Source organism: Corynebacterium sp. ACRPS (assembly GCF_022346005.1).
In the GTDB taxonomy this organism is placed as follows: Bacteria; Actinomycetota; Actinomycetes; order Mycobacteriales; family Mycobacteriaceae; genus Corynebacterium.
Genome location: NZ_JAKRMY010000005.1, coordinates 56,170 through 113,332 on the forward strand (window position 1 = coordinate 56,170; position 57,163 = coordinate 113,332).

Sequence of the window (57,163 nt, forward strand, 5' to 3'; positions counted from 1 at the left end):
GATAGGCAGCCCCATCGGCCGGCGGAATAGCGCGGTCACCGCAAACCAGTCCGCCAGGCCACCGACCATGCCAGCTTCTGCTGCCGCACGCACGTAGCCGACCCACACCGGCGCGCCGCCTTCCGACGCTTGCCACCACGAGCACCCCAAAAAGATCACCGCCGCCAGCAAAAGCAGCGACAGCGCAATTGCCTTCCACCGCCGCAGGTCCGCCCGGCGTGCCTCTTGGTTGCCGGCCTGCGGCACACCGGTGCCTGACGATGCCGGCTCCCTCGCCGTATCGAGCTCTGCGTCCGAGCGGTGCGTCATGTGTTCTCCTTGGGGATTGTGAAGGTGCATTTGAGCTTCGGTCTATAACACTAGTGGCTACTAAACGCATTGGACCGCTGACGTTCCTGGTTAAGCCTATGAACGCCAATGAATCTGAACAGCATACGTCAGCCAAACGAGCAATGAGGAACTCTCCATACGCTGGCCGCTATGTTCGATTCCGGCTAGAACGGCGTGTCGGTTTGGTCCTATAGCCTTAGGATCATGGGCTTTTTAGAAAATCTCTTCAACCGCTACACCCCACGTAATCCGGGCGAACCGGTCTTTGCGGTCATTGATACCGAAACCACCGGCGTTAACAAGCGCTACGACCGTATCATTGAGCTTGCTGCCGTCCGCGCCGACGCACACTTCAATCCCGTCGACACTTGGCACACACTGCTTTCGCCTGACGGTAAGGCCATTAAAAACTCCCATATTCACGGCATTACCAATGACATGGTCGCTTCTGCCCCAACGTTTAGCGATGTGTACGGAGATTTCACCAGCTATATCGACGGTATGCAGCTACTTGCGCACAACGCCCCCTTCGACTCAAAAATGATAATTGCTGAGGTAGACCGCATGACCGGTGCCGAGAATAGCGAAGAGGAGTACTTCCCCTTTATTGACACCATTGACCTTGCCAAGCAAATGCTCGACCATGGCCCCTACAACCTGCCTGCGCTCCTAGACCGCCTAGGCCTAAACAATCCGGACGCGCACGCTGCTGTAGCTGATGCGACCGCCACGGTGAACATGCTCCACGCACTCTTCGGGGTCAAACGCGGCGAAATTGGGCGCAAGATTTTGAGCCAAGGTGAAGCATTCCAAGCCACCAACTCCTGGCACCAAAGCCACGCCATCCCACTGCTTCCCCGCGAAATATAGACAGCCACCATTGCAAATACCGATGTCCCCAATCCGGAGGATCGGTCACATACTAAAGCAGATGGCTACCCCTATGTCTTGCCCTATGACAAGACATATCGAGTGTTCTTAGGACTCGTTTGAGATGAGCTTCTCGTAGTTAGCAAACAGTAGCTCTTGGCGCTGACGCTCCGTAGTGAGCTTGCGAGAAGCACCAAACGCTTTGTCCACTTCTCGGTCAAGACCATCATGAGCCTTTAAAAGCTCTGGTGCCATTGCGAGCGGGTTATAGTGCTCAGCTAGTGAGCGCTCTGGATGAAGCGCGCGAGCGTCGAGAACCTTCTGGCCAGCCTTAATAATTCGTTGCCGTGACTTCTCGTCTATCTCTGGCACAGGGAAAGTATTCCAAGTCAATGTGTTTGCGAACCGAAGGTCAGATTTAAGACGCCCACCAATAGTTCTTTGCCATGCGATAAACATCGATGACGATGCTAGAGAGAATTGCAGCCCGTCAGGGTCATTTGCCCAGAACGCAAGATTCGAAAGTACATACTCAGGACTTAGCCACTGAACGGTGTAGTACTTCCGGGTTTCACTTACAACACTCGGCATAGCTAGGAAATTATCTTTCGGTTCAGGCCCAGGACGGAAGATTGCCGGAGTGTCTTTAAGTTTGTAGGCGTCTCCGGTTTCCCGCTGAGAACTACGCCACTCGTAGGTGGCGGTAACTCGCTGCTGCAAGATGGGGGAATTATTTAGGTCTTTGGGATCCATATCATCGAGCTTGAAGCACCATCGCCTGATACCGCGCAGTAGTTCCTTAGCGCCGCGAAACGGCCTGAGATATTTAGCGGCGTGTGGATCTTGAACAGCTTCTTCATAGTCGTTTAGCTCAACGATGAGATTCCCATTCTCAGCGGGCTTTCGACCACCCTTAACTTCAGAAAGGACAGAACTTAGCCGCTTAGAGCGCTTCACAACTAACACATTTGGGCCGTCGACAAGGTATCCATTAATCCTCTGTCCCACTGACTGCTCAACGGGTTCTCCCTTAATATCTGGGTAATCCCATAAACGTGGCTTAGCTTCACTATCCCGGGTTAAGCCAACAACGACGCAGTGAACAGCGGCCTTTCCGGGTGCTTCAGAGTCCCATTTAAAGGTGCGGTGGGCAAACTTAATTCGCCATCCTTCTTGAAATAAGGGCCCAAACAATGCAGGGACTGGTTGGCCTTGGGTAATCGAGTTGGTGGTCACGTAGGCAAACTCGCCGGGTCGGTCGGCAAGTAGATCTTTTGCCTTTGCATGCCAGCCGGTGACGTAATCCAAATAGCCGTCGTAGTCTTTCCCCCAGACCCGCTTCATATCCGCAGTCTGCTCTGCAGTCTTGGTGTATTGGCCAATAAACGGCGGATTGCCGAAAACATAAGTCTTATTGGCAGCAGATGGAAGTATGTCTTTCCAACCAAGCTGTAAGGCATTACCGTGAATAATGTGGGCAGTAATTTTAATCGGCAAGCGCTCAGGGGGCCTACCGACAGCATTGGCTAATTCTTTATTGGCTTGGTGGTCCACCAGGAACATCGCGGTCTCGGCAATCTTGCTAGGCCACCAGTTCAACTCAAAGCCGTAGAACTGTCCGATGGAAAGCCTCTGCTCCCACTCAATATTCAATGACATTCCGGTTTCGCCGCGACGCTGACGGATTGCGACAATCACGTCCGTTTCAATCCGGCGCAATTCCCGGTATGCCAGCAGGAGGAAGTTGCCAGAGCCGCAGGCTGGGTCACAGAAGATCAGCTCGGAGAGGGAGTCACGGAAGCGCTCCAGCGCAGCCACCGACGTCGATGGAGAAGACACCAGTTTGTCTGCCTCAGCTCGAAGTTCGTCTAGGAAAAGCGGGCCAATCGTCTTCATAATGTTGGCCTTAGACGTGTAGTGCTCGCCGTCGCCGCGGCGAGCTTCCTTCGATTTAACCAACTGGAACAAGGAGCCAAAGACGGAGACGTCAATCGTCGACCAATCAAAGTCACAAGCAGCAAGCAAGGCTTCGCGCATTTGGTAGTCGAAGTACTCCGAGGCCAACGGCTCGGCAAACAAAGCACCATTGACATAAGGGAACTTCGCTAACGTCAACGGCAAACGCTTTGGTCGCTTCTCCGGGGCGGTATTAAGCACGCTAAATAATTCATTAAGCTGTGGGCCAAGTGATTCCGGGGTGGTTTCATTGCGCACAAAGTCCGCAAACAAATGCGGGGTATCCCATAATCCCGAGTCATCACCGAAAAGAAGGAAAAGAATTCGGGTGAGGTAGATAGAAGTGCGCATAACGCGCTCGTCTTCTTCCTCCGGAGTGGTGGGTGCTTCATCGCCTACAGCTTCATCTACCTCGTCGCCGTTCATCGCGCGGAAGAGTTCCACCATCAGGTGAGAAGCTTCTAATGAAGCTTTTTCTTCCTCACGGTAGGCACTAGTTTCATAGTCGGCGAGGAACGCGAGTTGTTCGACGTGCTCGTCAATCTCATCCAATGGGAACGTGATGTCCCAAGCTGCGTTATCGCCTACATAGTCGCGGTTAAGGTGAGTAACCCGCAGGGTCTCGAAGTTGGAGCAGACAACATACGCCGGCAACTGCGAGTTCGGGATGGTACCGCCCAGCAGGTAATCGAGGGCCTGAACGTGGGCGTCGTCGAGCGGTACTCCAAGGGACTTGGCCTCACCAATGACTTTGCCAGGCATGAACATGTCGATCTTTCCAGTACGCCCCGTCGAGGCGCGTTTAGCACTGCGCTGGTACAGGTACAGGTCGCGGGCGTTAACTCCAAAGCAATCGAGAAGGTCGCCCCAGAATTGTTGATCGTGACTCGACTCGGTCGCAGGCCGGTTTTCCGCCCTCCACTGCTCAATGTGGTCAAGCCACCGAAGTTTGAACTCGGTGAGGTTGTGGCGAATAGTAGCTCGATCAAAACAGTCGGAGAGGCCATGACCATTAAGCATATATGCCCGAGCACCCTTCGTTTGGCTATGCGCGCGGTTTAGATTCCTTCGTGGGCCTGTCCCCAGAATGTAGACGCATCGAGAGGTCGGGCACGGGCTTGGCTTCAGCTCTGAGTAATTAGGCCACGCCTCCCCAGAACTGTGTGAGCATAGGGTGACGCTGGGGAGGCATCGACAATTCGCATGCTCCTCCCCTTTTACGTCTCCCTCAGCGTGTTGGGTGAATGCAAGAACAGCTATTTACTGAGACATCCAGCGGGCCCGGCAATTGCCACCTAGAGAAGGCATAAGGTTGCGTCCGCTAGTGTGGTTTATCTGTAACCCGTGGTAAGCCTCGTGCCGGTGCACAAGGCGTTAATTACCCGGAAAAATCAATAACCTCGGCGATTTACTCCTACTTCCGTAGTGCAGGGATCGTTCCGAGGCTTTCAAGATAAAGACTAGCATTTCCATAATGAGAATCCAGGATCGACCATAGAACGAGGCTTGACCCACGCCGGGGATGAGGGCCGATCACCAGTGGGACTGCTTTAAGCAAAATATGTGACGGCCTTGCGCAGGATGTCACATTCTTCGCGCAGTTGTGCTTGTTCTTTTTCTAACTGGCGGATCCGCTCGGAATCATCTACCGGCTGGGCTTTATCCTGCATGGCTTTTATGCGGGCACGTTTACCGGTGCCGTACTTCTTGACCCATGAATGCAGCGACGCACGGTTGATACCGAGCTCTGCTGATGCTGAGTTCAGCGAAAGGCCCTCATTGTTCTCATAGAGGGCCACGGCATCGCGCTTGAACTGTTCGGAGTACCTGGACATGGTGGTAGATTACCAATCTTGCCAACCCGACTGTGCTGGATATCAGGCGTCCAGCACATAGGGGCCAGTTCAACCTCGAGGAGATGCGGGTTGGGCGCTAAGGGGCATCGGCAAGCGCCAGCTCTCCCGTCAAAACAGGAATAGCCCCGCCTCCTGGCATGTTCTCAATGCTATTGGAGGTGGGGCTGGAGGTGCTTAAGAGCGAATACTAGTTAACTCGGCCGGTTTCCTTGCGGTACTGGCGGTAGTAACGGCGTCCATAGTGGATGGTGCCGGCGGCGGCGATGGCCACCACAACCAAGGAAATGACGCCGATGGCGATGGTCAGGCCGTAGTTGCCTTCACCTGCGGTGCCCAGCGGGGTGTCCCACACGCCGAGGCCCCAGATGAGGATGCCGGCTGCCGGCAGGCAAGACAGGATCAAGCCCATGCCGACCCACGTGGAGGTGCGGAGAAGGGAAGAGTGAGGAGCTGCGAAGGATACTGGGTCGTAGCCTTCGATGTAGTTGTCCTGAATCTTGCCGGAGAACTCCGGATACGTTTCGCTCTGGTAGTCAGCAACTACGTGGGTGTTATCGCTCATGGCGGAGTCTTTCTGTCTTTCTCTCGTTCCTAGTATTCCTACGGAATAACTCTAGCTTAGTCGTCCTTGCCACGGAAAGCAGCACGTGCACGTTCGCGGGTAACGGCAGATACTGCGGTCAGTGGGACGCCAGCCGGGCAGACATCGGCACACTCACCGTAGAGGGAGCAGTGGCCGAAGTTGGATTCCAAATCAGCAACCATGTTGCGGGCACGGCTGCCGCGCTCTTCCTTACCCAGCGGCATCATGGACAAGTGAACCAGCTTGGCGCCGGTGAACAGGTGTGCCGCACCGTTCGGGCAGGCAGCAACGCAGGCACCGCAACCAATGCAAGCGGCGTGGTCCAGCGAGTACTCGGCGGTCTCGTGGTTGATGTGCATGGTATCGGCATCCGGTGCGGTGCCGGCATCCATGGATACGTAACCGCCCTGCTCCATCACGTGGTCCAGTGCGGAGCGGTCAACCACCATGTCCTTAATGACGGGGTACGCAGCGGAGCGGAAGGGCTCGAGCTGAATGGTGTCGCCATCGTTGAAGTTGAACAGGCGCTGCTGGCAGGCAGGGGTGTTCTGGCCCGGGCCGTGTGGGCGACCGTTGACGGTCAAACCACAGGTACCGCAGATGCCCTCGCGGCAGTCAGAAGCGAAAGCGAACGGTTCTTCGCCGCGCTCAACATAGCCGTCGTTGACGTGGTCCAATAGCTCCAGAATGGACATCTGCTCGGAGGCATCATCCACCTGGACGGTTTCGAATTTACCTTCCTGGGTGGGTCCGGCTTGACGCCAGATCTCAAGTGTCAATTTCATTACTTGTAGTTCCTTGTCATCAGCGGGATCGAGTCAAAGTACAGGGGTTCTGCGTGGCGGATGAACTCGTTCTTGTTCGCGCCCGGCTCCCAGGCGGAAACGAAGCACCAGTTTTCGTCGTCACGCTCGGCTTCGCCTTCTTCAGAAAGGTGATCTTCGCGGAAGTGAGCGCCGCAAGACTCATCGCGGTCAAGGGCGTCGATGCACATGAGCTCACCCAGGTCCAGGTAATCGGCAACGCGCAGGCCGTATTCCAGGACTTGGTTCATGTCATTCGCCTCACCAGGGATGCGGACGTTCTTCCAGAAGTCATCGCGCAGGGCACGGATCTTCTCGATGGTGTCCTTCAGGTCCTCGACGTTACGGGACACACCGCAGCCGAAGTACAGCAGGTCACCCAGCTGGCGGTGGTAGTGGGACGGACCGTGCGGGTCATCGCCGTGGACCTGCATCAGCTTGTCGATGCGCTCCTGGGACTTCTGCACGGCTTCTTGTGCCTCAGCGGAGTCCTCGGCCAGCTTGTCCTCGTTGAGGTGGTCAGCCAAGTAGTTCGGGATGGTAAACGGCAGGGTGAACCAGCCGTCAACAGAAGCCGAAAGCAGGGAGTTCGCGCCCAGGCGGTTAGCACCGTGGTAGGTCCAAGAGCACTCACCGGCGGCGAAGAGGCCGTCAATAGAGGTCATCTCGTTGAAGTCGGTCCACAGGCCCCCCATGGTGAAGTGGCAGGTAGGAGCGATGCGCATGGGGGTCTCGTACGCGGACTCACCAATGGCCTCTTCATACATCTGAATGAGGTTGGAGTAACGCTCGCGGATCTTATCCTTACCCAAACGTTCGATGGCGTCACGGAAGTCCAGGTAGACCGAGTTCTTCAGCGGTCCAACGCCCAGGCCCTTGTTAATCTGCTGCGAGATTGCACGGGAGGCAACGTCACGGGGAACCAAGTTACCGAAGGCCGGGTAGCGGCGCTCCAAGAAGTAGTCGCGCTCTTCTTCCGGAATGGTGTTCGGGTCGCGGTCGTCGCCCTCTTCCTTGGGCGACCAGATGCGGCCATCGTTACGCAGGGACTCCGACATCAAAATGGTCTTGGACTGCCAGTCAGAGTTGACCGGCAGGCCCGTCGGGTGGAACTGCACGAACGCCGGGGAAGCCAGATAAGCGCCCTTGTCATAAGCGCGCATCATGGCGCTGGCGTTGGAGTTCTTCGCCAGGGTGGACATGTGGTAAACGTTGCCGTAACCACCGGTACCCAGGATGACGGCGTGGCCGGTGAAGGCCTTGAGCTCACCGGTAATCAGGTTGCGGGTGACAATGCCGCCCGCGCGCTTCTTGCCGTTGTCCTCATAGGTGATGATGTCCTGCATATCGTTGTGGGCAAAAAGCTCCACATTGCCCAGGCCGATCTGACGGTACAGTGCAGAGGTCGTGGACAGCTGCAGCTGCTGACCTGTTTGGCCACGGGTGTAGTAGGTACGGGAGACCTGCACACCACCGAAGGAACGGGTGGCCAAGGTGCCGCCGTATTCACGGGCAAACGGGGCGCCGATGGCGTTCATGTGGTCGATAACACGAACGGACTCGTTGGCCAGGCGCCAGCAGTCAGACTCGCGGCAGCGGTAGTCGCCGCCCTTTACGGTGTCCTTGGTGTGGCGGTAAGCGGAGTCATTATCCACCTTCTTGGCACGGGAGGCGTTGACACCACCCTGCGCAGCAATGGAGTGCGCGCGGCGCGGGGAGTCGTGGTAGGTAAAGACCTTAACGCCGTAGCCCAATTCACCAAGGGCTGCCGCAGCAGCGCCCGCGGACAAGCCGGTACCTACGACGAGGACCTCAAACTTGCGGCGGTTCAGTGGGGAGACCAGGTTCATGTGGTCAACGTGGTGAGCCCACATATCCTTCATCGGCACGCCGTGCGGTTCCTGGGATTCCAGGATATTACCAGCGGAGACGCCCTCAACGATGGACTTTGGGTGCGAGAAGTTGGGGTGTTCACGCTTGAGTTCAGTAGTAGTCATGGGTTCCTATCTCCTTTAGCTGACCAAGCCCAGGGCAACGGACAAAGGCATAACGATGTTGCCGATGCATACAACGGCCGGGATGATGTACGCCAAGACCAAGAAGGTCTGACGCCATTTTGCACCGGTGATACCCAGGTCAGATGCGGCAAGGCGGATGCCGTGGGTCAGGTGCAGGAAGAGGCAGCACATTGCCAGCACGTAGAAGATGGTGACCGGCCAACGGCTAAAGGTTTCGATCATATTGGCCTTGACAGAACCTTCAACGAAGGCCTCTGGAGCAACCGGCTGTACGCCCAAGGTGAGGTCCAGCAAGTGGAAGATGATGAAGAGCAGCAGCACTACACCGGTTACCAGCATGGACTTGGTGGCGAAGGAATCCAGGCCACCCATCAGGTTGGTGCGCTTGAACTTGCCGCGGGATGCCTTGGAGCGGGAAGCCAAGGTAAAGGCACCGTAGATGTGGGCCAGAATTGCCACGATCAGCACGATGCGGATGATCCACAGGGCAGAGCCGTGCGGCAGCAGCGGTTCACCCATAGAGCGCAGGAACTCGCCGTACTCATCCAGGGCGGGCTCACCGTTGTGTGCCGGCATGTACAGCTTCAGGTTGCCGGCCATGTGGCCGACCACGAAAAGCGCAAAGAGCAAACCGGTAACGGCCATGATGAGCTTCAGTACCCACGATGGCGTTCCGGGATTCTGACGAATTGGTTCATTAGTGATGTGTCCGTGAGCAATTGCCTCACGGTCCGGATTTCTTAAAGTCATGACACCTCCATAGTCATACTCACCTTAACCGGGCTTAACCGCTGGTTACTAGTTATTTTCGAGCGGTTATTTACTCCCGGTTCGCAAGCATGACTAGGCGGTAAGATCTTTTAGGTAAGGGTATCCTGATAAGAAGAATATGAAAACGCTGTCACCTTGGCTACCTCCATTTACGCAATACAGATGTTTCATATTTATGTACCAAACTGTGAGCTTCACCACTCCGTGTTACGCGAGTGATTAACCCACCCCTTTATGTGTCAAACTTTCGCATGAAACCCCACAAACCCCGTGTCCAGGTAGCGAAGAGTCTTCACAAAATTTTCGCCATAAAGATGCACAGCCGCGCTTTCTACTAGTAATCTTTGGCGCATGAGTAAGACGTATGTGGGCTCTCGCCTTCGCCAGCTTCGCCGTGAACGCGATCTCAGCCAAGCCTCCCTAGCTGGCACCCTCGGCCTTTCCGCCAGTTACGTCAACCAGATTGAACACGACGTCCGTCCGCTCACCGTGCCGGTGCTGCTGCGCATCACCGAGGTCTTTGGCGTCGACGCCACGTTTTTCTCCCGCGATGATGATTCCCGCCTCCTCGCGGAGATTCAGGACGTCATCCAAGACAAAGAGCTGTGCCCCTCCCCCGTGGAGCTCCAGGAGCTATCGGAGCTGGTGTATAACCACCCCACCGTCGCCCGCACGCTTGTCGATGTACACCGCCGCTACCGCAATGTGCGCGATAAGCTGTCGCTGGCTACGGATACGAGGAGGACATCGGAAAGCGCCGCTGCCCTATCCATGCCACACGATGAGGTGCGGGACTTCTTTTATGCCCGGCAGAATTACTTGGACGGGCTGGACCATCACGCAGAGGAGCTTGCCGGTGACCTCGGCGTTTCCGGGTTCGGCATTCGCGATACCGAAAAAGCGCTGGCAAACCGGCTGCGCGAGAAACACGGCGTAGAAATCGAGCTGACGGCGCAGATGGATGGCACGCTGCACCGCTTTGACCGCGAGAGCGGGCAGTTCACGCTCGCCTCGCGCCTGAGCGAGGGCCAACGCGCCTTCCGCATGGCCGCCGAGCTCGGCCTGCTCGAGGCCCAGGACCAGATCTCCGTGCTCGTGGCCGATGAGCCCTTTACCTCTGATTCCTCCCGCAGCTTGGCAAAACGCGGCCTGGCCAGCTACTTCGCCGCCGCCACACTCATGCCCTATACCATGATGCACAGCGAGGCCGAGCGCGCCGGCTACGACGTGGAATACCTATGCCAGGTCTTCGGCGTGGGATACGAGACGGTCGCCTCCCGGCTTTCCACCCTGCAGCGCGATAACCTGCGCGGCATTCCGTTTACCTTCGTGCGCGTGGATCGCGCCGGCAATATGTCCAAGCGGCAATCCGCTACCGGCGTACATTTTTCCAATAACGGCGGCACCTGCCCGCTCTGGAATGTCTACGAGACCTTCACCCGTCCAGGTGTCATCTCGCGCCAGCTCGCGCAAATGCCCGATGGCCGCAACTACCTGTGGATTTCCCGCGCCGTGCAGCACCATCAGGGACGCTACGGCGATACCAATAAGCTCTTCGCCATTGGCTTGGGCTGCGAGGCCCGCCACGCCGATCGCACGGTCTATGCGGAGGGCCTCGACCTCACCAATCTCCACGCCGCCACCCCCATCGGGCCAGGGTGTCGCACCTGCGCCCGGGAAAACTGCTCGCAGCGCGCTTTCCCGCCCATCAACGAGGCAATCAATATCGATATCCACCGCTCGGCGGTCGCGCCTTACTAGCTGGGCTTTATCCGCACACAGCGAAACGGCACCGCGGTCCTCCTTTCTGGAGAACGCTGCGGTGCCGTTATGCGGTATAGGGGGACGCTTGTTTAGAGGTTGATCATGTGGCCGCTGATACCTTCGGCGGCTTCCTTCATGGCCTCAGACAAGGTCGGGTGGGTGTGTACGTTGCGGCCGATTTCCTCAGTGGTCAGGTCGAAACGCTGCGCCAAGGTCAACTCAGGCAAGAGCTCCGAAACATTGGAGCCCACCATGTGTCCGCCGATGAGCTCGCCGAACTCGCCGTCAGCAATAAGCTTCACAAAGCCGGCGGTCTCATTCAGGCCGGCTGCCTTACCGTTTGCGGAGAACGGGAAGGTAGCAACCTTGATGTCCTTATCCGGGAACTTCTCCTTGGCTGCCTCTTCGGTGTAACCGAAGGATGCAACCTGCGGGTTGCAGAAGGTAGCGCGCGGCATGTTGTTGTAGTCACCCAAGAATTGGGTTTCTGCATCAGCAATGGTTTCTGCCGCTACAACGCCCTGCGCCTCTGCCACGTGGGCCAGCTGCAGCTTCGCGGTGACGTCACCGATGGCGTAAATGTGGTCAACGTTGGTGCGCATCCGGTCATCGATGTCGATGGCACCGCGCTCAGTCAGCTCAACGCCGGTGTTCTCAAGGCCAAAGCCCTCAACGCGCGGGGCAAAGCCGATGGAGATCATGGCGCGATCCACGGTCAAGGTGTCCTGCTTGGAGCCATCCTTGGATTCCACCTCAACGGTGACATCGTCGCCGTTGTCCTTTACAGAGGTGGTCTTGTAACCGGTCAGGAGCTTAACGCCGAGCTTCTTGTACTGCTTGGCAATCTCCTTGGATACGTCCTTGTCCTCGTTCGGCAGGACGCGGTCCATAAACTCCACGATGGTAACGTCCACACCGTAGTTGGCCAGCACGTAAGCAAACTCCATGCCGATCGCGCCGGCGCCCACGATGACCATGGACTTCGGTGCTTCCTCGTTCAGGATCTGCTCCTCATAGGAGACGATATTGCCGCCGAGCTCAACGCCAGGCAGGGACTTGACCACGGAGCCGGTGGCGATGATGCAGTCATCAAAGGTAACGGTCTTACCTTCGTCATCGCCCTCAGTAATCTCAATGGTCTTATCGTCCTTGAAGGAACCCAGACCGTTGATCTCGGTGATCTTGTTCTTCTTCATCAAGTAGTGAACGCCCTTGACGATGCCCGAAGAAACCTTGCGGGAGCGCTTGTGGGCTACACCGAAATCAAAGGAAACATCGCCGGAGATGCCAAAAGCCTTCGCCTCGTGGTTGAAGGTGTGGGCAACCTCTGCATTCTTCAGCAGCGACTTGGAGGGAATACAGCCTACGTTGAGGCAGACTCCGCCCCAGTACTGCTTTTCAATAACAGCGACTTTCTTTCCAAGCTGAGCTGCACGGATGGCGGCAACGTAGCCGCCAGGGCCCGCACCGAGTACTACTACGTCATAATGTTCGTTAGTCACGCCCTACAGGATACGTAACTTTGTCCTGAATGTCGCGTAATTGGTCACACTTGGGGGCACCCCACCCCAAGCCGCGGTGAGGATAGGGAAAGGGCCCTGCAAGGGGGCATCGGCAAGCAGCAGATACACCTCCGCAGGGCCCTTAAGCAATCTTGGACTTAAATCACGCCCAAGGATGCTAGCAGCTTGGAATATGCATCCATTGCAGAGTGGATGAATGGCCCAATGAATTCATTGAAGGACACGAGGGCGGAGTCAAAAAGGTTCATTGAAGTTCTTTCTCTTGATGGGGCGCGAGTAGACAATCTCGCTGCTTAGCTTTTCACACTAAAAGCACTAACGCAGCCGTTACTGATGTTATTACAGGTGTGTTATTACAGGTGCCAACCGCGTCACGCCGTGCTTCATTGGGAAATTATGACATAGAAACCTCAGTTGTCCCAGCGTTACTTATTATTGATAGCAGAAAAGGCAATGAAGGTATGCCTACCCCCACTATTCCCCCACATCAGTGAAAGTCTTTACCGCCAGGCGTTTATTGGGCACTATTAATGGTTAGGTCTACATGTAGGAATACTAAATATACTTCCCTCAACATGCCGATTTTTCGCGGCCGAAGTATAGTTATCGAGTCCACTCCCTACAGGAAAGAAGCACCATGAAGCGTCTCAATTCTGTCCTCGCGGCAGCTGCGGTTTGCACGGGCTTGGCTTATGCCCCCGTGGCAGGCGCGGCCGAGCTGACCCCGCAGCAGGTGGCGGGCGATGCCGCACAGTCCACGATTTCCCCGCTGGAGCCTACCCCGGAAATCGAGGGTAAGTCCTGGTACAAGAAGTACAAGGACGATGCGCGCGTTGAAAAGCTCGAGGCAACCTCACCGGCAATGAATGACCGGAAGATTCCGCTAGCCGTCATCCGCGCCAAGAGCGAAAACCGCCCAACCATTTACCTGCTCAATGGCGCAGGCGGGGCAGAACAAGACATGGATTGGCTGAAGCTTTCTGATGCCGTTGATTTCTACCACTCGAAGGACGTCAACGTCGTCGTCCCGCAGGCCGGCGCTTTCTCCTACTACACCGACTGGATCTCTGAGCCGAATTCGGGCTTCCTCAAGGGACCACAAAAGTGGGAGACCTTCTTGACCAAGGAGCTGCCGGGGGCCATCGAGAAGCACATCAATGCCGATAACCACCGCGCCATCGCGGGCATGTCCATGTCCGCCACCTCTTCCTTGCTGCTAGCTCAGCACAACCAGGGCTTCTACGATGCAGTGGGCTCATACGCCGGTTGTGCCGCTACCGCTTACCCGCTGGAGCGCCAGGCCGTAGAGCTGACCGTCAACCGCGGCGGCGGCAGCGTGGACCAGATGTGGGGCCCGTACGGCTCTGAGACCAACCGTTACAACGACGCCATGATGAACGCCGATAAGCTGCACGGTACCGAGCTATACATTTCTTCCGGTTCCGGCCTGGCAAGTGAAGAGGACACTTATAGCTACCTGCGCTCTATGGGTCTGGACCAAGAAGATGCCATCCGTGGGTCTTCTACCCTGCAGGTTGAGGGCGGCGGCATCGAAGCTGGGGTGAACTACTGCACCCACAACTTCAAGGCCAAGCTTGACCAGGCCGGAGTGCCAGCCACCTACAACTTCCGCAATACCGGAACCCACTCGTGGCCGCACTGGAAAGAGGATCTGAAGGATTCTTGGCCAGTATTCGAGCGGGCATTCAATAGCTAAATTTCGGCTGCGCGTGACGGGCGGTAGGATCGCAATATTATGACATTGCTTCCTACCGCCTTTTCGCGTGCGCATACTGATCCCTATACCGGCGTGGACTTCAACCTTGGTTTTGAAATCACCCACTACACGCTGGACTTGAACTACCGCGTGGAGCCTAACCTGCTGCAGGGTGAGGCCATTTTAAGCGTGCGCGCGGTGGAAGAGCTGACCTCCTTAACTTTGGACCTCGGCGGGGCGATGGTGGCCCGGCGCGTGACCGCCAAGCATGCCCCGCGGGTGGCTAAGTTCCGCCAATCTTCCGGGAAGCTGCGTCTGCGTTTTGCGTCCGAGATCTCTGCCGGTACCGAGTTTGAGCTGCACATTCGCTACGGCGGCAGCCCGCGCCCCATCCGCACCACCTGGGGCGAAATTGGGTGGGAGGAAACCGAATCCGGCTCATTGGTGGCCAGCCAGCCCAATGGCGCGCCCAGCTGGTTCCCGTGCGATGACACGCCTTCAGAAAAGGCTCCGTATGACATCATCATCACCGCCGATAGCCCCTTTACCGTCATTTCCAATGGCGAGTTGGTCTCCCGCAAGGCCGGCGGTTCCACCACCCGGTGGCACTACCGCACTCGCCACCCCATGGCCACGTACCTGGCAACGGTGCAGGTAGGAGAGTTTTCTTCTTATTCGCTGGGGCCTGATACCCAGGCGTGGGCCTCGGCGTTCTTGCGCGAGCGCGTGCGGGAGGAATTTTCCCAGCAGCAGGAGATGGTGGATTTCTTCTCCTCTATTTACGGGCCTTATCCCTTCCCCACCTATCAGGTCGTCATTACCGAGGATGAGCTGGAGATTCCCCTCGAGGCCCAAGGCCTGTCCATCTTTGGTTCCAACCATGTGAAGGGTGATCACGCCTTTGAGCGGCTCATCGCACACGAGCTGTCCCACCAATGGTTTGGCAATTCCGTTGGCCTTTCTGAGTGGAAGGATATTTGGCTCAATGAGGGTTTTGCCTGCTACAGCGAGTGGTTGTGGGGTGAGCACAAGGGCGGCGCATCCGCGCGCGAGGCGGCGCGCTCGCATTATCAGGTCCTGTCCCGCAAGCGCCAAGACATCAAGGTTTCTGATCCGGGCGCGCGCGATATGTTCGATGATCGCGTGTACAAGCGCGGGGCCCTCGCGGTACACGCCATTCACCGGCTGCTTGGCGATGCCTTCTTCCCCACCCTCTCCTTTTACCTCACCCAGCATCAGCACTCCGTGGTCGAGCCCTCCGATCTCCTCTCCGCCTTCCGTGAGGCTGCGCCGGACGCCGCTCTTTTCGATGCCACCGTTGCCGCATGGCTCGATGAAACAGCGTTGCCCAAGTTTCCGGATTAGTGGTTTTGGGCGCTGTTTGGTGGGGGGTTGCTTGCGTTTGGTTGCGGCTGGGCCCGTTTAAGTGGGGAATGTACAGTCTATTGACCAATTCCTTTCTTGCTGTTGCGCTGGCGTTTTATTGGATTACAATAGAACATGAAAGCGAAACAGGAAGGAGGGAACCATGGAAACTGCCAAGCACACGGAAATCAATACAGCCATTTCAGATGTGGCTGCGGGACTTACGCGCCTGCGCAACCTTATGCAGAATCCGGACGATCTCTCCTTCGAGTTGCTCCACCCCAACTTCGAACATTTAGAGCGGGCGTTGGGCAATAAATCCACCATCGATGCCGCCTTTGCCTTCATTGCAGAGCGCGATGATGCCGGCAGGCGGGTCGGCTCCTCTAAGGCCAAGGATTACTTAGTCGCCCGCCTTGGCCTCACGGAATCTGAGGCCGCCGCCCGCCTGCGCAATGGCAAGAACCTCTTTGCTCCCATCGAGGATCCTGAACCTACTCCCCCGCCAGAGGATGACGAGGCAGACGCGGCGGCGCAAAAGAAAGCCGAGGAGGAAGCGCGCCGCCGCGCCGATCGTGAGCGCCGCGCGGAAGAACAGCGCCGCAAGAAGCTCTTCGAGGAAGACCCTATCCCAGAGCGCGTCCTCAACCTCATCGAACGGGAACTGCGCAACCTCAATAAGTTCGCGGTTCCTGGGCCATGGGAGCTGCGCAATAAGGCCCTGGAAGAGGCCAAGCGCCGCTCCTATGAATCCCTGCGGGATTGGCTGCGTCAGGCCATCCGCAAGGCGAATAAGCATGCCGTGGATCCCTCCGGGAAGCGCGATCCGCACGCGGCCACCCGCAAGCGCCGCTTCAGCATTTCTCACCAAGATGCGGACGGTGGCGTGCACATCTCCGGCTACCTCGATGCCTCTGCCGCCGCGGTCCTGGCCAGTGCCTTCGCCCCTGCCAAGAATAAGGGCAGCGAGAGCCTGAGCCCCGAAGACGATACGCGTACCTATGCCCAGCGCATGGCGGATCAGTTGACCGCGGCACTAGGCAGCTACTTATCCGCAGGCCAAAAGAAATCGGACGGCCTCGGATCCTTCTTCGTGGCCACTACCCTTGAAGAGCTACAAGCGATGAACAGCGATACTCGCTTCACCACGAGCGTGGGAATCGACCTATCCCCGCTCGATCTTCTCCGCTTGGGCGCTGCGCGGAACGACTTTTTCTGCGCCGTCGATGACAAAGGCTTCCCGCTCGAGCTCGGCCGCACCAAGCGCACCGCGTCGCTGTGGCAAAAGCTGGCGCTCGCCGCCAGTGAAATCGTGTGCACCCACCCAGACTGCAACCGGCCGTGGCAAGACTGCGATGTCCACCACCTGCAGGCGTGGTCCCACGGGGGAGCTACAGACCTCCAGAACCTCACTCTGCTCTGCCGCCGGCACCACGTGGACAATAACGATAACCGCGATGGCCGCAATGGCATGGGGCATGCGGAAAGAGACCCAGAAACGGGCCGGGTGGGTTACCGCTCAGCGCATACCGGAGGGCTTTCTCCTTCGGTGGAGCTCAATAACTCCCCCGCTGCAGAGCAAGCCCCGGCGCGCAAGCTCGCTAACCCGCCTGCTCAGCCTCATGAACCGGTGGATTCACCACCCAGTTCCCCGGCCTATTCGCCACACACTTCCGGGACGGATTCACCACCTAGTCCACCACCTCCCGGCACAGCGTGAGCATGCCCTACTATCCACCCGCTACCGTGCCTTCAGGCCGTACGATCATGTCGTGCGGCCTAGAAGTGCGTGTACAAGCGTTTTGGGGCTGGCCACGCGCAGCGCTTGTACGGACTGCCCTACACTGGAGACTCATGCACACCATGCTCGTTACTGGCGGCGCCGGCTTCATCGGCGCCAATTTCGTGCGCCTCATGACCAAGGTGCGCCCAGATACCCGCATCACCGTCCTGGATAAGCTGACCTATGCCGGCAACCGGGATAACCTTGCGGGGCTCGATGTGGAATTAGTGGAGGGCGATATCGCGGATCCTACGGTGGTGAATCCGCTCGTCGCCAAGGCGGATATCGTCGTGCACTTCGCAGCCGAGTCCCATAATGATAATTCCCTGCGGGATCCCTCCCCGTTTATCCACACCAATGTGGTGGGTACCTATACCCTTCTAGAGGCCTGCCGGACATACGATGTCCGCTTTCACCACGTTTCCACCGATGAAGTCTTCGGGGACTTAGAAATTGGGGCGGATACCAAGTTCACGGAAGATACCGCATACGCGCCCTCCAGCCCCTATTCGGCCACCAAGGCGAGCTCCGATCACCTCGTGCGGGCATGGGTCCGATCCTTTGGCCTGCGCGCCACCCTTTCTAATTGCTCAAATAATTACGGGCCTTACCAACACATCGAAAAGTTCATCCCGCGCCAAATCACCAATATCCTCTCCGGGCATACCCCCAAGCTCTACGGCACGGGCGAGCAGGTTCGAGACTGGATCCACGTCGATGATCACAACGCGGCGGTGCTAAAAATCATCGAGGAAGGGCGGATCGGTGAAACGTATAATATCGGCGCTGACCAGCCGGACATCGATAATAAGCGCATCATCGAGATAATCTGCGAAATCATGGGACATACCCAGGGAGGTCGAGCCCTGTACGAGCACGTGGCGGACCGGCCCGGCCACGACCAGCGCTATGCCATGGACGCCTCCAAGCTACGCCGCGAATTAGAGTGGCAGCCCCGCTATACCGATATCCGGGCGGGTCTGGAAGATACCATCGCCTGGTATCGCGATAACGAAACGTGGTGGCGCTCCCAAAAGGATTCTGTAGAAGCCCGCTATAAAGAGCAAGGACAGTAATTATGCAGGTACACAACACCGCCATTGAAGGCCTACGCATCATCGAGCTGGACGTGCACGGGGATAACCGTGGCTGGTTCAAGGAAAACTGGCAGCGCGAAAAGCTTGGCGAGGCCGCGCCAGAGTTGGCTTCGTTCCAGCCGGTGCAAAACAATATTTCTTTTAACCGCACTGGTGCCACGCGCGGGCTGCACGCCGAGCCCTGGGACAAGCTCGTCTCCGTCGCGCACGGCAAGATCTTTGGCGCCTGGTGCGATCTCCGCGAAGGATCGGAAACCTTTGGGGAAATCGTCACCCATGAAGTGGGTCCGGAGACCGCCATATTTGTACCGCGCGGGGTTGCCAATGGCTTTCAAGCGCTCGAGGAAACTTCCTACTCCTACCTGGTCAACGAGCACTGGTCCCCCGAGGCGCGCTATACCGGAATCAACCTCGGCGCCGTGGAGTGGCCCCTCGAACCGCGTGAGGTATCAGAAAAGGATAAGCACCTGCCTGCGCTTGCCGACGTAGCCCCCATGCCTCCCCGCAAAATCCTCGTTACCGGTGCGAATGGCCAGCTCGGTAGGGCGCTGAAGCGGGTTCTTAAGAATGCCGAGTTCTGCACCCATGCGGAGTTCGACATCACCAATCCCCCGCAGCGCCAGTGGAAGCAATACGAGGCCATCATCAACTGCGCCGCCTACAACGACGTCAATGGCGCTGAGGACGATCGCGCCGCCGCCTGGGCCGTGAACGCCGACGCGCCGGCCAAGCTCGCCCGCATCGCTGCCGAAAACCAGCTGACCTTCGTGCACGTATCCAGCGACTACATTTTCGATGGTTCTAAGGAGCTGCATACCGAAGACGAGATTCCCTCGCCCCTTTCCGCCTACGGGGCGTCGAAGGCCGCGGGCGAAACCGCCGCGCAGACCGCACCGCAGCATTATGTCGTGCGCACCTCGTGGGTATTTGGCGATGGCCCAAACTTCATCGCCACCATGCGCCGCTTCGCCGAAGCCGATAAAGAGCCGAAGGTCATTCATGACCAGCGCGGGCGACCCACCTTTGCCGAGGATCTGGCGAAGGGCATCGCGCATCTCCTGCACACCCAGCCCGAGTACGGAATCTATAATATTTCCAATTCTGGCGATACCGTCGGGCGCGATGAAATGGCGATGTCCGTATTCATCGGCTTGGGCCATGACCCATCAGAGGTCACGCCGGTAAGCACCGAACAGTATCGGGAAATCGCTGGCCCCGAAGCACCACGGCCCAAAGAATCAACGCTTGCCCTAGACAAAATCGAGGCCACGGGCTTTTCCCCGCAGAATTGGCGGGCCGCACTCGCCTTGTACCTCGCGCTGTACCCTAGTGAGCCCAGCGATACTGGCAATACCAGCGAGCCCAGCGCCGCAGAAACCGCCAAAACCGCTGAGACCGCAGAGGCCAGCGAGGAGTAGCGATGAAAGGAATAATCCTTGCCGGTGGATCCGGAACGCGGCTTTATCCCATCACTAAGGGCATCTCTAAGCAGCTCATGCCCATTTATGACAAGCCGATGATCTACTACCCGTTGACCACGCTCATCCAAGCGGGCATTCGGGAGATCCTCATCATCACCACCCCAGAGGACGCTGGGGCCTTTCAGAGGCTCTTCGGGGATGGATCCCAACTCGGGTTGATGATCGATTACGCCGTCCAGCCCCGCCCAGAAGGGTTGGCGCAGGCCTTTTTGATTGGGGAGGATTTCATTGGTGATGACGGCGTTGCGCTGGTCCTCGGCGATAATATCTTCCACGGCTTCGGCGGGGAGCTAAGCCAGTGCCGCAATCCAGAGGGCGGCATCATCTTCGCCTATGAGGTATCGGATCCGCAGCGCTACGGAGTCGTGGAATTCGACCGAGCTGGTCAAGCACTGAGCATCGAAGAAAAGCCGGAGGAACCGCGGTCTAATCACGCCGTCGTCGGGCTGTATTTCTACGATAATTCGGTTATCGATATCGCTAAGTCCATCACGCCTAGCGATCGCGGGGAGCTCGAGATCACCTCCATTAACGAGGCCTACCTGCGCCGCGGCGCGCTGAGCGTGCAGCGCCTCCACCGCGGCAGCGTGTGGTTGGATACCGGCACCGTCGATTCCATGAGCGAGGCCGCCGCCTACGTAGAGGTGATGCAAAAAAGGACGGGCATCGTCATCGGTTCCCCCGAAGTGGCAGCCTATGAAGCCGGATTCATCTCGCAGGCGGAGCTGGAAGCGCTAGCCCAGCCCCTCCTCAAATCCGGCTACGGGGAGTACTTGCGCGATTATTAGTAGCCGCGCTCGATGTACTCGTCGATACGCGCCGCTTCCGCGCCCACCGTCGTGGCATCGCCGTGTCCCGGCAAGACCTTCGTGTCATCCGGCAGGTTGAATACGACGTTGCGCAGGGATTCGATGATGACATCGAAGTCCGAGTACTTGCGCCCCGTCGCGCCAGGGCCGCCGTTGAACAGGGTATCGCCAGACAGCAGGGTGCCATCGACGTAGAGGACAACGCAGCCCGGCGAGTGGCCCGGTGTGTGGTAGACAGTGATCTTCTCACCGTTGATGTCGAACTGGCCGTTATCGGCTAGGTCGATGTAGTGGGCATCGCCATTCGCCTCTCGCCAGAGCATGTCATCGTCCGGATGCATGTAGACATCCGTGTCGAAGCGCTTCGCCGCCTCCGGCGCGAGCTCGCAGTGATCGTTGTGGCCGTGGGTCAAGATGATGCCCTCAACCTTGCGATCGCCCACCAGCTCTGCCACGGCATCGAGGTCGTGGGAAGGGTCGACGATGTAGACGCTGGAGGCATCGCCAAGCACGTAGACGTTATTGTCCACGTCCCATTCGCCGCCATCCAAGCGGAACTTGCCAGAAGTTACTGTGCTTTCAATCTGCATTAAAATTCCACCACCGAACGTAGTACCTTGCCGTCCTTCATAGTTTGGAAGGAAGACTCGACATCGTCAAGCGCGATGCGCTCAGAAACGAACTTATCCAGCGGGAAGTTGCCGGCCTTGTGCAGGGCAACGTATGCGGGGAAGTCGCGCTCCGGCAAGCAGTCGCCGTACCAAGCCGGCTTGATGGAACCGCCGCGGCCGTAGAGATCGATGGCCGGGATGTCCACGTGATCGGTCAGGTTAGGCACGCCCACCATCACCATGCGGCCGGCATGATCGCGGGAGTAGAAGGCCTGGCGCCACGTCGGCTGGATGCCCACCGCGTCGATGGAAACATCCGTGCCGAAGCCGCCGGTGAGATCGCGCACCGCATCGATGACCTCCTGCTCCGACATGCCCTTCGAGCAAATGGTGTCGGTGGCGCCGAACTCGCGCGCGGTCTCCAGCTTGGACTCGTCGATGTCTACGGCGATGATCTTCGCCGCGCCCGCCAGCTTCGCACCGGCAATCGCTGCCACGCCAACGCCGCCGCAGCCGAAGATGGCCACGGACTCGCCCAGCTGGATATCGCCGGTATTAACGGAAGCACCGAGGCCAGCCATGATGCCGCAGCCCAGCAGGCCAGCAGCGGCAGGATCCATCTCATCAACCTTGGTGCACTGGCCCTCGTGGACCAGGGTCTTCTCCGCGAAGGAACCGATGCCCAGCGCAGGCGTGAGCTCGGTGCCGGCGTCCGGATCATCGTCTGCGAGTGTCATGCGAGCGGACGCGTTGTGGGTATTGAAGCAGTACTTGGGCTCACCCTTCTTGCAAGCGCGGCACTCGCCGCACACCGCGCGCCAGTTCAGGACGACGAAATCGCCCTCCTCCACGTGGGTGACCGCAGAACCTACGGTCTCCACCACGCCTGCCGCCTCGTGGCCCAGCAGGAAGGGGAAGGCATCCTCGATGTCACCATCGCGGTAGGCCAAGTCGGTGTGGCATACACCGCAAGCCTGCACCCGCACGATGACGTCATTGGGGCCGGGATCGGGAACGACGATATTTACGGTCTCAACTTCCGCACCCTTAGAGCGGGCAATAACAGCTTTTACAGTCATGTCCACAACCATACCTACATTTTCAATATGTCCGCGGTAATGAAAATGGTTGCTAGGAAGCCGCAATCACATTGGCCGCATGCTCGTGGCCACGCTGGTTCATATGGATGGGCAGGTTACCCGCACCCGCCGTAAAGTCCACCAGACCTGCCCACATGCGGTCATTCGCATTGGCACACATGCCGTTATTACGGGTCGATGGCTTCATATCCAGGAACTGCACGCCCGTGCGTGCCGCCAGATCAACCTGCATCCACTGCGCCTTATTCTCGTAGTCTTGAACCATGGGCAGGAAGGTCGAATCCAGCGGCGTCGGGCCAACGTGAACGAGGCAGTAGTGCGGACCCGATCCGATGGTGGGGTAGCCCACGATCTGGATGCGGGCATTCGGCGCGGCGTGCTTAATCCGCTCAACCTGCGGGGCGGTGCGATCCGTAAATTCCCGGCGGATCTGATCCATGTTCAGATCGCGGTGGTTATAGGTGTCGTTGAAGCCGGTAGTAATCAACACGCGCGCCGTATCTGGGGTCAGCGCGCCAGATCCGATGGCGGCATCAACCTGCTGCCAGATCTGCGGGCCATTGGACATCGACACCGCACCAGAGCAGGAGAAATCGCGCACCGGCAGGCCCATCTTGGCGCCAGCCCGCTTCGCATAGTTGAAGGAGGTGGGGCAGTTTTCCCCGATGACCCGCGTTGGATTGAAGCGGTCCTTCAAGTATTCTCCGCCGTTCGGATCCGCCATGACCGAGTCACCGAAGGAAACGAGATTGCGCTCCGCCGCGCTAGCCTGCGGCGCCGCTACCGCCACGCCCACCACCGCGATCGCGGAAGCGACGACCGAAAATGCCTTGAGTTTTAGGGATTTCATTGAGGGACCTTTTCTTCAAACCTTGTAACTTAAGTGTAGATTAGTCACTCCAGTAACATTTTTCGAGTTAGAAGCAACATCATCTTTCCTTCTAACGATATCGATCGTAGTTATATTTTTGTTATCTTCGCCTTTTCGGAGTTATCTCTTTCATGAAATTGTCTGATGTTTCCTTCCACGCGTCCGCGCTCAGCCAGTTCTTCCCTGCCCTCTTCAAATCGGGGCTGATTACCCGGCAAGGCGGGCTGAGCGGGCAGATCAAGCTCCTGCCCAACCTCGCGCGCTACCGCTTCACCACGGCGCGCGAAATCGAGCAGGCCTATTTAACCTGCCCCGATCGCCTCGCGCTTATCGATGACGACGGCACCCTCACCTACCGCCAGTTGCGATCCCACGCGCAGAATTTCGCCCGCTACCTAGAGTCCCTGGAACTGCCGGAAATCCGGCTCGGCGTCATGGCCCGCAACGGCCGAGGCATCATCATTCCCTTGGGCGCCAAGGGCTACGCCGGTGCCGGGATCTACCTGCTCAATGTCGGTTCTTCCCCAGAGCAGCTCGCCGGCTGCATCGAAGAAAATGGCATTAACGTCCTCGTCATCGATGATGAATTCATCGACCGCGTCAATCCCAACCTCGATATCCCGGTCATCATCGCCCACGATACGGGGGCAAGCGATCTACCCACGCTCGATAAGATCGTGAAGAACCCCCTGGATATCGAGCTGCCCGCCTTTCCCAAGCACGGCCCCATCGTGCTGATGTCCTCCGGCACGACCGGCATCCCCAAGGGCATCGTCCGCCCCGAGCCGACCTTGCCGGTTGTCCTCGCCTCCATCGTGGGCAATATCCCGTGGCGCGCCGATCAGCGCGTGCAGATGACGGCATCCATCTTCCACACTTGGGGCTGGGCTTGCATCAATATTGCCTTGGGGCTGCGCAATACCATCGTCACCCGCCGCGTTTTTGAACCGGAGCAGGTGCTTGATGATGTCCAACGCTACCGCCTCGACGGCATGCTCTCCTCCCCCATCTTTTTCAAGCGCTTGGTGGATCACGATCCCGAGGGCGCTTTCGATACCTCTAGCCTGAACTTCATCGCCTCCGCCGGCAATGCCCTTACCCCGCAGGTGGTCAAGGACACCAACGCGCGCTTCGGCCCCATCCTGTGCAACGTTTATGGTTCCACGGAGCTTGCTCTTGCCTCAACGGCCACGATGGAACAGGTCGCAGAAAACCCTGATGCGGTGGGCAAGGTAGCCAATGGCACCAAGCTTCGCATCCTCGATGAGGAGGGCTACCCCGTTCCCCGCGGCGAGGTGGGCGAAATCTACCTCACCAATTCCACCGCCATGACCGGCTATACCAACCCCAAGCTCAAGCTCAATCGGGTCGATGGATTGTTGTCGATCGGTGATCTGGGGTACATCGACAAGCAGGGCTTCCTCCACGTCGTGGGCCGGGCCGATGACATGATCATCGTGGGTGGCGAGAATGTCCACCCCCAGTCCGTGACCGAGGTGCTCGAGGCCATGCCCGGCATCGATGAGGTGCACGCGGGTGGCGTGGAGGATAGCGAGACCTTCAGCCGCATCGCCGTCTGGGCGGTGCCTACTGCCGATGCCGCCGGCCGCGATCTGACTGCCGATGCCATCCGCGCCTGGGTGCACGATAAGCTCGCCGAGCACTCCGTGCCCCGCGACGTACACTTCCTATCCAAGCTACCGCGCAATGCCACCGGCAAGGTGGTTCCGCGCCTACTTAAGCACGGCGACTAAATTTTTCAATGCCCCACCACATCGGTGGGGTAAAGAGCACGGCAATAAGCCAATAAATCAACCAGAAGCTGCCGTTCAGCCCTACCACCGCGATGCTAACTATAAGGATCGCAGCCGTCACCGCACTGGCATATACGGATTTTCTTAAATTATTATCGGACTGATTCCCAGACTCGGTTTTCGACCTCCCACTGAGTTTCCGATCAACTGCGCGAATGATGTCACCGCCAAAGACCAGCGAAAATGCGATATAAAAAGCTGCGAAACCGTGCATGAATCCCGCTTCGCCGTCAGTATGCAGAGTGAAAAATGAGAAAATTAACAAGACTATGTCAATAATTGGCGTAGCGATAAAGAATGCCAGTCCAATTCTTGGGGCCTTGACGATGTATCGGAGAACACCGCCCAGAATAAGGCACGCCCAAAAGAGGATTTCTGCTGCGACGGTAGCAATAAGCAGTGTCTCGTTCCTTCTCTCATCGAGGCCATATGGCCTGCGTCTATTGAAGGAGAGTTTATATTAAGGAAGAAACCCGCACATATAAAAAATGGAGCCGCCTGCGAGAATCGAACTCGCGACCTTTTCATTACGAGTGAAATGCTCTACCGACTGAGCTAAGGCGGCGCGCTGCTTAAGCAGCACTGGCGATTCTATCGCAGGGGTGGCGCGGAAAAGAAATCGGGGCTCAGGGTCGGTTTTTGGCGGGCCGGCGCTAAAGACCGGCCTTAGAGGCAGGCCCGCCGCAACCTGCCCACCAAGCCGTCGAAGGCAATCTGCGTGCCCACGTTCTGGGTCAGCTGCTCGCGGCAATAAGAAATGGCGGACTGGCACTCCAAGAGGCCCTCCTCGCTCACCCGCTGCGCCAGTTCGCCGGATAGCCCCGCGAAATCCGGGTGGGTCATCTCCACCTGCGTGCCCACCTTTGTCATCAGCGCGTCGCGGTAGATTCCGGAGAGATCGACGAGCACCAAATCGAGGTTATCGATGACCCGCCGCTTCGCCCGCTTCTTGTGCTGTTCCTGCAAGTCTTTGATGGCGGAGCGGGCATCGCGCTGCGCCTTCGCCGCGCCCTTGCCCTTCGCGCCCACGCCAAAGGTATTTTCCAGCTTGGCCAGCTCCGCTTCTTCTTCCTCCTTGTGCGATTCCTTCGCCTCCGCATCCACCAGCTTGAGAAGCGAGGTCACCGCCTGAAAGCCCTGGGATTCGTGGAAGATGTCCTCGGCCAGGTTGATGGCCACAGCGCGGCGCTTTTGCACCGTCGGATCTGCTACCAAGTGGCGCGCCCTGCCCACGTGGCGCAGGGAAGTGACGGCGGCGAGGCGGGCATCGTGATCCGAGGCGCCTTCGCTCACCAACTGGGCAACGATATTGTCCACCGACGGCGAGGGGATGTACAGGTGCCGGCAGCGCGAGCGGAGGGTTTGGGAGAAGTCCTCGGGGGCATCGGAAGGCGCGCACATGATGATCACGGTGCGCTCCGGCGGCTCCTCCACCGTCTTGAGCAGCGCGTTGGCGCCGTTATTGTTGAGGCGATCCGCGTTATTGAAGATCACCACGCGCCACGGGGCGACCGTGGGCAAGCTCGCGGCGCGCCCAATGACCTCGCGCACCGTATCCACCGGGATGATGACCTCCTGCGGGTCCACCAAGACCAAATCCGTGTGCTGCTTAGTCTCCAGCACGGCGCGGCAGGCCTCGCATTTTCCGCAGCCCGGTTCCTCTGGATCGGTGCACATGAGCGCGGCCGCGAAATCGATTGCGGCCAAGGAACGCCCAGAGCCGGGAGGTCCAGTAAAGAGCCAGGAATGGCTCATCGCCCGCGGATCTGCCCCCGGCATCCCCCGCGCCGCCCGCGCGGCACCCAAGATAGTGCGGGCCACACCTGGGGTATCTGCCAATCGTTGCGCAACGCTTCCCGTATTCACTCGCTCTAGCCTACTGGTCTTACTACAGTAAGTAGTTATGAACAGACTATTGCGTGGCGCTCGTTGGCTTATGGGAACCCAATGGCCGGTATACGCTGCCTTGGTCTTGGGCGCCAATCTCATCGGCGCCATCGCGATCATGACCTTCATCCTCTATTTCCTGCCCATGCCGGAAATCGAGGACTTTGCCGCCGAGTTACCCAACCTGAAGGGAGTGGCGGCGGTCTACCTCATCTTTGCCGTCATCATCGGCATCGCCGCTACCCTGCTGCTCTTCCGCCCCGTGCTGGACTGGCAGCGCAATCCCGATGCGCACGATCCAAATATGGTGCGCACCCTCGTGCTGCGCATCCCCGTGTACCAATCCCTGGTCGCGGCCGCGGTCTGGCTCATCGGCATCATCTTGACGGTGGCTATCTCCAGCGGGCAATCCGGGCGGCTCGGGCTCGTCGTGGGTGTCTCCACCACCCTGGCGGGCCTAGTGGTCATCATCTTGACCTACCTGCAGGCAGAGCGCCTCGTGCGGCCCGTCGCCGCGCAGGCCGTCGCCCGCCGCTTTGAAGATTCCACCGTCGAGCCACCCATCAAGTATCGCCTGTTTTCCACCTGGCTGATGACCTCCGGGGTGCCGCTGCTCGGCATCGTGTTGGTGCTGCTGGGCCAGCACACCAGGCTCTTCTCCGGCGACGCTAGCGAGATTATTCCGGCCATCGTGGCGCTCGCGCTCACCGCGCTGGCCACCGGGTTTATCGGCACCAGCTTCGCCATCATGAGCGTGGTCGATCCCATCGTAGAATTGCAGGATGCAATTAACCGCGTGCGCCGCGGCGAGGCCGATGCCGAGGTCGATATCTACGATGGATCCGAGCTCGGCGTCCTGCAGGCAGGTTTCAATGAGATGATGCGCGGGCTGCGCGAGCGCCAGCGTGTCCGCGATATCTTCGGCCGCTACGTAGGCACCGAGGTGGCCCAGCGCGCCCTTGATGAGCGCCCCGAATTGGGCGGCGAGGACCGGAAGGTCGCGGTGCTATTTATCGATGTCATCGGTTCCACCACCTTCGCTGTCAACCACTCGCCCGAAGAAGTGGTCACGGAGCTCAATAAATTCTTCGAACACGTCGTGACGGTAGTGCACCGCAATAAGGGCATCATCAATAAGTTCCAGGGCGATGCCGCCCTCGCCGTCTTTGGCGCGCCGCTCAACGTGTACGACTCGACCTCGATGGCGCTGCAGGCCGCCCGCGAGCTACGCGGCGAATTGCGCGGGCTCGAGCTGCAGGCCGGCATCGGCGTCGCCTCCGGCCACGTGGTGGCCGGCCACATCGGCGGCGCGGATCGCTTCGAGTACACCGTCATCGGCGATGCCGTCAATGAGGCCGCCCGCCTAACCGAAATGGCCAAGGACACCCCCGGCCAGGTCTTGACCAACGCCGCCACCCTAAAGACCGCCAACGAGGCGGAGCAGGCCCGCTGGACCGTCATGAAATCCATCGAGCTGCGCGGGCGCCGCCGCATGACCCAGTTGGCGCGCCCCATTCGCGCCAGCCTGGCAGAAAGGTGCGAAATCTAATGGCAAGCACCCGCCTCATCGTGCCCGATGCGGCGCGCGGAATGGCGCTCTTAGGCATCGCGATAGCGAATATGACCACCGCGTGGATCATCACAGAAGACCGGCCGGGCGCGTATTTCGGCGGCATCCTCAATGACAGCGTGCTGGATAAAATCGCCGTCGTCTTCGGCGCTTTCTTCGTGCACAACCGCGGCCTGCCCATGTTTTCTACCCTGCTGGGCTTCGGCGTGGGGCTCATCGCGATGAGCCTGTGGCGGCGGGGATTTCCGCTGCGGGAGGCGAGGAGGGTCATCGCCAAGCGCTATGGCTTCCTCGCGCTACTGGGCGCGGTGCATATGGTGCTGCTGTTTTGGGGCGATATCATGTTTGTCTATGGCATAGCGGGCATAGTCATTGCCCTGCTGCTCACGCTGCACAATTCTACGCTGCGCAAGATTTCTTATATCGCGCTTGGGGCGCTGACGGTGCTCGGCATCGCAACGTTAATTTTCTCCGCGGTGGACGGCGGGCTCGATATCCCCGTCGATGCCATCGGCACCGTGAATTCCTATGGTGACCTGCTGCTAAGCCAGCTTCTCACCCTCGGCGCGCAGATCATCTCCGCCCCGCTCATCGTGCTGATGTACCTGCCGGTCATGCTGGTGGGCTTTGTGTGGGCGCGCGAGGGCGTGCTTGCCGATGTCCCCTCTCACCGCCCCCAACTCCTGCGCTGGGTGGCCATCGCCGCAGCCGTAACGCTGGTCATTGGCACGCTGTGGTCTTTGGGCACCCTCGGGGTCATAGATCAGCGCTGGGCGAACGCCGCCAGTAGCGCCAATTCCACCCTCGGCGTGCTAACCGGGCCGGGGATCCTTGCCGGGCTCGCGCTTATCCTGCAGCCCGTGCAAGAATGGATAGCGGCCGGTGCCTCCGTGCCCGTGCTCTTGTGGCCCTTCGTCGCGCTGGGGAAGCGATCCATGAGCGGTTATGTGGGCCAGTCGATACTGTTTTTCCTTATCGTGCACCCCTTCACGCTGGACTACGGCCACGAGCTAGGCGCCTTCGGCCAAGCCGCCCTCGCCTGCGGCGTGTGGCTGGTGACCGTAATTGGTGCCTGCGTGCTCGAGGCGCTGGGCCTGCGCGGGCCCCTCGAGGTGGTGCACCGCCGGCTATCTTATGGGCCGAGCATGCAGCCGGAGCGGAGCTTACCTCGTCAGGGCCTTACCTAGTCAGGGCATCGACTAGCAGGAAGTGCCCCAGGGCAAAGGCGCCGGCCTCCGCCGCGCCCACCGCCCGGGCCACCTTCGTGGGCTTGGGATGTTTCTTGTTTTTCTTCAGTATCCGCGTCTTCTGCTGAGACTCAGCAAAAGACAGCCGCGCCCGCAGCGCCGTCAAGCCTTCCGCCGCAACCAAGAGGTTCGCGCCGTGGCTCAAGCCCTTCGTCGCATCGGTGCGCAGGCACGGATCGCCCGCCAGCGCCGAGGTCGTGAGCACCGCCGCGCCGCCGACCGCTACCGCGGTCCGGGTGGGCTGCTTGCGCGCAGCGACGATCGCCGCTACCCAAGCGATGGCGCGCAGGCCCCACCCGCGGGCATCGTTGCGCGCGCCGCGCCGATAAAGCACCCACGAATACGCCGCGTGGCTAGCGCTAACGCCAGCTACCCCGAGGAGGGAGAGGCGGTGCAAGCGGCGCGACTTTTCCGCCTGCCCCACCGCGCCGGCCAGCAGGGCGGGGCTCAGGGTAGGGTCCTGCGCCTCCGCTGCCAATAGCGGCAGAAGCGGCGCGCTCGTGGCGGCATGGGCCTTCTTCCAGCCAAAGAGGCGGGCCCACACCGTGGACTCGCCTAGCGTTAGGTACGCAAAACGCCGCCAGCCCCGCGGCGTGCGCCGGGCTGGGTCGGTGACATCAGCAAAAGTTTCGGACACCGCGCGGGTCAAGGCCGCGGTGCCCTCCTCGGTGCGGGCAAGAAAATCATTCATGCCCGCCACCTTACTTATTTCTACACTTATTTCTTGCGCGAGCCGGCCTTCACCACGTTCTTCGTGCCGGGCGAAGGCTTCGAGCTGGATTTCTTAGAAGCCTTCTTAGTGGCCTTCTTAGTGGCCTTCTTCGTCGATTTCTTCGTCGACTTCTTTGTGCTCTTCTTAGAAGACTTCTTCGTGGACTTCTTCTTCGTCTCCCCAGAGGCCTCTTTGGCGCGGCGCTCGGAAAGGAGCTCGTTGGCGCGGGCATCGGTAAGCTGCTCCGGATCGTCGCCGCGGCGCAGGGACGCATTGGTGGTGCCGTCCGTCACGTACGGGCCGAAACGGCCATCCTTGACGCTCATGGGCTTGCCCGAGACGTCATTATCGCCAAGCTGCTTCAGCGGCGGCTGTGCGGCCGCGCGGCCCCGTCGCTTCGGCTCCGCATAAATGCGGCGGGCCTCATCCAAGGTGATGCTAAAGATTTGCTCTTCCTTAGCCAGCGAGCGCGAATCCGTGCCCTTCTTCAGGTATGGGCCGTAGCGGCCGTTTTGGGCGGTGATCATCTCCCCGTCGTCCACGCCCACCTCGCGCGGCAAAGACAGCAGCTCAAGGGCCTGTTCCAGTGTGACAGTCAGCGGCTCCATTGAGCTAAAGAGCGAGGCCGTGCCCGGCTTCAGCTTCTCATCAATGTAATCATTGATGCGCTTCTCCTTCTGCTTCGCGGCCGTCTTGGTCTCCCAATTCTTGGCGCGCTTGCCTTCCTCTGCGCGCTGCTTATCCTCTTCGGCGCGCTCCTTCGCGACAATCTCCAACGCCTCCGCCTCGGCCTTCTCCCGCTCATCATCGCGGACGACCTCGGTGACATAGGGGCCAAAGCGGCCTTCCTTCGCCACCACCATGCGGCCGTTTTCAGGGTTTTCTCCCAGCTGGCGCCCGCCCTGCGAGGTGGCGAAGAGCTTTTCCGCCAGCTGTTCATTCAGCCCGTCCGGGGTCACGGTTTCAGAGAGGTTGGCGCGCTGGTATTCCACGCTGCCGTCCTCGTTGGTACCGATCGCGCGCTCGATATAGGGCCCGTAGCGGCCAACGCGCACGAAGACCTCGCGGCCCTCCGAATCGGTATAGAGCTTCAGCGAGTTGACCTTGCGGGCATCGATGGCCTCGAGGTTGACATCGATAAGCGATTTCAGCCCGCCATGCCGCGCGATGGATGCCGCCTTGTGCTCGTTAGCCTCAGCGTTGCCAAAGTAAAAGCCGTTCAGCCAGTCCGTGCCATCCTCCGTGCCGGTGGCAATGGAGTCCAGCTCATCTTCCATGGACGAGGTGAAGTCATAATCCACCAGCTCGGTGAAGTTTTCCTCCAAGAGGCCCACGACGGCGAAGGCTACCCAGGAGGGAACCAAGGCGTTGCCGCGCGAAACGACGTAACCGCGGTCCTGGATGGTCTTGATGATGGAGGCATACGTCGAAGGACGGCCGATGCCCAAGTCTTCCATCTTTTTCACCAGGCTGGCTTCTGTATAGCGCGCCGGCGGGTTGGTGGAGTGGCCTTCTGCCGAGACTTCTTCGGCCTTCAGATCGCGGCCCTCCTCCAGGTGTGGCAGGCGGTTCTCGCTCTTCTTGCTCGTATCCTCGTCGGCGCCGTAAGCCTTCAAGAAACCCGGGAAGGTAATGGTGCGGCCGGTTGCGGAGAACTCGACATCATAGGCGCCGTTATCCGTGGTCGCGGTGCCAGCCACAGCCACCTTCATGGAGGTGCCCTTGGCATCGGCCATCTGCGAGGCCACGGTGCGCTTCCAAATCAGGTCATAGAGCTTAAATTCCTCCGCATCCAGCTGGCTAGACAGCTGGCCTGGGGTGGCAAAGGACTCACCAGCGGGGCGGATCGCCTCGTGCGCCTCCTGCGAGTTTTTCACGCGACGGTCATAGACGCGCGGGGAATCCGAGACGTATTCTTCGCCATAAATGCTGGTAGCGGAGCTGCGCGCGGCGTTCAAACCCTGCTTGGACAGCGAAGAGGAGTCCGTACGCATATACGTAATGTGGCCGTTTTCGTAGAGGCGCTGCGCGATGCGCATCGTGCGCTCCGAGGTAAAGTGCAGGCGCCGGCCCGCCTCCTGCTGCAGCGTCGAGGTCATAAACGGCGCATAAGGCTTGCGGGTATAGGGCTTGTGCTCTACCCCGGCTACTGTCATGCCCGCGCCCTGCAGGGCCTTTTCTAGGGCCTCCGCCTGCGACTGGGTGATGACGATGACGTCCTTGGTCTTCACGTTTCCACGATCGTCGAAGTCGCGGCCCACAGCCACGCGCTTGCCATTGACCGCGGTTAGGCGCGCGTCAAAGGCCGATGGGCCCTCGCCGCTACCCGCCCCCGCGTCCAGGGTGGCGAGCAAATCCCAGTAATCGGCGGAGATAAACGCCATGCGTTCGCGCTCGCGCTCGACGATGACCCGCGTGGCCACCGACTGCACGCGCCCGGCCGAAAGGCGCGGCATCACCTTCTTCCACAGCACTGGGGAGACTTCGTAGCCGTAGAGACGGTCGAGGATGCGGCGGGTTTCTTGGGCATCGATAAGGTCATAGTCCAAGTCGCGGGTGTTTTCCACCGCCTCCAAGATGGCGGACTTGGTGATCTCATTAAAGACCATGCGGCGCACCGGCACCTTCGGTTTTAAGACCTCCAATAGGTGCCAAGCAATGGCCTCGCCCTCGCGGTCCGGGTCTGTTGCCAGCAAGAGGTTATCGCACTGCTTCAGCTTGGATTTGAGGTCGGCGACTTTTTTCTTCTTATCCGGGCTAACGACGTAGAGCGGGGCGAAGTCATCTTCCGGGTTAACACCCAAGCGGGCCCAAGATTCCTTCTTGAACTTCGCCGGCACGTCGGCAGCGCCCCGCGGGAGATCGCGGATGTGGCCCACGGAGGCCTCGACGATGTAGTTATCTCCCAGGTACGGCTGGATCTTTTTCGCCTTAGTTGCCGACTCCACAATCACTAAAGTTTTGCCCGGCTCGGCCGCTTCTGCCACTTCGACTTCATCCCTTTCGATGATGCGAACATTAAAATTTGTGCGCTTTCAGCAATCGCCCCTAGCGTACACAGGTGGTTTATACCGTTCTTCGCACCATATACTCGGTAACACCAAAAGGCTGTGTAGGGGGCACTTCGCACCCCCACCGAACCGGTCTATACTGACCTTTTTAGAAAGTCCAGCAGCTGTGAAAGCATTGTTGGGGACGATAGCACACCCACAACACACCCCGTGGAGGATTAGATGGTTGACACAGTAACCATGTGGATTGAAGCCATCATGGGCACGGAGTGGGTTTATCCCATCGTGGGCCTGCTCATTTTCGGGGACTGTTTCTTTCCAGTGCTTCCCTCTGAAATCCCGCTGAATATGGTCGGCGCTTGGGCCGGTTCGCAGGGATTTCCGCACCTGCCCACCATGTTCTTTGTGGCGCTCGTAGCAGCCATGTTGGGTGATAACCTGTGCTTTTTGCTGGGCACGCGGTTCATGCCGCTGCTTAACCGCATTCAAAAAGGAACGAAGGCCTACGAGGCCCTCACCTGGGTAAAACGCAATGTGCGCCGCGGCGGTGGAGCGGCCATTATCATTGCCCGCTTTATCCCCTCAGCCAGGCTCTTTATGACCATTTTGCTGGGGTCAATGCGCTTTCCCTGGCCGGTCTTCCTCTTCTTCGACACCATTGGCGTGATGCTCTGGATATTCCAGGCCTTGGCCATTGGCTATGTGGGCGGCATGGCGTTCTCCGATACCCCACTGTTTGCGATGGTTATCAGCATTATCGCCGCCGTATTCATCGGCTTGGGGCTGCAAAAGGCCCAAAACAGCATCATAGAGTGGTGGGACACCCGCCGCGGCTACGCCGAAACGCCCTACGGCGCTTAAAAACCCTAGAGAATTTTAGAGAATGGAAACGGCCTGCGCCTGGTCGCCCTTTGGGCCGGATCCAACCTCGAAGCTGACCTTCTGGTTTTCTTCCAAGGTGCGGAAGCCGCTGCCCTGAATTTCGGAGTAGTGCACGAAGATGTCTCCGCCGCCGTCCTCGCGCTCAATGAAGCCGTATCCCTTTTCGGAGTTAAACCACTTAACGGTTCCTTGTGTCATGGTGAACTAAGTTCCTTTTCTTAAAGAGGTAGCGCGGACAACCGCGCCAGTAGTTATTCGGTAAATGGGTCCTCGAGCAGTACCGTGAAGTATAAAACCGCACCAAGACAACATTGGCCTGTCAACAGTGTGACACGTTCCACGCCAAAGCGATAGATTTAACTCACAAGGGGGTAAAAATTGTCTCACCCGGCTGGTGATAACCCCATTGGTGAAGAGCTCCTAGAACTCATCCAGCGGCGCCTTTCTGAGTCCACCCTGACGTTTCACACCACGCTCCCGGCAAAGCGGGCGCGCTACGCCGACTGGCCAGAGTGGGTGCTGCCGGGGTTGAAGGAGAAGGTGGTAGATGGGGGCATCGGCAAGCTCTATGCCCACCAGGCCGAGCTCGCCAAATACGCGTGGCAGGGCCGCGACGCGGTGATTTCTACCGGCACCTCCTCCGGCAAATCCTTGGGCTACCAGCTTCCCATCCTCACCCGGCTGGCAGAGGATCAGACCGCGTGCGCGCTCTACCTCACCCCCACCAAGGCCCTGGGATCGGACCAGTTGCAGTCCGCGCTCGAGCTGTGCCGCGGGATTCCGGAGCTTAAAAACGTGGTGCCCGCTCCCTATGACGGCGATACGCCCCAGGAATCGCGGGCGGGCGTGCGCGATCATTCGCGCCTGGTGTTTTCCAATCCCGATATGGTGCACATGTCCATGCTGGCCGCGCACGCGCGGTGGGCGCGGGTGCTGCGCCACCTGGAGTTCATCGTCATCGATGAATGCCACTCCTACCGGGGCGTATTCGGCGCCAATGTGGCTCTGGTTCTGCGCCGCTTGCTCCGCCTGTGCCGGCATTATGGATCGCGTCCCACCATCATTTATGCCTCCGCAACCATGAATGACCCGGCCCGGCATGCCGAGCGCCTGACCGGCCGCCCGGCGCACGCGATTACTGAGGATTCCGCCCCCACCGGCGCGCGCACGGTCGCGCTCTGGGAGCCTGGGTTCTTGGAGGGCGCGGAGGGCGAGCACGGCGCCCCCGTGCGGCGCGCGGCCACCACCGAGGCCGCCGAGATGATGGCAACCTTCATCGCGGAAGGCGCCCGGACCATGACCTTCGTGCGCTCCCGCCGCTCCGCCGAGGTCGTGGCGATGGTCGCCGCCGAGACCCTCTCCGGCAGCTTGGGCCGGCCTGATTTCGCGCAGCGCATCGCCGCCTACCGCGCCGGCTACCTGGCCGAGGACCGCCGCCGGTTGGAGCAGGCGCTTGACGATGCCTCCCTACTAGGCGTCGCCACCACCTCCGCCCTCGAGCTGGGCATCGACGTCGGCGGGCTCGATGCCGTGGTCACCGCCGGGTTTCCTGGCACGGTGGCCAGTTTTTGGCAGCAGGCCGGGCGCGCGGGCCGGCGCGGGCAAGGCTCGCTCGTGGTGCTCGTCGCCCGCGATGAACCCATGGATACCTACCTGGTGCACCACCCCGATGCGCTCTTGGGCAAGCCGGTGGAAGCGAGCGTGTTCAACCCCAAGAACCCCTATATCCTTTTTGGCCATATCTACTGCGCGGCGGTGGAAAAACCGCTCGATGATGCCACCATTGCTAAGTGGGGTGCCAGCGAGGTCATCCACCAGCTTGCGGAGCAGGGTCTCGTGCGCCGCCGGGAGCGCGGGTGGTTTGCCGTACCCATTCCCGCCACTAGCGCGGAGGAGCTTTCGCCGGAAACCGCCCACTCGGCGGTATCGCTGCGCGGCGGGGCGGGCGAGGAGGTCATGATCGTCGATGCCTCCGATGGCCGGCTATTGGGCACCATCGATGCAGCGCGCGCGACCAGCCAGGTCCACCCCGGCGCGGTCTACCTGCACCAGGGCGAAAGCTTTGTCATCGAGGAACTCCTCCTATCCGATTATGTGGCGCTCGCCCGCCCGGAGACCCCCGAGTATTCAACCACCCCGCGTTCCACGACGGATATTCGCATCGTGCGCGAGGCCGATAACCTGGTCAATTACTCCCCGGGCCTGTGGGTAGCGGACGTGGAAGTCGAGGTCACCGACCGCGTCACCGGCTACCAGGTGCGGCTTGCCGATGGCACCATCGGCGACGATATCCCCCTCGATCTCCCCGAACAGCGGCTGACCACCCGCGCCGTGGCCTATACCATCGACCCACTGGCGCTTTCTGCGATGGGCATTACCGCCGCCGATATCCCCGGCACCCTGCATGCGGCAGAACACGCCGCCATTGGCCTGTTGCCGCTTATTGCCACCTGCGACCGCTGGGACATCGGCGGCGTTTCCACCGCCCTGCACGCGGATACGCAGCTTCCCACCGTCTTTGTCTACGACGGCCACCCCGGCGGCGCCGGGTTTGCCGAAGAAGGCTTCCGCCGCTTCCCCGAGTGGATCGCGGCCACCTTTGAGGCGGTGCGCTCCTGCCCCTGCGAGGCCGGGTGCCCATCGTGCGTGCAATCGCCCAAGTGCGGCAATGGCAATAACCCGCTGAGCAAGGACGGTGCCATCAAGCTGCTCGGCGCGCTCGTCACCATGACGCAGGAGGCCGCGGTTTAGACCGGGCCCGCCTTGGCCGTGGCGCTCTGGCCGCGCACCGCGGCAACGGCGATGATATCGGGTGCATTGTCGGTGCATTCCTCAAGGCTCGCGCCGTTTTCCCGCGCGGTGCTTTCTGCGGCCGCGCACGGATCCTGGCCGGTAGCCAAGGCCCACGCGCCAGCCACGGCGGCAAGGTCCGCGGCCACCTGCGCTTCGTGGCGCGCGGTCACGCGCGACCCCACCGCTGCGATGACCAGCAACAAGCTGACAATGGCGACGATGATTCCGGTGGCGGCGATGGTGGCGTATCCGTCCTCACCGCGCAGTTTGCTAGTCATTGCCAGCCACCTCCGCGGGAAAGACCGCCTCCGCGCTCATGGTGCCAATGGGAGCATCGACGCTTACCGATGCCCGAATAAGCCCCGCGCTTTCCCGCACGCTTACCCGGGCATCCTCGCGGGCCGGTTGGTACTCGACGCCGATGGCGTGCGACCTAGCCGCCGCGCCCGCCATGTCCACCGCCGCGATATAGGACGCCATCGTCGCGATCGCGCCGATGATCCCCGCCGCCACGAGGACGAGGGAGCTTAATGCCAGGGCGGCCTCGATGGTCACGGAACCATCGTCATCGACTACCGTGCGCATGATTCCTCCTTTCTGTTTCTCTAGTGCGCGCGGTTAGCTCGGGGTATTCGATAGCGCGTCGGTGATAATTCCCTCGATGGCATCGACCACGCCGCCGCCGTTGATGACCATGTACAGCACGCCGGCAAGTGCCGCGGCCGCAAGCGATCCCATGGCGTATTCGATCGTGCTCATCCCCTCATCGTTGCGGACGAGGGCACGGGTGAGCTGGGAGTACTTAATAAATAGTGCAGACATAATAGGAGTCCTTTCTGAAAAGGTGTGGTGGTTGAGTAGAAGTGAAAAATGGTATGTCTAGAAAAGCTGCGCGCCCAAGCTGATCACTACGGGCGCGAGGCCAAGAACGATGAATGCTGGCAGGAAGCACACCGCCAGCGGGAGGGCAATGAATACTCCTGCGCGCTCTGCTTTTGCCGTAGCGTGAGCAGATGCTTCGGCGCGCAAAGAAGTACAGATTCGCGTGCATCCGGCGGCTATGGTGGCCCCGGATTGGCCCGATAAGATGACAAGCCCCGCCACGTCCTGTAGTCCTGCATGGCCCTTCATGTGGTCCCATGCAGATTCCGTGGGCACGCCAACTCCCAGGAGCGCGGATACCGTCTCCCACAGGTGCTGGGTATCGGCCTCTGCCGTGCGCGCGACCGCCGTAGCAGCGGCGTGCACCGTCAGGCCCGCACTCAGGCAAGCTGCGAAAAGTTCGATATCCCCGGCCACAAGGAGTGGATCCACGGTGGTAGAGGGCTGGAGTTTGCTCATCAATCCCCCGCGCACTGTTGCGCCATCACGCTTCTTTGGGCCGGCGCGCGGGGTCTTCGCCGTGTGCTGCGCTGCGTTCTGTGCGGTAGCCGGTCCCAGCCGCCCCTTGGTGGCCGGCAGCCCAACCAGCACGGCCAGCGCTAGACAGATAAAGCCCATCACGGCGTCGCCTTCCTGATGATGACGCGGGACCAAGCAAAGCCGCCGCAGGCAAGCCCCACCCCGATGACCAGTAGGATTCCGCCCAATCCGCCGCCGAGCAAGAAGCCCAGCGAATTGGCCCCCATCGCCCCGCCCATGGCGATGCCCGCGATGGGAAGGCAGGCCAAGACCGTCGCCGTAGCTTGGGGTCCCTGCAACCCGGCCGCGATGGATTGGTGGTGGCGGCGCAGGGCATCCATCCGGCTTTGGGCCTGCTCAAAGAGGCTGGCCACCGCGATGCCGTGCTGGGTGGATAATTCGAGCAGGTGGCCCAGCCGGATAAGTTCTGCATCCGCATGGGCGCCAGAGAGCGCCACGTGTGGGGGCGCACCACGCGCCGCCGCCGTAGCGGTGGATTCTAAGGCCGCGCTCATCTCCCGCGGCGTCGACGAAGGAAGGGACTCCGCCCCGCGCGATAGCGCACTTGCCAGGGTTGCCCCGGCGCACAGGTCAGCGGTGACGACCCCGAAGTATCCGGCCAGGGCCTCGCGACCGCGCCGGCGCCTGCGGGCGGCCATGACGTCCTTGATATACCACGACACGCACCAGGCGATGATCGCTGCCGCGACCGCAATGCTTATCCGCCCAACCGAGAAGAAAACCAAGCTGCCGCAGAATACGGCGCCCAAGATGACCAGGGAGCTGGCCTTTATCCGGCTGTCCTTTCCGGCGATGCGGGCCGCGCTCGAGGGCGCAGACAGCAAGAGGGCTGCGGCGAGAAGTAAGAAACTAAGCATCTACCTGACCCCCTTCTTCTTCGCGCTGTTCCTCCAACAGCGCGGCCGAGAATTCCGCAAAGCCGGGCGCGGGCCCCTCGGTCGCGCTCCAGACAATGCGCGGGGTGACCGGATTGCCCTCTAAGACGCCGATATGGGCCAGGCGCCGGCCATGTGGCGTGCGCTCCATGGTGAGGACCACGTTGACGGCGGCCGCCAATTGCGAGTGCAGGGCGCTGCGGTCCAGGCCGCCGAGCGCGCCGAGGGCTTCCATGCGGGCGGGTACCTCAAAGAGGGAGTTGGCATGCAAGGTACCCGCGCCGCCATCGTGGCCGGTATTGAGCGCGGCGAGCAGATCGACTACCTCTGAACCGCGAATCTCGCCGACGACGATGCGGTCCGGGCGCATGCGCAGCGCCTGCCGCAGCAATTGCGCCATCGTGATTTCGCCGCTGCCTTCCGCGTTTGCCCGGCGCGAGACGATGCTCACGCAATGCGGGTGGTGGGGTGATAGCTCCGCCGTATCTTCGATAACCACGATGCGCTCGCGCTCGGATACGGTCCCTAAAAGCGCCGAGAGCAGCGTCGTCTTGCCGGAACCGGTACCGCCGATAACGAGGAAGGACACTCGCTTTTTCACCATCGCGATAAGCAACTGGCCGATGTCTTCCGGCACGGTGCCATTGGCCACCAACTGCGGCAGGGTGGTCTGTGCCTGGCGCAATACGCGCAGGCTAATGCACGTCCCGCCCACTGCGGGTGGGCTTAAAAGTGCATGCACGCGGAGCACGACGCCATCGGGGCGCGTGACGCGGCCATCGGCAAAAGGCTGGGCATCATCAAGCCGCGTGCCCGAGGCCGCGGCCAACCGGGAGGCAAGCTGGCGCACCTCCCCATCGTTGCGAAAGGTGATATCGCTGCGCTCTAATCCTTCACCGCGGTCCATAAAGACGTCCTCTGGCCCGTTGACCACGACATCGGTGACGCCCTGCCGGGCCAATAAGGCATCCAGTGGCCCCATGCCGGTGGCATCCTGGCGCAGGCGCCGGAGCAGATCCACTACGGCGACGTCACTGATAACCCCTGCTTCCTCCCGGATCCGCCGCGCCAGGCTAGAGGCGTCGTGCACCAGATCCGGCTCGGCGGCAATGACGCGCTGCATCTTCTCCATGGTCTTTTCCATGTTTTCGGCCGAGCTATCCATCGCCGCGCTCATACCCCTACCTCCTCGCGCACCACACGGGCGGTTTTGGCAAGTGCTGCGGGAAGCCGGGCCGGTAGCCCACCGATCTCGATGCTGCGGGTGAGCCCGCGCACGGTGGGCAATTGGGCGCTAACTCGGTGGTGGATGATGTCTTCTACCTCTGGCGCGCTGAGCGCCGCCCACTGCCGTTGGCGCAGGACCACCACGATGTCGCGTCGCGTCTCATCCAGGCGCAGGATGAGTTGTGCGGCCGCCGCTGCCGAGCGCACCTCCGCTGCCACCACCAGCACCACGTGTGTGCAGGAAGCAGGGATATTTTCGGCCGTGCAATCCACCACGCACAGGCCCTCGCCCGCGTGCGCCGCAGACGTCACCGCCGCCAAGAGCGTGGCATCTAGCGTGAAGGTGTCTTTCACTGTACTGCGCGCTGCCGATAGCACCGCTATGCCATCGGCGGTAGACGGCAAAGCGCGGTACAGATCAGCAGCATCGATGCTGCCATCGCCAATATTGAGCTCCGGCCAGCGGGCGCCTGGCAAGGTCTCCACGCCGAGGAGGAGATCGAGGCCGCCGGAGTGCGCGGTGGCATCGACAAGCAGCGCCCGCGCCTGCTCACCCGCCGCGCAGTGGGAACGCGCCAGGGCTGCGGCAAAGGTAGAGGCACCCACCCCGCCGCTGGCGCCCACCACCGCGATGGTGGCGCTACCGAGGTGGTCTTCCGGTGGGTGCGCGGCTTGGGCGATTGCCGCCAGCAGATCTTTAATCTCCGCGGGGATAATAAAGGCGCGGTCCGCATGGCAGGCAAGTGCCGCCTCATAATCGATGGGCCCCGGGTCCGCGGCGAGGAAAAGCACCGGGGCGGGCGCGATCTGTGCGGCTTGGGCCGAGGCGAGGACGCGCGCCATGAGCGCATCGACCAAGACCGTATAAGCCCCGACGAGGCTGCGCGGAATATCGCGAGGATCGGCGACCGCAATGACCTCGTGGCTGGTCGCCGCAGCGGCATGAACCGCCTCGGCGCGCAAGGCTTCCTCGCCTATGGCAACGACGATGGTGGAGCGAGACTGTGCTGTATTCATGCCCCCTAGCCTGAAGCACCCGCTCCACCTACACTAGGGATGGAACTTCCCGTCTGTGGATAAATGCGCGAAAGGCACCACCTAGCGCTCAGTTAGTTGCATTTTCAACTAAGCCTTGTGGATAACCGTAGATATAGGTGACGGCCCGCGCATCGGGGGGTGCGCGCGGGCCGTCAGTAACCCGGCCTCGGGGGGCGAGCCGGGGCAGGCCACACTGTATATCGGGGCCTTGCACCGCTTATTATGACACGTTCATTACCCGATCACAACAGCTAAGAAAAATTATCTACCTGCACGGCGCTGACCAGCACCGAATGGATGTTCACCGCCTCCCGGATACGGGCGTACGGTTAGGCCGCGCGGGCGATGGCATCGGCTTCTTTGCCGCCTACCTCCCAAGCGGAAAGGTGGAAAAGTACCACCTCACCGGGGCTGTCGCGGTAGTTCGCGCGGCACTCGTGGTAGGCCGTGGAATGGCGGTGGAAATACACCTCTGGCACGGCGAACCCGCGAGGATCAAAGCCGGTGTGTATGGCGGCCAGGCGGGCCGCAACCCGCGCCACCACGCCGCTGCGCGGGCCAAAGAATTCGCCTGCCGCGATTTCGGCGTGCACGACGCTCGGCAAAAGATCGCGGAATGCGGGGCCGCTGCCCTGCGCAATCAGGCGCGCCAGGCCCTGCAAGCGCGCGCTATCGCCGCTGGGGATCCCGTTGCCGCCGGCCGCAACATCGATGCGCGCGAGCACTTGCAGCGGCGCGCGGGCAAAGGAGCGGACGGTGGAATCTACCACCTCAGGTGCTACCACGGAATACGCGCTGACCGCGCCGGCGAGCGGCCCGCTTTCCACATCACCCGGGCCAGGATGCGGGGGGATGGAATGCCCATCCAAGGCCACGCTGGCGCGCGCCCCGCGCATCAAGGACTCCGCGGAGATGACCTCATACCTGCGCAGCCCGGCGGGCCTGCGGTGGGCGCGCGCGATGGCAGCCGCGGCCTTTTCCGCACCTTCTTTCACCCCCGGGAGGCGAAATAGCGGGGATAACGCGTCATTTTCTGGCATATACATTAGGATAGCCCTAGACGCCCCGAGCCCCGAAGGCCCCCTATCGTTGGCGCGGCACCATAAAACCGCGCTGTATCTATTATCATTGGGGCCGTTACAAGGTTTAGATGAAAACGAGGAGAATTAATCGTGAGCAACGATGGATTATTTACTGACGGCACCGATCAATTCGCACCAAAGGTTAATTCGATTCCTTTGAGCGATGTTGATGCATCGTCCTCCGAAACCTCCATCGGCAAGTTGGTCTCCAATGCCACCGAGCAGATGTCCCAGCTCGTGCGCTCTGAGGTAGAGCTGGCCAAGACGGAGCTAGCGCAGTCCGCAAAGAAGGGCGGCATCGGTGCCGGCTTCTTCGGCGCAGCGGGCACCATCGCACTGTACAGCTCTTTCTTCTTTTTCTTCTTCCTCGCTGAGCTCCTCGCCCTCTGGCTGGACCGCTGGGCAGCCTTCTTGATCGTCTTCCTCGTGATGATCGTGGCGGCCGGCGCCCTCGCCCTGCTCGGAGTCAAGAACGTCAAGAAGGTTAAGGCACCGCAGAAGACCATAGATTCCACCAAGGAACTCAAGAACCTCATTCCGGGCCAGGCGCAGAAATCGCTGGACCGGAAGGACACTCACGGCCTGTACACCTAAACCGCACGCACTATTAGATCCGCCTCAGCCTTTCCTGGGGCGGATTTTCTGTACACATAGAAAGGCGCCTTGCCCTCCATGGCTTTAGCACCACTTACCCCCTCCACGGTTGAGCTGGAAGGACCATTTGCGCACGAGTTTGTCCACACCCGGGGCATTCGCTTGCACGTAGCCATAGCGGGCGATAGCGCCGATCCTCTCGTCGTTTTTATTCACGGCGCTTTTGGCGGCTGGTTCGATTTTCAGGAGGTCATAGGGCCCCTCGCCCAGTGCGGGTACCACGTCGCCGCGGTAGATATGCGCGGCTTTGGCATGTCCGATAAGCCGCCCATCGATCCCGGCCAAGATATCCGCACCCTGGTCGGGGATCTGGATGGCCTCATCCAGGCATTGGGCCACGATGATGCCTATATCGTCGGCGCCGATACCGGTGGCGCGGTGGCGTGGTGCCTGGCCGCCGAGCGCCCCAATCGCGTGCGCGGCTTGGTTTCGGTCTCGGCCGCGCACCCGGTTGATATCCGCCGCGCCATCGCCGCCCGCCCCTGGGATTTTGGGTGGATGATCCTGCGTTCCCTCCTCTGCCACCTGCCCAAGGTCACCCGCGCGAATACCCTGCTGCTCAGCCCCCGGGCCTACCGCAAGGAGCTCAGTTTGGATACGGGGCCCGCGCTTGCCGATGCCACCTTAGAGTCCATCCTTGCCCTGCGCCTGCGCGCCTCCCAGATTGGCAAGGTGCGCCGCGGCATCCTGTGGAATCATCGGATGCGCACCGCCGTGGTGCCCTTGAACTGGTCCGAATTAAGCGTAAAACGCCCCGTCCTTTTCATCCACGCCCAGCAGCGCTTGTGGAACCCCGTCATCCAGCGGGCCTCCCTGCGCGCCCGCGCTGGTTTTAGCGCCACTTCGATTCCAGGGGCCAAGAACCTGCCCTTCCTCGAGGCCCCTGAACAGTTCGTCGACGAGCTGCGCCGCTGGCTCGACGCGTAGGGCGCGTAGGGCGGCGTGTGGGGCGCGTAGGGCGGATTGCCCTACGCGGATCTCTAGTACGAAAGCTAGTGCGCCACGCACTCGCCCGTTTCTACCGGGCGCTTCAATTGGGTGACATCCCCAATGTGGCCGATGACCTCGTCTGCGGTCAACGCGTATCCGGTCTCAGAATCATCCACTGAGGCACCGAAGATAACGCCCAAGACCTCACCCGCGGTATTGACCAAGGGGCCGCCAGAGTTGCCCTGTTGGATATTGCCGCGCACCGTATAGGAATCGCGCTCTACCCTGCCTTGGGAGTAGATATCTGGCCCGGCGATGGTGATGCGATCGCGCACGCGTGCCATTTCCGCATTAAAGGGGCCGGAGTGTGGGAAGCCCATGACCATGGCATCGTCGCCGGTCTGGGCCGGCTGCTGCGCCCACGGCAGGGGTTGGATGCCCAAATCCGGCGCGTGCAAGACGGCGATGTCGACCTCTGGGTTGTAGTAGACCACCGTGGCGTCTTTCAGCCCCAGCTTCGTATCCAACCTCACCGTTTGGGTGCCGGCCACCACGTGGGCATTGGTGACCACATAGTCATTGTCCACCACAAAACCGGAACCCATGAGGCGGCGGGAGCACTCTTCGGCATCGCCAAGCACGTGAATGATGGACGGGCGGATGCTGCGCACCAGCTCCGGATCCTGCACGTCTGGGGCGGGGTCCTCAACGTCCTTGCCGCTGATGGAATTTTCCCACGGCGAGACCAAGGGCGGAAGCCCCGATTCATTGAGCAACGCCGCCACGCCATTGGGAAGGGAAGCCAGGCGCGTCGGGGCGGCCGCGTTGAGGTTGCTCAGGATGCGGGAATCGCGCAGCCCCTGCCCCGCGGATCCGCCCAAATTGGTGGCCACGGGAATGGAAATCATCCAGATGACGATGAGCGCGATGAAGGACTGAAAGACCGCGCCGAATAGCGAATCTATCCGCTGGGTGGTGCGCGCCTTCATGCGATCGCGCATGCTGGTGCCCAAGGAGGAACCAATGATCTGCCCAATACCCACCAGCAAAACTAGGATGCCCACGAGCAGGAGCAGGCGCAGCGAAGGCTCCTCCACTGTGCGCAATACGCTGGGTGCTACGGCGATGCCCACCACGAGGCCCGCGCCCACGCCAATGGCGGAGAGCACCGCGGCGAGCGCGCCATTGCGCCAACCACTTAGCAATGCTGCTAATACGGCAAGCACGATCAGGCCGTCAACAACGAGCGCAGCAGTCATGGCTTTGGTTCTTTCTCGATCGAAATCTCGTGCGTCCTCCGGCACCTTAAGCGCGCGGGCAATTAGGACATCTTCTCATTATTGCGGGACTTTTTGAGGGTGTCACGCAGGTCTATGACCGAATTGTTATCCCACGGTACGCTCCACCCAGAATGCTCCAATAATGCTGACAGAACTCCGGCAGTAAAGCCCCAAATCACGTAGTCATTGGCATAAAACGCCGGGCCTTGCCACTGCTTAAATCCCACCAGCAGGCGGTTGCGGGGGTCAATGAGCTCCCCGAGCGGGACGAAGAACACATCATCGGTCTCCGCCGGGCTAGCGGGATAGACTTCGCCCGGCTGGTTCCAATGGGCCAGGATGGGGCTTACCGGATTCCCCGTGGCGCGAATGTGCAGCTGTTCCCACTGCTCTAAGGGCGTGACCGTGTGGCGCTGCAGATCGGTTTCCTCCCACGCCTCCCGCAGGGCGGTATCTACCAGCGAGGTATCGCCCGGATCCCGCCGGCCGCCAGGAAAGGCAATCTGACCGGAATGCGAGCGCAGGGACGGCGAGCGGTGCGTAAGCAAAATTTCGCCATCCTCCACACTGTTCCCGCTAAGCAGCATCAGCACCGCGGCTTCCCGCTTGGTTGGCACCTCTTCCTCTGAGCCATTGAGCTGCGATGCTTGCCGCTGCCCAATAAGTTCCTGCACCTGACTCGGATCGACGCCCAGCGCGGGTTTTATCCACTCGGGTGCGTACTCGGGCCATAATTCACTCATCCGGCGAGCGCCTCCTCAACCGTTTTTTCGATTTCGGCCGCCGAGGTAAACGGCTGGGCTGCCTGCTTAACCACTTCCCCATCGCGGAGAATCACGGTCACGGGAACCACGCCCGGCAGGCCCAGCGTGCCCGCGAAGCTATTATCCGGATCCTGGAAGCTCGGCAGGTCTACCCCCACGTCATTGAGGAACGCGGCCCCGTTGGCGGCGTTTTTATCCGCGTGCACCCCAACGACCTTCCAGTCAGGGTGGGACTTTGCCACCTCGTCCAGGTGGGGCAATTCCGCGCGGCACGGCTCGCACCACCACGCCCACACATTGGCGATGGTAATGCCTTCATCCGCCTTGTCCCCTTCGCGTGCATCATCGCCGCCCAAGCATTCCAGATCCACTCCGGCGATGGGCCCTGCGGGGCAATCTGGGCGTTCGGCCACGTCCTGGTCACCCGCCGAGCCCGATTCCGATCCCGCGCCAGGGGCCTGCGCCGAATCGCCCGTGCTGTTGTCATCCCCACGCAGCTGCATGACCCCCACCACCACGAGGGCTGCGATGACAATGGCCGCAATGACGGTGCCGAAGACGTATTTTTTCATACCGCTAGCTTAATGCAGCCGGGCACAGATCCCGCACCACACAATTCCCACACTCCGGGTTCCGGGCATGGCAGATCCGCCGGCCGTGAAAAATGACGCGGTGGGAAAACATCGTCCACTGTTCCTCTGCAATGAGCTTGGCGATGTCCCTTTCTATCTTCACCGGCGTCTTCTCCCCCGTCAGCTCCAGGCGCTGCATCAGGCGGCTAAAGTGTGTATCCACGGTAAGGCCCGGTACCCCGAAGGCATCGCCCAGCACCACCAGCGCCGTCTTGCGGCCCACCCCAGGCAGGGAGGTCAGTTCCTTTACGGTCTGTGGCACCTCGCCATCGAACTCAGAAACTAGGCGCTCGCCGATACCCATGAGATGCCCCGCCTTCGCCCGCTGAAACCCCAGCGGCCGCAGGATCGCCTCCAGATCCTCCCGGCTGGCTGCCGCAAAATCGGCCGCGGTGGGATAGGCGCGAAACAGCTCAGGGGTTACCGAGTTCACGCGCGCATCCGTGCACTGCGCGGAAAGCACCGTGGCCACCAAAAGCTGGAGGGGAGAATCGAAATCGAGCTCGCACCGCGCATCGGGGTGTTCGCTTGCCAATCGCTCGTTAATGATGGGCGCTCTCTTACTCGGGGCCGCGGTGGCCGACAGTGATGAACTCATGCCGCCAAGCTTAGTAGGATAGGAATACATGATTTCACTTGTTATTTTTGTACCGCTTGGCATCGCCCTTTTCGCCCTCCTCATGGAAAAATTGGAAGCAGTTGTCTTCGCCGATTAGCCGGAAACCCGCTGGCTGTAACGCTAGGGGCGTAAGTGAACCCATTTCTGTCGTGTGACCATTATGGGGACAGTGCCCAAAAGTGACTAACTGCACTGTAAAATGGGGTACGCTAAAAATTGACCCCGCTTGTTCCGCATTAGCGTGCCTCCCTGGAGCCCGCAAAAGGATGTGGCCCAAGCACTTTAGTGACTTTTCGCAGTCGACATCCAAGGAGTAAAACGTGGAAGGCGTACAGGACACCCTCTCCCGCGCCGGAATCTTCCAAGGCGTTGATCCCGTAGCAGTGCAGAATCTTCTCGAGCAGATGGAGACAGTGCGCTTCCCGCGCGGTACCACCATCTTCGATGAAGGCGAGCCCGGTGACCGTTTGTATATCATCACCTCCGGCAAGATTAAGCTGGCCCGCCACGCCCCGGATGGACGCGAAAACCTCCTGACCGTGATGGGCCCCTCCGATATGTTCGGTGAGCTCTCCATCTTCGATCCGGGCCCTCGCACCTCGTCTGCCGTCTGCGTGACCGAGGTCCAAGCCGCCACCATGAACTCCGAGCTGCTGGATAAGTGGGTCAGCGATCACCCCGCCATCGCCCAGCAGCTGCTGCGCGTGCTGGCCCGCCGCCTGCGCCGCACCAACGCCAACCTGGCGGACCTCATCTTCACCGACGTGCCTGGCCGCGTTGCCAAGACCCTGCTGCAGCTGGCTAACCGCTTCGGTGTCCAGGAAGGCAGCGCGCTGCGCGTCAACCACGATCTCACCCAGGAAGAGATTGCCCAGTTGGTGGGCGCTTCCCGCGAGACCGTCAACAAGGCCCTAGCCACCTTCGCCCACCGCGGCTGGATTCGCCTCGAGGGCAAGTCCGTGCTCATCGTCGATACCGAGCACCTCGCCCGCCGCGCGCGCTAAAGCCAAACAATTCCCTCCGTCCCCCGTGCATAAGCACTAGGGGTGGAGGGAATAAACGTTTTAAGCCGGCTGCCTGCCGCGCAGCGCGTTAGTTATCCGTACCGTCGAGGTACTTCAACGCGGTGCGCGTGGACTGCTCTGCGGCATGGCGCAGCACCGGATCCACATCGTCATACATTTCATTGACCAAGGTGGTCAGATCCACGTCATCGCCCAGCCGGGAGCGAATTTCCCGGATCTGGTCTAGGCGGTAGTGGCGGCGGTCAATGTACTTGCGCGCCACCTGCGAGGTATCTTCCAAATCCGGCCCGTGGCCTGGGAAGAGCGGAACATCCTTGCCGCGAGATTCCAGCACATCCAGGGTATGCAGGTAATCGGCCAAATCACCGTCCGTTTCTGAAAGCAAAACGGTGTGGCGCCCCGCGATGGTATCGCCGGTGATAATGCCTTCTAGCCGGGAATTTTCTACCTCACCGCTCCACACGAAGAAGGACGTGGAGTCCGCGGTGTGGCCCGGCGTGTGCAGGACCTCCAATTGCGGGGTGATGCCTTCCAAAGTCAGAATTTCACCATTCTGCAATGCCTCCGCGCCATTGCAATAGCTGGGATCGAAGGCGCGGATGGGCGCGCCGGTCATCTGCCGAAGCCGTTGCGCGCCCGAAGCGTGGTCATCGTGGCGGTGGGTAAGCAGAATTAAAGCCACCTCACCGGCATGGCGATGCACAACGTTGAGATGGCCTTCATCTTCCGGCCCCGGGTCTACGACGATCGACCGAGAGTCTTCAGCGGCACTGATAATCCAGGTATTCGTGCCCTCGAGGGCGGTATAGCTGGGATTATCACAAAGAACTACGCCAACGGATTGGCTTACGGGACGCAATTGACTGTATGCGGGGTGCTCCATGCCTACCAGCCTAACCGATCACTCAGCGATCTCTACGATCAATTCGATCTCCACCGGGGCATTCTTTGGCAAGGCAGCTACGCCGACTGCAGAACGCGCGTGCGTGCCAGCCTCGCCGAATACCTCCCCGATGAAATCCGATGCCCCGTTAACCACCGCGGGCTGGTCCTCGTAGCCAGGGTCCGAGGCCACAAAGCCAACGATCTTGATCACGCGGGAGATATTATCCAGTCCGATCTCCGCATCAACGGCCGCCAAGGCGTTGAGCACGGCGGTGCGGGCCTGGTCCTGGGCCTGCTCCGTGGTGACTTCAGCACCAACCTTGCCGGTCACCGGCAGGGAGCCTTCCACTAAGGGAAGCTGGCCAGAGGTCCATACCTGGTTGCCCACGCGCAGTGCGGGCACATAGGAAGCCAGCGGCTTAGCGACGCCCGGCAGCTCCACCCCTAGCTCTTTCAAGCGAGCGGAAAAGCTCATTTACTCTGCCACCTCGCGCTTGAAGTAGGCCACCACGTTCTCCGGGTTTGGGCCAGGGGTGATGGAGACCAATTCCCATCCGTCTTCGCCCCAAGAGTCAAGAATCTGCTTGGTGGCGTGGGTCAGTACTGGTGCGGTTGCGTATTCCCATTTAGTCATGGGGTTCATTCTAGCGATTTAATACGACTTATGCCGCCCCTATTTCGCAGCGCTGTCGCCGCTGCAAGGACAGTCACACCCCTGACCGCCTTAAATGCCGACGAGTTCGCCACCCTTAGCCAGGTAATTGGCCCAGTCCGTGATGTGGGGGTTCTTGCGCAGGAGCGCGCGGCGCTGGCGCTCGGTCAACCCGCCCCACACACCAAATTCCACGCGGTTATCAAGGGCGTCTGCACGGCATTCCGTTAATACGGGGCAGTGGCGGCAAATGACGGCGGCTTTGCGCTGTTCAGCGCCGCGCACGAATAATGCGTCTGGGTCCTCATTGCGGCACTTTGCTTGAGTGACCCACTCACCACGCTCGGGATTTCGGGCTGTATTGGACATCCCCGCAGTCTTCACTCGAACGGTCATGGGTGAGTGTTCTCCTTCCCAGACGGAATACTATGTACCGAGGCCTGAGTCTATTCACTAGAACGCGAGATTGTCTACGAGGTCACACTTTAGGGGGTGCAGGTCACCTTCCCCATTGCTAGGCAGACCACGTAGGGTATTGGGCGTGACTGTCTTCAAATCTTTGTCCAAGATAGCCCTGTCCACGGTCTTGGTAGCCGCGCTCATCGCGCTCGCGCTCGCCCCCTTTGCGGGCATTTCCGGCGTGGCGATCGCCCGCACCAACCAGACCATGCAATCAGACCTGCAAGACCTAACAGCGGGCAATATCCCTGGTGTTACCACGGTGCAGGATGCCTCGGGCAAAGATATGGCCTATGTCTATAGCCAACGCCGCCACCCCGTAGATGGTGACGAGATTTCGGATGCGATGAAAAACGCCATCGTCTCCATTGAAGACGAGCGCTTTTACGAGCACGGCGGCGTTGATCTCCAAGGCAATTTCCGCGCTCTGTGGACCAACCTGACCTCCGGCGGGGTATCTCAGGGCGCATCCACCATTGACCAGCAATACGTCAAGAACTACCTCCTGCTCGTCTCCGCACAAAACGATGAAGAACGGGCTGCTGCGACAGAGCAGTCCGCCACCCGCAAGCTGCGCGAAATGCGCATGGCAACGCAGATGAATGAGGAGTTGGATAAGCAGGAAATCCTCACCAATTACCTCAATCTGGTCTCCTTTGGTAACCATGCCTACGGTGTGGAAGCCGCCGCGCAGACCTACTTTGATAGCCACGCCGCGGACCTCACGGTGCCGCAGGCGGCGATGCTGGCGGGTATGGTGCAGTCTTCAGAGCGCCTCAACCCTTATACCAATGAGGAAGAGGTGCTTGACCGCCGCAACGTCGTGCTCCAATCCATGGTGGATAACGGCTATCTGGAGCAGGCGGATGCGGATGAGTATAAGGGGGAAGAATTGGGCGTCGGCAAGCAGCCCAATACCCTGGCCAATGGCTGCATCGGCGCAGATGATCGCGGTTTTTTCTGCGATTATGTGCTGCAGTACCTCGAGGAAAAGGGCATAGACCAAGACCAGCTCGCCCACGGTGGATATACCGTAAAGACCACGCTGGACCCGCAGGTGCAGGATACGGCGCTATCTGCGGTGCAGTCGCGTACCAACCCGGATGCCCAGGGCGTCGCTGAGGTGATGGACGTTATCGAACCGGGCACGTCGGACCGCAAGGTCCTGGCCATGGTCTCGTCCCGTGCGTACGGGCTGGACCAGGACAATAATGAAACCCTGCTGCCGCAGACCAACTCCTTGGTGGGCAATGGCGCGGGCTCGGTTTTTAAGGCCTTTACCGCCGCGGCCGCCCTCGAATCTGGCTACGGCATTAAGAATACGGTGGATGTGCCCACCCGCTACGAGGCCGAAGGCCTTGGCCACGGCGGCGCCGATAACTGCCCCGCCAACCGCTACTGTGTGGAAAACGCGGGCAATTATAAGGCCACGATGACGCTGCAAGAGGCCTTGGCCCACTCGCCCAATACGCCATTTATCAAGCTCACCGAGCAGGTTGGCGTGGCACCCATCGTAGATATGGCGGTGCGCCTTGGCCTGCGCTCCTATGACGAAAAGGGCACCTTTGATAAGGACACCTCCATCGCGCAGCGCACGAAGGACGCCAATTCCGGTTCCTTTACCTTGGGCCCCAACCCGGTAAATCCGCTGGAGCTATCCAATGTCGGCGCAACGATTGCCTCCAATGGCCGGTGGTGCGAGCCCAACCCCATTGACAAGGTCCTGGATAAGGACGGCAATGAGGTCTACCTCAAGGAGACCCCGTGTGAGCAGGCGGTAGACCAGGATGTGGCCCACGCCCTGGCCAATGCGCTATCTGAAGATGCCAAGCAGGGCACCGCTAAGGATGCCGCCCAGGCCGCTGGCTTTAGCTCCCCCATCGCCGCCAAGACCGGTACCACCGAGTCCAACCAGTCCTCGGCATTTTTGGGATTCAACGACGGGCTCGCCGCCGCTCCTTATATTTATAACGACGGCACCGATACCCAGCCTCTGTGTACCTCCCCCGTGCGCCAGTGCACCGGTGCTGGCAACCTCTTTGGTGGCTTAGAGCCCGCGCAGACATTTTTCACCATGGCATCGCAGCTACCGCAGGCTACTCAGAGCGGTCTGCCCAATTACAATAAGAAATACGATGACGGCACCACCGGGGATAAGTTGCTCGATAGCTTGCGCGGCAAAAACGAGTCACAGGCCCGCAGCACCCTTGAAGCCAAGGGCTATGTGGTAAAAACCTCCCGCGTCGTCGGCGGGGATGTCCCCTACGGCCGAGTGGTCCGCGCGATTACCGGGAAGGATGGCAAGAAGGACGGCGCCGAGATTACCCTGCAGCTTTCCGATGGCACCTCTGCCACCCAATCCCCCTCCAGCGGCGTGGGCAGTGCGAATACGACCGGCGCACAAAATAACACCGGCAGCGCGAACACTACCGGTGTGAGCAACTGGGGAGGAAATAACGGCGGCGGATTAAACCTCAGCCCAGAGGACTTTGGAATCCGCCAAGAAGATATCGATAACTTCCGCAACGATATCCGCAATCTCCTCGGCCGCTAAAGATTAGTTAAGCTGGCCTTTTACCTCTGCGGAAAGGCGCTTGCCGTCGGCCTGGCCGGCGGCTTTTGCATTGGCCACTTTCATGACCGCACCCATCTGCTTCATGGTGGGTGCTTCACCGTTTTCCTTTTCTACCTCAGCAATTGCTTCTTCTACCAATGCCTTAAGCTCCGCATCATCGAGCTGGCGCGGCTGGTAGGCCTCGAAGAAGGGGACATCGACAAGCTCAGCCTCTGCCAATTCCGGGCGGCCATTTTCTTCATAGACCTCCGCAGACTCGCGGCGCTTTTTAATCTCGCGCGCGATGACCTTGAGGATGTCTTCATCCTCCAGCTCATGGCGGGAGCCAGTGGTTTCCTCGGCCTGGATTGCCGCGAGCAGCGCGCGAATGGCGCTGGTGCGCTGCTTTTCCTTGGCCTTCATCGACGTTTTCAGATCTGCTCGGATAGTATCTTTTAGCTCGCTCATGCCTTTCAATATACGTCCATTTAAGGCAGGTAGTGTAGAAGCTGTGAAACTTCAACGGATTCTTGGCGGCGTCGCCGCAGGCCTAAGTGTTGCTGCTTGGGGCTTTAGCGAGCTCACGAAATTCGAGCTCAAGGAATATACTCTTCCGCTCCTTCCCAAGGGCACCCTGCGCGGCGAAGAAGAGTTCCGCCTGCTGCACATTTCTGACCTGCACATGATCCCGGGGCAACAGACCAAGATCGATTGGGTCTCCGCCCTCGATGCACTGGAGCCAGACCTCGTGGTCAATACTGGCGATAACCTCTCCGATAAGCAGGCCGTGCCCGATACCCTGCGCGCGCTCGGCCCGCTGCTCGCCCGACCCGGCGTGTTCGTGTTTGGCACCAATGATTATTGGGCGCCGCGCCCGGTCAACCCCTTTAAGTACCTGCTGGGCAAAAAGCGCGAACCCTCCTACGTTGACCTGCCTTGGCGCGGCATGCGCGCGGCCTTCGTGGAGCACGGCTGGTACGACGGCAACCAAGCCCGCCACGAGTTCAAGGTGGGCAATGTCCGCCTCGCCGTGGCCGGTGTGGACGATCCGCACCACGACTTGGATGATTATTCCGAAATCGCCGGCCCGCCCCACGAGGATGCCGATCTATCGCTCGCCCTGCTCCACGCCCCCGAGCCGCGAGTGCTCGAAAAATTCGCCGCCGATGGCTACCAGCTTTCCCTTTCCGGTCATACCCACGGTGGGCAAATTTGCCTACCTGGGTCGCGCGCCATCGTGACCAACTGCGGCATCGATCGCCCGCGCGCACAGGGCCTGCATGATTTCGGCCCTATGAAGATGCACGTCTCCAATGGCTTGGGCACGTCCAAATTCGCCCCAGTGCGTTTATTCTGCCGCCCCTCGGCCACCCTGCTGAGCATCACTGAGGCGGACTAGACCTGCCGTTTTGTCGATCTCATTCACCATGCGTTAAAGTATCTCAGTACTGCTTTTAAGCAGTAGACCGGGATATGGCGCAGGTTGGTAGCGCGCTTCGTTCGGGACGAAGAGGTCGCAGGTTCAAATCCTGTTATCCCGACAATAGCCCGCAGGAAACTGCGGGCTTTTTCCATGTCTGCAGGGCCCTTGGATTCCAGGGCCCGCGACTTAGGCCAGCATTCCGGTAAAGAATGCGATGGCGACGAGGATGATGGAAAATACCCATGCGACGGGGAAGGCTATCTTCAAGTACTTGCCCATCTGACCGTCCGCCAGTCCCAGCGCCAGCCACAGCGCCGGCGAAAATGGGGAGACGAAGGTTCCCACCACGTTGCCAATAATGAGGGCGCTCGCAGCGCCCATCCCGCTGACGCCGAAGGACTCCACCGTGCCCTGCACGATGGGCAGTACCGAGAAGTAATACGCATCCGTGGAGGTCAACAGGTCTAGCGGAACCCCAAAGAATCCCACGATGAGGTGCAAATACGGTGCCACTCCTTCTGGGAGAACATTCACCAGGCTCAGCGCGATTTCTTCTAGCATCTTGGTCTCATTGAGCACGCCCAAAAACATCGCGGCCGCGATGATCACTCCGGCCATGGACAAGGCGTTGGGGGCGTGACGCCGCAAGGCATCGCCCTGCTCCATCGCGCCGTCGAAGTTCACCACCAAGGCAATGGTGGTAGCAATGAGGAACGCGGGCGCCGGCGGCAGCAGGCCCGAAAGCAGGGCGGCGAGCACAGCCAAAGCGATGACGATATTCGCGATGGTAACCCACCGGGATTTCCGGTACCTAAACCCGAGTTTCTGCTGTTCCTCGGCCTGCTTGGCGGAAAAATCATCCGCCAACGAATTCACGTCCACAGAGATGGTGCCCTTAATCTCGCCGCTTTCCTGTAGCTTGGCCAAGCGGCGGTTTTCGCGCCAGCCCAACAGGGTGGCAGTAGCAAAGATGAGGACCACTGCCACACCCTGAATGGGCAATAAGTGCAGCCAAATATCGTTCGGGTCTTGCTCAACCACCGCACCGGCACGCCCCAGTGGCCCGCCCCACGGGACCATATTCATCACCGAAGCGGCTAGGGCCACGATGGTAATTAGGACATAGCGCGACATGTGCAGCGCCCGGTACAGCGGCAGCAATGCGGGAATCGTAATAAGGAAGGTCGTGGAACCCGATCCATCGAGGTGTGCCACGATGCCGATGGCGGCCGTGCCTATGGTCACGGCCATGACATTGCCGCGGGTCGCCTTGATGAGGCTGCGGATCACCGGGGTAAAAAGCCCCACATCCTGCAAAATGCCGAAGAAAATGATGGCGAAGATGAACATCACCACGACGTTGATGACAGAACTTAAGCCTTCACCAAAGAAATCCGCGATATCTTCTACGCCGAAACCGGTTATCACAGCGCCGATGACAGGCACCAGGGTCATGGGGATGATGGGATTAACGCGGCCGCGGATGAGGATGCCCACCGTCACAAAGATGATGGCCAGTCCCATCAGGGTCAGCCCCAGGGAGGTCTGCATTGCGCTCCTTCAAAAGTCACTGGCGCCCGCCTGGCGCACGCCATTAGCCAATGGACGTATAGCTAATGTTAAACACTGCTGTGTGGTAGCGCACATTCCTGCCGTGAGCCGCACATATCCCCCTGGGCCGACCTGGATAAATAGCTTTGGGCAAAACGGGAAACGACGCGGCGCCCCTACAGCACCGCGTCGCCCCTATTCCCTATCACTCACAACGGCGCAAGCCGTTCGCCTACCCCCTAAGTAGACGGTGTGAGCACTAGCAAGAATAACACTCCTCGCATTCCAACCATAGCGATGGCAAATATTGCCAGCTTCATACAAGCTTTTGCCTATTTAAGTACACAATTTCATACTTTAGCGCCTGTTTTTGGGTTCTTCCTGGCAGGCACGATCCATTTCACTGCACTCAGACCTACAAGAGTGATAGCGCCCAATACGGCAAGGCCGGTCCACAGCACCACTGCCTCACCATCGTTGCCCGCCACGGTGACAGCCGCCGTTGTCCAGTTGAGCGGCAAAAGGTTAGCTACTACCTGCCACACCTTGTCCACCCCGGCGATGGCCGCGGATTTCCACAGCCACCCCACCAATGCGGTCTGCCCAATGCCAAAGATCGCGGCGAGGATGGATCCTACGGTCATGCCACACAGTTCGAGCAGGCCACGCACGATAAGAGCGGAGGACAGGGCACCCAAGAACAGCGCCCCTCCGGCGGCCACCGCGGCGATGGGGGTAAGGCCGATGGACAAGACGAAGAGCAGGATCTCCCCGATAGCCACCGCTGCCAGCGATCCGCCGAGAACCATCAGCCACGGGCGGAATCCCAATTTCCACGCCACTCCGGCCGCGGATCCAGCCAGCAGG

At 60.1% G+C, this 57,163-nt stretch carries 53 protein-coding genes and 2 tRNA genes (2 of these 55 running past the window's edge); 19 read left to right on the forward strand and 36 right to left on the reverse strand.

What is annotated here, in order from left to right; genetic code table 11:
- Window positions 1-309: the start of a DUF445 domain-containing protein gene (locus MHX65_RS04100; protein WP_239268874.1), read on the reverse strand. Its footprint begins 1,023 nt before the window's first position; the window shows 309 of its 1,332 coding nt (coding positions 1-309); it begins with the start codon at window positions 307-309; its stop codon lies off the left edge, out of view.
- Window positions 310-534: 225 nt separating this feature from the next.
- Between MHX65_RS04100 and MHX65_RS04105 the strand changes: the two genes are divergently transcribed.
- Complete coding sequence (locus MHX65_RS04105) at window positions 535-1,200, forward strand: 3'-5' exonuclease (RefSeq protein WP_239268876.1); 666 nt, start codon at window positions 535-537, stop codon at window positions 1,198-1,200.
- Between the two features lie 108 nt (window positions 1,201-1,308).
- Here MHX65_RS04105 and MHX65_RS04110 read toward each other — a convergent pair whose 3' ends face one another.
- From MHX65_RS04110 to MHX65_RS04135, 6 genes are all read right to left on the reverse strand, one after another.
- The gene (locus MHX65_RS04110; RefSeq protein WP_239268878.1) at window positions 1,309-4,176 is read right to left on the reverse strand and encodes a DNA methyltransferase; all 2,868 of its coding nucleotides are present in this window, start codon (window positions 4,174-4,176) and stop codon (window positions 1,309-1,311) included.
- 530 nt (window positions 4,177-4,706) lie between these two features.
- Window positions 4,707-4,991 (reverse strand): transposase, encoded by a 285-nt coding sequence (locus MHX65_RS04115; RefSeq protein WP_239268880.1) that lies wholly within the window; start codon window positions 4,989-4,991, stop codon window positions 4,707-4,709.
- 208 nt (window positions 4,992-5,199) lie between these two features.
- Window positions 5,200-5,574, reverse strand: a complete 375-nt coding sequence (locus MHX65_RS04120; RefSeq protein WP_005276566.1) for a hypothetical protein — start codon at window positions 5,572-5,574, stop codon at window positions 5,200-5,202.
- Between the two features lie 56 nt (window positions 5,575-5,630).
- A complete protein-coding gene (locus tag MHX65_RS04125; protein WP_126318127.1) occupies window positions 5,631-6,380 on the reverse strand; it encodes a succinate dehydrogenase/fumarate reductase iron-sulfur subunit in 750 nt (249 codons plus the stop codon).
- On the reverse strand, window positions 6,380-8,395 hold the full coding sequence (locus tag MHX65_RS04130; RefSeq protein WP_005276564.1) for a fumarate reductase/succinate dehydrogenase flavoprotein subunit: 2,016 nt from the start codon (window positions 8,393-8,395) through the stop codon (window positions 6,380-6,382). Before MHX65_RS04130 ends, MHX65_RS04125 begins: the two co-directional genes overlap by 1 nt.
- 15 nt (window positions 8,396-8,410) lie before the next feature.
- A complete protein-coding gene (locus tag MHX65_RS04135) occupies window positions 8,411-9,166 on the reverse strand; it encodes a succinate dehydrogenase cytochrome b subunit (protein ID WP_239268882.1) in 756 nt (251 codons plus the stop codon).
- A gap of 372 nt (window positions 9,167-9,538) precedes the next feature.
- On the opposite strand from MHX65_RS04135, the gene ramB reads away from it, so the two are divergent.
- Window positions 9,539-10,948: an acetate metabolism transcriptional regulator RamB gene (gene ramB / locus MHX65_RS04140; protein ID WP_239268884.1), complete on the forward strand. Its 1,410-nt coding sequence runs from the start codon at window positions 9,539-9,541 to the stop codon at window positions 10,946-10,948.
- A gap of 92 nt (window positions 10,949-11,040) precedes the next feature.
- Here the strand turns inward: ramB and lpdA are convergent, their stop codons facing one another.
- The gene (gene lpdA / locus MHX65_RS04145; RefSeq protein WP_239268886.1) at window positions 11,041-12,453 is read right to left on the reverse strand and encodes a dihydrolipoyl dehydrogenase; all 1,413 of its coding nucleotides are present in this window, start codon (window positions 12,451-12,453) and stop codon (window positions 11,041-11,043) included.
- 658 nt (window positions 12,454-13,111) lie between these two features.
- Here lpdA and MHX65_RS04150 point away from each other — a divergent pair.
- The 6 genes from MHX65_RS04150 (at window position 13,112) to rfbA (ending at window position 20,705) form a co-directional block, all read left to right on the forward strand.
- Window positions 13,112-14,191, forward strand: a complete 1,080-nt coding sequence (locus MHX65_RS04150) for an alpha/beta hydrolase (RefSeq protein ID WP_239268888.1) — start codon at window positions 13,112-13,114, stop codon at window positions 14,189-14,191.
- Between the two features lie 39 nt (window positions 14,192-14,230).
- Window positions 14,231-15,556, forward strand: a complete 1,326-nt coding sequence (locus tag MHX65_RS04155; RefSeq protein WP_239268889.1) for a M1 family metallopeptidase — start codon at window positions 14,231-14,233, stop codon at window positions 15,554-15,556.
- Window positions 15,557-15,719: 163 nt separating this feature from the next.
- Window positions 15,720-17,276 carry an HNH endonuclease signature motif containing protein gene (locus tag MHX65_RS04160; protein WP_239268890.1) on the forward strand — a complete coding sequence of 519 codons (1,557 nt, stop codon included), beginning with the start codon at window positions 15,720-15,722 and terminating at the stop codon, window positions 17,274-17,276.
- Window positions 17,277-17,410: 134 nt separating this feature from the next.
- Entirely contained in the window at window positions 17,411-18,415 is a 1,005-nt protein-coding gene (gene rfbB, locus MHX65_RS04165; protein WP_239268892.1) for a dTDP-glucose 4,6-dehydratase, read from the forward strand.
- Window positions 18,416-18,417: 2 nt separating this feature from the next.
- Complete coding sequence (gene rfbD / locus MHX65_RS04170) at window positions 18,418-19,854, forward strand: dTDP-4-dehydrorhamnose reductase (RefSeq protein ID WP_239268894.1); 1,437 nt, start codon at window positions 18,418-18,420, stop codon at window positions 19,852-19,854.
- Window positions 19,855-19,856: 2 nt separating this feature from the next.
- Entirely contained in the window at window positions 19,857-20,705 is an 849-nt protein-coding gene (gene rfbA / locus MHX65_RS04175) for a glucose-1-phosphate thymidylyltransferase RfbA (RefSeq protein ID WP_239268896.1), read from the forward strand.
- Here the strand turns inward: rfbA and MHX65_RS04180 are convergent.
- Genes MHX65_RS04180 through MHX65_RS04190 form a run of 3 tightly spaced genes read right to left on the reverse strand, consistent with a single transcriptional unit; the run spans window position 20,702 to window position 23,287 of the window.
- A complete protein-coding gene (locus tag MHX65_RS04180; RefSeq protein ID WP_239268898.1) occupies window positions 20,702-21,316 on the reverse strand; it encodes an MBL fold metallo-hydrolase in 615 nt (204 codons plus the stop codon). The genes rfbA and MHX65_RS04180 overlap by 4 nt on opposite strands.
- Window positions 21,316-22,416, reverse strand: coding sequence for an S-(hydroxymethyl)mycothiol dehydrogenase (locus MHX65_RS04185; RefSeq protein WP_239268900.1), 1,101 nt, complete (start codon window positions 22,414-22,416; stop codon window positions 21,316-21,318). The genes MHX65_RS04180 and MHX65_RS04185 overlap by 1 nt, the downstream gene beginning before the upstream one ends.
- Window positions 22,417-22,468: 52 nt before the next feature.
- Window positions 22,469-23,287, reverse strand: a complete 819-nt coding sequence (locus tag MHX65_RS04190; RefSeq protein ID WP_239268902.1) for a GDSL-type esterase/lipase family protein — start codon at window positions 23,285-23,287, stop codon at window positions 22,469-22,471.
- Between the two features lie 152 nt (window positions 23,288-23,439).
- Between MHX65_RS04190 and MHX65_RS04195 the strand changes: the two genes are divergently transcribed.
- Window positions 23,440-25,062: an AMP-binding protein gene (locus tag MHX65_RS04195; RefSeq protein WP_239268904.1), complete on the forward strand. Its 1,623-nt coding sequence runs from the start codon at window positions 23,440-23,442 to the stop codon at window positions 25,060-25,062.
- On the opposite strand, the gene MHX65_RS04200 is transcribed toward MHX65_RS04195, so the two are convergent.
- The 3 genes from MHX65_RS04200 to MHX65_RS04210 all read right to left on the reverse strand — a co-directional run bounded on the left by MHX65_RS04200 (window position 25,046) and on the right by MHX65_RS04210 (window position 26,988).
- The gene (locus tag MHX65_RS04200; protein ID WP_239268906.1) at window positions 25,046-25,387 is read right to left on the reverse strand and encodes a hypothetical protein; all 342 of its coding nucleotides are present in this window, start codon (window positions 25,385-25,387) and stop codon (window positions 25,046-25,048) included. The two genes, MHX65_RS04195 and MHX65_RS04200, sit on opposite strands and share 17 nt — an antisense overlap.
- Window positions 25,388-25,611: 224 nt before the next feature.
- Window positions 25,612-25,687 (reverse strand) — tRNA-Thr (locus tag MHX65_RS04205).
- 101 nt (window positions 25,688-25,788) lie between these two features.
- Window positions 25,789-26,988, reverse strand: a complete 1,200-nt coding sequence (locus tag MHX65_RS04210; RefSeq protein WP_239268908.1) for a DNA polymerase III subunit delta' — start codon at window positions 26,986-26,988, stop codon at window positions 25,789-25,791.
- Window positions 26,989-27,025: 37 nt separating this feature from the next.
- Between MHX65_RS04210 and MHX65_RS04215 the strand changes: the two genes are divergently transcribed.
- Window positions 27,026-28,558, forward strand: a complete 1,533-nt coding sequence (locus tag MHX65_RS04215; protein WP_239268910.1) for an adenylate/guanylate cyclase domain-containing protein — start codon at window positions 27,026-27,028, stop codon at window positions 28,556-28,558.
- Complete coding sequence (locus MHX65_RS04220; RefSeq protein WP_239268912.1) at window positions 28,558-29,766, forward strand: DUF418 domain-containing protein; 1,209 nt, start codon at window positions 28,558-28,560, stop codon at window positions 29,764-29,766. Before MHX65_RS04215 ends, MHX65_RS04220 begins: the two co-directional genes overlap by 1 nt.
- Here MHX65_RS04220 and MHX65_RS04225 read toward each other — a convergent pair.
- Window positions 29,759-30,517 (reverse strand): hypothetical protein, encoded by a 759-nt coding sequence (locus tag MHX65_RS04225; RefSeq protein WP_239268914.1) that lies wholly within the window; start codon window positions 30,515-30,517, stop codon window positions 29,759-29,761. The genes MHX65_RS04220 and MHX65_RS04225 overlap by 8 nt on opposite strands.
- 26 nt (window positions 30,518-30,543) lie before the next feature.
- Entirely contained in the window at window positions 30,544-33,525 is a 2,982-nt protein-coding gene (topA, locus tag MHX65_RS04230) for a type I DNA topoisomerase (RefSeq protein WP_239268916.1), read from the reverse strand.
- A 246-nt stretch (window positions 33,526-33,771) separates the two neighbouring features.
- Here topA and MHX65_RS04235 point away from each other — a divergent pair, with 246 nt between their 5' ends.
- Entirely contained in the window at window positions 33,772-34,410 is a 639-nt protein-coding gene (locus tag MHX65_RS04235) for a DedA family protein (protein ID WP_239268918.1), read from the forward strand.
- Window positions 34,411-34,425: 15 nt separating this feature from the next.
- On the opposite strand, the gene MHX65_RS04240 is transcribed toward MHX65_RS04235, so the two are convergent.
- On the reverse strand, window positions 34,426-34,629 hold the full coding sequence (locus MHX65_RS04240) for a cold-shock protein (RefSeq protein ID WP_005276524.1): 204 nt from the start codon (window positions 34,627-34,629) through the stop codon (window positions 34,426-34,428).
- A gap of 180 nt (window positions 34,630-34,809) precedes the next feature.
- Between MHX65_RS04240 and MHX65_RS04245 the strand changes: the two genes are divergently transcribed.
- Window positions 34,810-37,182, forward strand: coding sequence for a DEAD/DEAH box helicase (locus MHX65_RS04245; RefSeq protein WP_239268920.1), 2,373 nt, complete (start codon window positions 34,810-34,812; stop codon window positions 37,180-37,182).
- Here the strand turns inward: MHX65_RS04245 and MHX65_RS04250 are convergent.
- The 8 genes from MHX65_RS04250 to MHX65_RS04285 form a co-directional block, all read right to left on the reverse strand.
- Entirely contained in the window at window positions 37,179-37,502 is a 324-nt protein-coding gene (locus tag MHX65_RS04250) for an Rv3654c family TadE-like protein (protein ID WP_239268922.1), read from the reverse strand. The genes MHX65_RS04245 and MHX65_RS04250 overlap by 4 nt on opposite strands.
- A complete protein-coding gene (locus tag MHX65_RS04255; protein WP_005276517.1) occupies window positions 37,495-37,809 on the reverse strand; it encodes a hypothetical protein in 315 nt (104 codons plus the stop codon). The genes MHX65_RS04250 and MHX65_RS04255 overlap by 8 nt, the downstream gene beginning before the upstream one ends.
- A 33-nt stretch (window positions 37,810-37,842) precedes the next feature.
- Window positions 37,843-38,046, reverse strand: coding sequence for a DUF4244 domain-containing protein (locus MHX65_RS04260; RefSeq protein WP_005276515.1), 204 nt, complete (start codon window positions 38,044-38,046; stop codon window positions 37,843-37,845).
- 57 nt (window positions 38,047-38,103) lie between these two features.
- The gene (locus MHX65_RS04265) at window positions 38,104-38,727 is read right to left on the reverse strand and encodes a type II secretion system F family protein (RefSeq protein ID WP_370657785.1); all 624 of its coding nucleotides are present in this window, start codon (window positions 38,725-38,727) and stop codon (window positions 38,104-38,106) included.
- Window positions 38,724-39,503 (reverse strand): type II secretion system F family protein, encoded by a 780-nt coding sequence (locus MHX65_RS04270; protein ID WP_239268924.1) that lies wholly within the window; start codon window positions 39,501-39,503, stop codon window positions 38,724-38,726. The genes MHX65_RS04265 and MHX65_RS04270 overlap by 4 nt, the downstream gene beginning before the upstream one ends.
- Window positions 39,496-40,698: a TadA family conjugal transfer-associated ATPase gene (locus tag MHX65_RS04275; protein WP_239268926.1), complete on the reverse strand. Its 1,203-nt coding sequence runs from the start codon at window positions 40,696-40,698 to the stop codon at window positions 39,496-39,498. Before MHX65_RS04275 ends, MHX65_RS04270 begins: the two co-directional genes overlap by 8 nt.
- Window positions 40,695-41,765, reverse strand: coding sequence for a septum site-determining protein Ssd (gene ssd, locus MHX65_RS04280; RefSeq protein WP_239268928.1), 1,071 nt, complete (start codon window positions 41,763-41,765; stop codon window positions 40,695-40,697). Before ssd ends, MHX65_RS04275 begins: the two co-directional genes overlap by 4 nt.
- A gap of 350 nt (window positions 41,766-42,115) precedes the next feature.
- On the reverse strand, window positions 42,116-42,832 hold the full coding sequence (locus MHX65_RS04285; RefSeq protein ID WP_023025037.1) for a hypothetical protein: 717 nt from the start codon (window positions 42,830-42,832) through the stop codon (window positions 42,116-42,118).
- A gap of 126 nt (window positions 42,833-42,958) precedes the next feature.
- Here MHX65_RS04285 and MHX65_RS04290 point away from each other — a divergent pair, with 126 nt between their 5' ends.
- On the forward strand, window positions 42,959-43,462 hold the full coding sequence (locus tag MHX65_RS04290) for a phage holin family protein (RefSeq protein WP_370657786.1): 504 nt from the start codon (window positions 42,959-42,961) through the stop codon (window positions 43,460-43,462).
- A gap of 78 nt (window positions 43,463-43,540) precedes the next feature.
- Window positions 43,541-44,449 carry an alpha/beta fold hydrolase gene (locus tag MHX65_RS04295; RefSeq protein WP_239268930.1) on the forward strand — a complete coding sequence of 303 codons (909 nt, stop codon included), beginning with the start codon at window positions 43,541-43,543 and terminating at the stop codon, window positions 44,447-44,449.
- A 65-nt stretch (window positions 44,450-44,514) separates the two neighbouring features.
- Here MHX65_RS04295 and MHX65_RS04300 read toward each other — a convergent pair whose 3' ends face one another.
- From MHX65_RS04300 to nth, 4 genes are all read right to left on the reverse strand, one after another.
- Window positions 44,515-45,711 (reverse strand): MarP family serine protease, encoded by a 1,197-nt coding sequence (locus tag MHX65_RS04300; protein ID WP_239268932.1) that lies wholly within the window; start codon window positions 45,709-45,711, stop codon window positions 44,515-44,517.
- Window positions 45,712-45,773: 62 nt separating this feature from the next.
- A complete protein-coding gene (locus tag MHX65_RS04305) occupies window positions 45,774-46,475 on the reverse strand; it encodes an NUDIX hydrolase (protein ID WP_239268934.1) in 702 nt (233 codons plus the stop codon).
- Window positions 46,472-47,068, reverse strand: coding sequence for a TlpA family protein disulfide reductase (locus MHX65_RS04310; protein WP_239268936.1), 597 nt, complete (start codon window positions 47,066-47,068; stop codon window positions 46,472-46,474). Before MHX65_RS04310 ends, MHX65_RS04305 begins: the two co-directional genes overlap by 4 nt.
- A gap of 4 nt (window positions 47,069-47,072) precedes the next feature.
- Window positions 47,073-47,726, reverse strand: coding sequence for an endonuclease III (gene nth / locus MHX65_RS04315; protein ID WP_239268938.1), 654 nt, complete (start codon window positions 47,724-47,726; stop codon window positions 47,073-47,075).
- A 341-nt stretch (window positions 47,727-48,067) separates the two neighbouring features.
- On the opposite strand from nth, the gene glxR reads away from it, so the two are divergent.
- Window positions 48,068-48,751, forward strand: a complete 684-nt coding sequence (gene glxR, locus MHX65_RS04320) for a CRP-like cAMP-activated global transcriptional regulator GlxR (RefSeq protein WP_005276495.1) — start codon at window positions 48,068-48,070, stop codon at window positions 48,749-48,751.
- Between the two features lie 88 nt (window positions 48,752-48,839).
- Here the strand turns inward: glxR and MHX65_RS04325 are convergent, their stop codons facing one another.
- The 4 genes from MHX65_RS04325 to MHX65_RS04340 all read right to left on the reverse strand — a co-directional run bounded on the left by MHX65_RS04325 (window position 48,840) and on the right by MHX65_RS04340 (window position 50,705).
- Window positions 48,840-49,655 (reverse strand): MBL fold metallo-hydrolase, encoded by an 816-nt coding sequence (locus tag MHX65_RS04325; RefSeq protein ID WP_239268940.1) that lies wholly within the window; start codon window positions 49,653-49,655, stop codon window positions 48,840-48,842.
- An 18-nt stretch (window positions 49,656-49,673) separates the two neighbouring features.
- Window positions 49,674-50,132: a RidA family protein gene (locus MHX65_RS04330; RefSeq protein WP_239268942.1), complete on the reverse strand. Its 459-nt coding sequence runs from the start codon at window positions 50,130-50,132 to the stop codon at window positions 49,674-49,676.
- The gene (locus tag MHX65_RS04335; protein ID WP_126318073.1) at window positions 50,133-50,291 is read right to left on the reverse strand and encodes a DUF4177 domain-containing protein; all 159 of its coding nucleotides are present in this window, start codon (window positions 50,289-50,291) and stop codon (window positions 50,133-50,135) included.
- Between the two features lie 90 nt (window positions 50,292-50,381).
- The gene (locus tag MHX65_RS04340; protein ID WP_005276491.1) at window positions 50,382-50,705 is read right to left on the reverse strand and encodes a WhiB family transcriptional regulator; all 324 of its coding nucleotides are present in this window, start codon (window positions 50,703-50,705) and stop codon (window positions 50,382-50,384) included.
- Window positions 50,706-50,850: 145 nt separating this feature from the next.
- On the opposite strand from MHX65_RS04340, the gene MHX65_RS04345 reads away from it, so the two are divergent.
- Window positions 50,851-53,322: a transglycosylase domain-containing protein gene (locus tag MHX65_RS04345; RefSeq protein WP_239268944.1), complete on the forward strand. Its 2,472-nt coding sequence runs from the start codon at window positions 50,851-50,853 to the stop codon at window positions 53,320-53,322.
- 3 nt (window positions 53,323-53,325) lie between these two features.
- Here MHX65_RS04345 and MHX65_RS04350 read toward each other — a convergent pair whose 3' ends face one another.
- Complete coding sequence (locus tag MHX65_RS04350) at window positions 53,326-53,790, reverse strand: GatB/YqeY domain-containing protein (protein ID WP_005276488.1); 465 nt, start codon at window positions 53,788-53,790, stop codon at window positions 53,326-53,328.
- Window positions 53,791-53,833: 43 nt separating this feature from the next.
- Here MHX65_RS04350 and MHX65_RS04355 point away from each other — a divergent pair, with 43 nt between their 5' ends.
- Window positions 53,834-54,721 (forward strand): metallophosphoesterase, encoded by an 888-nt coding sequence (locus MHX65_RS04355; protein ID WP_239268946.1) that lies wholly within the window; start codon window positions 53,834-53,836, stop codon window positions 54,719-54,721.
- A gap of 68 nt (window positions 54,722-54,789) precedes the next feature.
- A tRNA-Pro gene (locus tag MHX65_RS04360) sits at window positions 54,790-54,863 on the forward strand.
- 68 nt (window positions 54,864-54,931) lie between these two features.
- Here the strand turns inward: MHX65_RS04360 and MHX65_RS04365 are convergent.
- Together MHX65_RS04365 and MHX65_RS04370 are read right to left on the reverse strand one after the other, a co-directional pair.
- On the reverse strand, window positions 54,932-56,296 hold the full coding sequence (locus tag MHX65_RS04365; protein WP_239268948.1) for a CitMHS family transporter: 1,365 nt from the start codon (window positions 56,294-56,296) through the stop codon (window positions 54,932-54,934).
- A 350-nt stretch (window positions 56,297-56,646) separates the two neighbouring features.
- Window positions 56,647-57,163, reverse strand: partial view of a hypothetical protein gene (locus MHX65_RS04370; protein ID WP_239268950.1) — the final stretch only. 947 nt of this gene lie beyond the right edge of the window; 517 of the gene's 1,464 nt are visible here — the last part of the coding sequence; its start codon lies off the right edge, out of view — the gene reads right to left on this strand; its stop codon occupies window positions 56,647-56,649.

Bases quoted from the DNA above. Each gene is read 5' to 3' on its own strand.
- MHX65_RS04105 (WP_239268876.1), top strand. From the start codon at position 535: ATGGGCTTTTTAGAAAATCTCTTCAACCGCTACACCCCACGTAATCCG.
- MHX65_RS04110 (WP_239268878.1), bottom strand. From the start codon at position 4,176: ATGCTTAATGGTCATGGCCTCTCCGACTGTTTTGATCGAGCTACTATT.
- MHX65_RS04115 (WP_239268880.1), bottom strand. From the start codon at position 4,991: ATGTCCAGGTACTCCGAACAGTTCAAGCGCGATGCCGTGGCCCTCTAT.
- MHX65_RS04120 (WP_005276566.1), bottom strand. From the start codon at position 5,574: ATGAGCGATAACACCCACGTAGTTGCTGACTACCAGAGCGAAACGTAT.
- MHX65_RS04125 (WP_126318127.1), bottom strand. From the start codon at position 6,380: ATGAAATTGACACTTGAGATCTGGCGTCAAGCCGGACCCACCCAGGAA.
- MHX65_RS04130 (WP_005276564.1), bottom strand. From the start codon at position 8,395: ATGACTACTACTGAACTCAAGCGTGAACACCCCAACTTCTCGCACCCA.
- MHX65_RS04135 (WP_239268882.1), bottom strand. From the start codon at position 9,166: ATGACTTTAAGAAATCCGGACCGTGAGGCAATTGCTCACGGACACATC.
- ramB (WP_239268884.1), top strand. From the start codon at position 9,539: ATGAGTAAGACGTATGTGGGCTCTCGCCTTCGCCAGCTTCGCCGTGAA.
- MHX65_RS04150 (WP_239268888.1), top strand. From the start codon at position 13,112: ATGAAGCGTCTCAATTCTGTCCTCGCGGCAGCTGCGGTTTGCACGGGC.
- MHX65_RS04155 (WP_239268889.1), top strand. From the start codon at position 14,231: ATGACATTGCTTCCTACCGCCTTTTCGCGTGCGCATACTGATCCCTAT.
- MHX65_RS04160 (WP_239268890.1), top strand. From the start codon at position 15,720: ATGGAAACTGCCAAGCACACGGAAATCAATACAGCCATTTCAGATGTG.
- rfbB (WP_239268892.1), top strand. From the start codon at position 17,411: ATGCACACCATGCTCGTTACTGGCGGCGCCGGCTTCATCGGCGCCAAT.
- rfbD (WP_239268894.1), top strand. From the start codon at position 18,418: ATGCAGGTACACAACACCGCCATTGAAGGCCTACGCATCATCGAGCTG.
- rfbA (WP_239268896.1), top strand. From the start codon at position 19,857: ATGAAAGGAATAATCCTTGCCGGTGGATCCGGAACGCGGCTTTATCCC.
- MHX65_RS04180 (WP_239268898.1), bottom strand. From the start codon at position 21,316: ATGCAGATTGAAAGCACAGTAACTTCTGGCAAGTTCCGCTTGGATGGC.
- MHX65_RS04185 (WP_239268900.1), bottom strand. From the start codon at position 22,416: ATGACTGTAAAAGCTGTTATTGCCCGCTCTAAGGGTGCGGAAGTTGAG.
- MHX65_RS04190 (WP_239268902.1), bottom strand. From the start codon at position 23,287: ATGAAATCCCTAAAACTCAAGGCATTTTCGGTCGTCGCTTCCGCGATC.
- MHX65_RS04195 (WP_239268904.1), top strand. From the start codon at position 23,440: ATGAAATTGTCTGATGTTTCCTTCCACGCGTCCGCGCTCAGCCAGTTC.
- MHX65_RS04215 (WP_239268910.1), top strand. From the start codon at position 27,026: ATGAACAGACTATTGCGTGGCGCTCGTTGGCTTATGGGAACCCAATGG.
- MHX65_RS04220 (WP_239268912.1), top strand. From the start codon at position 28,558: ATGGCAAGCACCCGCCTCATCGTGCCCGATGCGGCGCGCGGAATGGCG.
- MHX65_RS04225 (WP_239268914.1), bottom strand. From the start codon at position 30,517: ATGAATGATTTTCTTGCCCGCACCGAGGAGGGCACCGCGGCCTTGACC.
- MHX65_RS04235 (WP_239268918.1), top strand. From the start codon at position 33,772: ATGGTTGACACAGTAACCATGTGGATTGAAGCCATCATGGGCACGGAG.
- MHX65_RS04240 (WP_005276524.1), bottom strand. From the start codon at position 34,629: ATGACACAAGGAACCGTTAAGTGGTTTAACTCCGAAAAGGGATACGGC.
- MHX65_RS04250 (WP_239268922.1), bottom strand. From the start codon at position 37,502: ATGACTAGCAAACTGCGCGGTGAGGACGGATACGCCACCATCGCCGCC.
- MHX65_RS04255 (WP_005276517.1), bottom strand. From the start codon at position 37,809: ATGCGCACGGTAGTCGATGACGATGGTTCCGTGACCATCGAGGCCGCC.
- MHX65_RS04260 (WP_005276515.1), bottom strand. From the start codon at position 38,046: ATGTCTGCACTATTTATTAAGTACTCCCAGCTCACCCGTGCCCTCGTC.
- MHX65_RS04270 (WP_239268924.1), bottom strand. From the start codon at position 39,503: ATGCTTAGTTTCTTACTTCTCGCCGCAGCCCTCTTGCTGTCTGCGCCC.
- MHX65_RS04275 (WP_239268926.1), bottom strand. From the start codon at position 40,698: ATGAGCGCGGCGATGGATAGCTCGGCCGAAAACATGGAAAAGACCATG.
- ssd (WP_239268928.1), bottom strand. From the start codon at position 41,765: ATGAATACAGCACAGTCTCGCTCCACCATCGTCGTTGCCATAGGCGAG.
- MHX65_RS04285 (WP_023025037.1), bottom strand. From the start codon at position 42,832: ATGTATATGCCAGAAAATGACGCGTTATCCCCGCTATTTCGCCTCCCG.
- MHX65_RS04295 (WP_239268930.1), top strand. From the start codon at position 43,541: ATGGCTTTAGCACCACTTACCCCCTCCACGGTTGAGCTGGAAGGACCA.
- MHX65_RS04300 (WP_239268932.1), bottom strand. From the start codon at position 45,711: ATGACTGCTGCGCTCGTTGTTGACGGCCTGATCGTGCTTGCCGTATTA.
- MHX65_RS04305 (WP_239268934.1), bottom strand. From the start codon at position 46,475: ATGAGTGAATTATGGCCCGAGTACGCACCCGAGTGGATAAAACCCGCG.
- MHX65_RS04310 (WP_239268936.1), bottom strand. From the start codon at position 47,068: ATGAAAAAATACGTCTTCGGCACCGTCATTGCGGCCATTGTCATCGCA.
- nth (WP_239268938.1), bottom strand. From the start codon at position 47,726: ATGAGTTCATCACTGTCGGCCACCGCGGCCCCGAGTAAGAGAGCGCCC.
- MHX65_RS04325 (WP_239268940.1), bottom strand. From the start codon at position 49,655: ATGGAGCACCCCGCATACAGTCAATTGCGTCCCGTAAGCCAATCCGTT.
- MHX65_RS04330 (WP_239268942.1), bottom strand. From the start codon at position 50,132: ATGAGCTTTTCCGCTCGCTTGAAAGAGCTAGGGGTGGAGCTGCCGGGC.
- MHX65_RS04335 (WP_126318073.1), bottom strand. From the start codon at position 50,291: ATGACTAAATGGGAATACGCAACCGCACCAGTACTGACCCACGCCACC.
- MHX65_RS04340 (WP_005276491.1), bottom strand. From the start codon at position 50,705: ATGACCGTTCGAGTGAAGACTGCGGGGATGTCCAATACAGCCCGAAAT.
- MHX65_RS04350 (WP_005276488.1), bottom strand. From the start codon at position 53,790: ATGAGCGAGCTAAAAGATACTATCCGAGCAGATCTGAAAACGTCGATG.
- MHX65_RS04365 (WP_239268948.1), bottom strand. From the start codon at position 56,296: ATGCAGACCTCCCTGGGGCTGACCCTGATGGGACTGGCCATCATCTTT.